Raw genomic sequence first — 55,099 nt, forward strand, 5'->3', positions numbered from 1 at the left:
AAGTCCTCGGGCCGCTACATCCCGGCCTTCCTGGACCTGGTCACCGCGATCGACAACTCGCGGCTGGAGCAGACGTACAACACCCCGGCGCTGGCCACCATCTTCCTGGCCGCGGAGCAGACCGACTGGATGAACTCCCAGGGCGGGCTGGCCTGGGCGGCCAAGCGCACCGCCGAGAGCGCCGGCATCGTGTACGGCTGGGCCGAGCGCTCGTCGTTCGCCACCCCGTTCGTGGCGGACCCGGCGCTGCGCTCCAACGTGGTCGCCACCGTCGACTTCGCCGACGGGGTGGACGCCACGGCGATCGCCAAGGCGCTGCGCGCCAACGGCATCGTGGACACCGAGCCCTACCGGAAGCTCGGCCGCAACCAGCTCCGGGTCGCGCTCTTCCCGGCCGTCGAGCCGGCCGACGTCGAGGCGCTCACCGCGTGCATCGACTACGTGGTCGAGCGACTCTGATCACGCCGTGACGCTGGGTGGTCGTCGGGGCTCCGGCGGCCACCCACCGTGATCATCGCCGCAGCTCAGTCGCGACATGCCGGGGTGTCGCAGTCCCCATCGTCGGGTAGATGAGCGTACGGTGGTGGGGACGCCCCGGGTGGCCGGCTCGTGGCGTGACGGCCAGCGAAGCGGGACGGAGGCAAGCCCATGCGCCCAGTACGCTTCGTCGCCCTTTCCGAGGACGGCCAGGCCCTGGTGCTCACCGACGAGGTGGGCCGCCTGCTCGCCCTCCCCATCGACGAGCGCGTGGCCTCGGTGCTGCACGCCGAGCCGGGCGCGCCCCCGCTCGCGGTGGTGCCGGCCTCCACCGATCCCACGCCGTCGCTGTCCCCACGCGACATCCAGGCCCGGATCCGTTCCGGCGAGTCCGCTGAGGACGTCGCCCGCATCGCCGGCGTGCCGGTCGACCGCGTGCTGCGCTACGCCGGCCCGGTGCTCCAGGAGCGGGCCATGCTCGCCCAGCACGCCCGCCGCACCCGGCTCAAGGGCGCTGAGAAGCCGACCCCGCTGGCCGAGGTGGTCAACGGCCGGCTGGCCCAGCACGGCATCGACACCGAGAAGATCTCCTGGGACGCCTACCGCCGCGACGACGGCACCTGGCGGATCATCGCCACCTGGCCGTCCGGCAAGGCCACCGCCCAGGCGGTGTGGGATCTCGACAAGTCCCGGCAGAACGTCATCGCGCACGACGACATGGCGCAATACCTGTGCGCCGAGCGGCCCACGCCGATCCTCGGCCAGGAGCCGGCGCCCGAGCGGGGCGGCCACGCGCTGCCCGGCCCGTCGCGCGGCGAGCCGAGCCGGGGCGGGCACGGCCTGCCGTCCGGGGTCGAGCAGGCCCGTCCGGGGCGCGACCCGATCCGTGCCGGCCGGGACGCGCTGCTCGCCTCGCTGGACCGGCCGCTCGGCGGCACGTCCGGCCGCGGTCTCGACACCCGTTCCCCGGCCGCGCTGGCCGGTTCGGAGGCACCCCGCCAGCGGGCTGTCGCCGGGGGTGCCGCCGCGCTGCTCGGCGGCGGGCAGGGTTCGGCGTTCGACGACGACTCGGACGCGCCGAAGGAGATCCCCGCCGTGCCGTCGTTGGCCGTGCTGCGGCCTCGGCGCACCGGCAACCCGCCAGCGTCCGGCGGTTCCGGCACCGAGTCCGGTGAGGCCGGCGGCAAGCCGCGCAAGCGGCTGCCGAGCTGGGACGACGTCCTCTTCGGCAGCGGCCCGGCGGCCCGCGAGTCCTCCTGATCGACAGTTGACGTGCCGGGCACTTGACGTGCCCGGCGGTCACAGGGGCCAGGCGGCGAGGCGGGTGTGGTGGGTGCGAGCGCCCGGGTGGCTGCGGACCAGGACCAGCTCCTCGGCGGGCCACTCCGGGCCGGCGTACCCGTGCAGCGTCTCCCGGTCCGCGCGCACGTCGACGCGGTCGCCGGGGCGGGCGATGGTCAGGTGGGGCCGGAACGGCTTGTCGTCGTGCGGCAGTCCGGCCCGTCGCAACGCGTGGCGGACCAGGCGGGCCAGCACGTCCAGCGCGTCGGTCTCGCCGCGCACGTCCACCCAGAGCACGGTGGAGTGGCCCTGGCCGAAACTGCCCCCACCGCCGAGGCGCAGCCGCGGTGCGCTGCCCCGACCGTCCCGGAAGGACTCCGCGGCCAGACCGAGCGCGCTCGTCACCTCGACCAGCCGGTCGTCCGGCACCTCACCGAGGAAGGCGAGCGTGAGGTGGAGGTGGGCGGGGTCGGCGAGCCGGACGTTCACACCGGCGGCGGACGCGACGCCGACGCGCAGCCCGACGACCCGGGCGGTGAGGTCGGTGACCGCCGCCGCAGACGGGTAGACCGCCGCGAAGAGACGCACCCGCTCAGCGGTGCCGCTGGTGGTGCGCCGCCCGGGCGGCCGGCAGCGTCAGCCCGGCGGCGTGCAGCAGCCCTTCCACCCGGACCCGTTCGATCTCCCGGTCGACGCCGGCCAGCTCGGCCAGGTGCTCGGCGATGCCGAGGGCGTGGCAGGCGGCGCGCAGCCGTTCGTCGTACGCCTCGATGACCGCGCCGTGCCACACCACCGAGCGGTCGGCGGCGGCGAGCCGGTGGCCGCCGAGCCGGCGCAGATCGGTGGCGAGCTGCTCCAGCGGGCGGCGGCCCTCCCGCTCGAACTCGGTCAGGTCGATGTCGCGGGTCAGCGCCTCGGCCTCGATGGCGCGATCGAGCCGGGCGATGGTGCGGCGCTCACGGCGCTGCTCGCGCCACTCGGCCCACCCGCACGCGAACCGGTCGATGATCTCGTCGGCGCAGAAGACCAGCGCGAACACGGCGGGGAGGCAGCAGACAGCGAGGATCGCCAGCGCCAGCAGCAGCCCCTGCCCCAATCCCACACATCGACGCTAAGCCCTGTCGACCGCACCCGCCACCCGTTTGCCGAAACCGGCCGGTACGCATTTGTGCGGTGTTGAGCGGGGCCCCCTTCTATGCAGAATGCGTTAAGAGGGGGCCCGTCCTTTCACTCGGCCCGGGGGGACACCACGTAGAAGCGCGGCATCGGCAGCACCCGCAGGCGCAGGCGCGCGCCGGAGCGGCGCAGTTGCCAGGTGAGCGCCAGCAGCGCGGCGGCCAGCGAGATGAGGCCACCGATCCAGATGCTCGCGCCGGCGCCGAACGTCTCGGCCGTCCACCCGATGATCGGCGCGCCGACCGGGTTGGTGCCCAGGAACACCAGCACCCACAGCGCCATCACCCGTCCCCGGAAGGACGCGTCGACGCCGAGCTGCACCCGCTGGTTGGCTGCCTGGGCGAAGAAGACCATGAAGAACCCGGTGGGCAGCAGCAGCGCCACCACCATCCAGTACGCCGGAGCGAGCCCGACCAGCGTGCCGAAGCTGGCACAGCCGATGGCGGCGCCCAGCACCAGCCAGACCGAGGGCCGGCTGCGCCGGCCGGTGCCGGCGAGCGCGCCGACCAGCGCGCCGACCGCCAGCGCGGTGCTGAACAGGCCGAACGACGCGGCCCCGGTCCGGAACACGGTCTTGGCCAGCGCGGCGAGGGTGAGCTGGAAGTTGAACAGGCTCATCCCGATCACCGACATGACGACCATCGGCAGCAGCAGGTCGGGGCGGCGCGCCACGTACCGCAGGCCGTCCACCACCCGGGCCTGGTCCCGTTCGCCGGCCGGCGGCAGGTCCTTGCGGTGCAGTTCGGCGGGGCGCATCTTGACCACGGTGGCCAGCGGCGCGATGGAGCTGAGCGCGGTGACCAGGAAGACCGGGCCGACGTCGAACGCGGCGATGGCCAGGCCGGCGACGGCGGGGCCGACGATCCGGGCGGAGTTGAACACGGCCGCGTTGAGCGAGAGCGCGTTCGGCAGCAGCGTCACGCCGACCAGCTCGGAGACGAACGCCTGCCGCACGGGGGTCTCGACCGCGTTGGCGACACCGAGCAGCGCGGCGAACGCGAACACGTGCCAGAGCCGCACCACGCCGGTGACGACCAGCATGCTCATCCCCAGCGCCAGCACGGTCCAGAACGCGTTGGCGACGAAGAGCAGCATCCGCTTGTCGTACCGGTCGGCGAGACGGCCGGAGAGCAGCGTGAGCAGGAGTACGGGGGTGAACTGCAACGCGGTGACCACGCCGAGCGCGGTGGCGGAGTTGTCGCTCAGCTCGAGGACGAGCCAGTCCTGGGCGATGAACATCATCCAGACGCCGATCAGTTTGATCAGCTGCCCGGTGGCGAAGAGTCGGTAGTTGCGGACTCGTAGGGACTGGAACATCGTGCTCAGCTTGGCCTGCACTCTAGGTGCGCCTCCTCGCGTCAGGTACGCCTCATCGACAACTGACGAAGCGGACCGCGCGACGCGGGGTCAGCCGCGGGCGATGCCCTGGAGGATGTCGGCGGCCCGCCGCAGCGTGTCGCGTTCCTCCTCGGTGAGTGCGGCCAGTCGGCTGGCCAGCCACTCGTTGCGGGCGCGCTCGAACTGGTCGAGCACGGCCCGTCCCCCCTCGGTCGCCGCCAGGATGACCTGCCGTCCGTCGGTCGGATGGGGGGTGCGCTGCACGAGGCCGCGCTCCTCCAACTTCGCGACGATCTTCGTCATCGTCGGCGGCTGCACCCGTTCGACGTCGGCCAGTTCCCGTGGCGTGAGGGCGCCCGCCAGCTTGAGGCTGGTGAGCGCCGACAGCTGGGTGACCGTGAGGTCGCCGACCGGTCGGGCCTGTCGGACCCGCCGGTTGAGTCGGGTGATCGCATCACGCAGCTGGGGGGCCAGCTGCGCCGGTGGCACGCGTTTCGCCGTCACCGTCCGCTCCGTCACACTCGTTAGCCTAACTAATGAGCCTGGCTAACGACGTCCGTTATGACCAGGCTCACCAGCGTCAGAGCAGCACGGACTCGATCGGCCCGCGCAGGAAGTAGAGGATGAAGAGCGCGGCCACGCCGTACAGCAGGGGGTGGACCTCCCGGGCCTTGCCCTTCGCCAGCTTCACCAGCACGTAGCTGATCACGCCGGCCCCGATGCCGTTCGAGATGGAGTAGGTGAACGGCATCAGCACGATGGTGAGGAACGCCGGGATCGCGATCTCGTAGTCGGTCCAGTCGATGGTCCGGACCGCCGTCATCATCAGGAAGCCGACCACCACCAGCGCGGTCGACGCGGCCTCGAACGGCACGATCGCCGACAGCGGCGCGAGGAACATGGCCAGCAGGAACAGGCCGCCGGTGACCAGGTTCGCCACGCCGGTCCGGGCGCCCTCACCGACACCGGCGGCGCTCTCGATGTACGACGTGTTGCTCGACACCGACGCCGCGCCACCCGCGGCGGCGGCGATCGAGTCGACGAGCAGGATCTCCTTGGCGCGCGGCGGGGTGCCCTGCTCGTCGAGCATGTCCCCCTCCTGGCCGATCGCGACCATCGTGCCCATGGTGTCGAAGAAGTCCGTGATCAGCAGCGTGAAGACGAACATCAGCGGAACCAGCCAGCCGACCCGGGTCCACGAGTCCAGCACGTTGAAGTTGCCCAGCAGCGACAGGTCCGGCAGGTCCACCACCTGCTTCGGCAGTTCGGGCACGTTCAGCGCCCAGCCCTTCGGGTTCGGCTTGCCGTCGACGAAGGACGGGCCGATGTTGCCGACCGCCTCGACCACGACGGCCAGCACGGTGGAGGCCAGGATGCCGATCAGGATCGCGCCGCGCACCCGCCGTACCACAAGCACCACGGTCACCAGCAGACCGACCACGAACACCAGCATCGGCCAACTGACGATCTTGCCGTTGATGCCCAGCTCGACCGGCACGGTGGTGTTCGCGGCGTCCGGGACCCGCCGCACGAACCCGGCGTCGACCAGGCCGATGATGGTCAGGAACAGGCCGATGCCGACGCCGATGGCGGTCTTGAGCTGCGTCGGCACCGAACGGAACACCGCGGTACGCAGCCCGGTGAGCACCAGGATGCCGATCAGCACACCCTCGATGACCACCAGGCCCATCGCGTCCGCCCAGGTCATCTGCGGCGCGATCTCGAAGGCCACCAGCGCGTTCACGCCCAGCCCGGCGGCCAGCGCGATCGGGAACCGGGCCACCACCCCCATCAGGATGGTCATCAGGCCCGCGACCAGCGCGGTCGCCGCGGCCAGCGCCGGGATGGCGAGGGTACGCCCGTCGGCGTCCTCCGCGCCGCCGAGGATCAGCGGGTTCAACACCACGATGTACGCCATCGTGAAGAACGTGGCGAAGCCACCTCGGATCTCCCGACCCGTGGTGGACCGGCGGGCGGAGATCTCGAAGAAGCGGTCGAACGCGTTGCGCGGGTGCGCGGGATCGGGCGGTGTGCCGTGGTCCGCCGGCGGGGCAATGGCCATCGGGTCCTCATCTTGTCGATCAACCGGTTTGTCGCGCGCATCGTGCCAGATCACCCGGCGGACAGGAAAGAACGATCACGTACGCTGGGCCGGTGCCCCAGGAGCAACAGCCGCGGCCGGAGCCGCTCGACCCGCCGATGGTGCCGTTCGCCGTCGCCGGGCTGATCGCCTGGGCGGTGGCCGGTCTGGTGCTGCTGATCTTCTGCCGGGGCTGGCTCACCGCGCACGGCCACCAGAACTGGCTCTGGACCTGTCTTGCCGGTTTTCTGTGGGGCTTTCCCGGTTTGGCCACGATGATGCGGCACGACGCCAACCGGCGTCGCCGCCGGGCCGCCGCCGCGCGTCAGCGCTGACCGGTCAGGAGTGCGCGTACGGCTCCGCCGGCTCGGCCGCCTCGGCGGGAGCGGGGGCCCCGCCGACCGGCACCGCCTCGACCGCGCTGTCGTCGTAGATGGTGGGCAGCTCGGCGACCGGCGTCTCGGTGGTGTCGACGAGCGTCTCCGAGTGCGCGCCACAGCCGTGGTCGGCGCTCACCACCCGACCGTCGTCCGGGGCGAAGAAGTTGCCGCACGCCCCGAAGGACTGCCGCAGCGAGCCGGCCAGTGGCAGGTAGAAGCCGCAGGTGCCGCAGCGGGCGGCGGCCGGTGCGGCGGTCGAGATGGCGGCGTCCGGGCCGTGGTCGCCGTCGTACCACCGCTGGGCGGTGTCCGCGCGCCCCTCCCGGGACAGCACCCGGGCCCGACCGAGGCCCAACTCCCAGGCGGTCTCCTCCACGGCCGGGTCGTCGGAGAGCAGGTACCCGGGGGCGAGCCGCTCGTCGTCGGCCGGGCTGGGCAGCAGGTCACCCGGACCCAGGTCGCCCGGCTGGAGCCGCTCCTGCCAGGGCAGCCAGCCGGGGGCGAGCATCGCGTCCGAGCCGGGCAGCAGCACGGTCTCGCAGATGGTGACGTGTCTGCTGCGCGGCACCCGGGTCACCGTGACGGCCCAGCGCCAGCCGCGGTAACCGGCCATCCGGCAGTCGAAGTAGTGGGTGACGACCCGGTCGCCCTCGGCGACGGCCTGGAGGTGGTCACCGACGTCGGTCGGCTCCACCTCGGTGATGGCGTCGCGGGCCACCTCGACGGCGGCGGCGCAGACCTGGTCGAGCCGGGGGGCGCGGGCGGAGGCGGGCCTGGTCACTCCACCATTGTTCCCCATGCCCGTCGGCGGGTTCTCTCCGGGTGATGCGGCACGCACGGAGTAGATGGGTCAGGATGGGACACATGGCGCTGTCCTCCCGCTCCGGCCGCTCCTTCCTCGGGCGGACCGTGGGCACCGGCATCCGCGCCACCCGGCTGCTGTTGCGGGGCTCACTGCACGGCGGGCGCTGGATGACCCGCCGGGCCGGCACCGCCCGGGCCCGCAGCGCCGGCAACGAGGTGGGCATGGTCCGCCTGTTCGACCTGCACGCGCTCTCCTGCGCCGGCGACACGCTGATCGCCATCGGCCTGGCCGGGACGATCTTCTTCGACGTGCCGCTGGGCGAGGCGCGCAACAAGGTCGCGCTCTACCTGCTGGTGACCATGGTCCCGTTCGCCATGCTCGCACCGGTGGTCGGCCCGCTGCTCGACCACTTCCGCCACGGCCGGCGGTACGCGCTGGCCACCACCATGCTCGGCCGGGCGTTCCTGGCCTGGCTGATCTCCGACTACATGGGCGGGCTCGGGCTCTACCCGGCGGCCTTCGGGGTGCTCGCCCTCTCCCGCGCCTACGGCGTGGCCCGGTCCGCGGCGGTGCCCCGGCTGCTCCCCGACGGGTTGGGGCTGTCCCAGGTCGGCGCGCGAGCCAGCGTCTACGGCACGGTGGCCGGCGCGCTGGTCGCCCCGATCGGGTTGGCCGCGTTCTGGTTCGGGCCGCAGTGGCCGCTCCGGGTCGCCACGGTGATCTTCCTGATCGGCATGGTCGTCTCGCTCCGGCTGCCGCCCAAGGCCGACTCGGAGCCGCCGGAGCGGATGCCGCACCCACTGCGGGCGATGCGCCGCCGCGACGGCGAGCGCCCGCTGGGCCGGGGCCGCCCCGCCGGCCGCCTGGTGATCGCCACGTTGATCGGGGCCGCGGCGCTACGCGGGATCTACGGCTTCCTGCTTCTCTTCCTCGCCTTCGCCATCAAGGCCGGCGACCTGACCACCGACTTCTTCGGCCGTGAACTCGGCGCCCAGGCCGCGTTGGGCCTGGTCGGCGGCGCGCTGGCGGTCGGCACGTTCCTGGCCACCGCGCTCGGCACCCGGCTGCGCATCCACCGGCCGACCGCGATCCAGTCCAGCGGCTCGATCGTCGTGGCCGGCGTGGCGCTGCTCGCCGCGATCAAGTTCTCGCTGCCCATGGTGGCGCTGCTCTGCCTGGTGGCGGCGCTGATGAGCGGGATCGCCAAGCTGGCGGTGGACGCCTCGATCCAGGAGCGCATCCCGGAGCGGCTGCGGGCCAGTTCGTTCGCGCACTCGGAGACCGCGCTGATGCTCGCGTTCGTGGCCGGCGGCGGGCTGGGGCTGGTGCCGTTCACCGGCCTGATCGGGGTGGCGGTAGCCGCCGGCGTGGCCGCGCTCGTGGCCGTACGCGGTGTGCTGATCGCCGGCCGACTGCGCGGCGAACACCTGGTCGGTCGCCCGCTCGGCGACGACGAGGTGATCAGCGGTCACCCGCTCGGCGACGACGAGGTGATCAGCGGTCACCCGCCGGTCACCTCGTTCGACGACCCGGCACCCACCTCGCCCGCGCCGCAGCGGGTCGACATCCCCCCGCCGGACGACGACGCGCTCGCTCCGCCCGGCTTCCACATCTACCGCCCCTCCTCGTCGGTCGGCGGGGTCGGGGCGGCGGAGGACGAGAACCGGCGCGACCCCCGGGGGCCGGTGGCGTGACCGGTCTGCTGGTGGTCACGGCGGTGCCCGCCGAGGCCGAGGCGGTCCGCGCCGGCCTCACCGACCCGACCGTGACGGTACGACCGGTCGGCGTCGGCCCGGCCGTCGCCGGCGCCGCCACCGCGCGCCTGCTGGCGCTGGCCGAGGCGGCCGGCCGGCCGTACCGGGCGGTGGTCAGCGCCGGCATCGCCGGCGGCTTCGTCGGCCGGGTCGCGGTCGGCGGCACCGTGCTGGCCGACCGCAGCGTCGCCGCCGACCTCGGTGCCGAGTCGCCGGCCGGGTTCATCCCGGTCGAGGAGCTGGGCATGGCGCCCGAGCTGCTGGGTGGCGGCCGGACCGTGCCCGCCGACCCGGCCCTGCTGGACGCGCTGCGCGCCGCGCTGCCCACGGCGACCGTCGGCACCGTGCTCACGGTCAGCACCGTGACCGGCACCGCCGCCAGCACCGCCACGCTCGCCGACCGGCACCCGGACGCCGTGGCCGAGGCCATGGAGGGGTACGGCGTCGCCGTGGCCGCCACCCACGCCGGGGTCCCCTTCGCCGAGCTGCGGACGGTCTCGAACCCGATCGGCCCCCGCGACCGCGGCGCGTGGCGCATGCGCGAGGCGTTCGCCGCGCTCACCACCGCAGCCGCGGCTCTCCGCTGACCGGCAGCTCGAACCGCATCACCGCGGCCCCTCTCGACTCGACCCGGAAGCCGCATCTGCGCAGCAGGCCCACTCCCGGCTCATCGGTGACGGCGTGTGCCGACGGTATGTCGCAACGGGCCATTTCGGCGGTCAGCGCAGCCACCAGCCGCCGACCGATGCCGAGAAGCCGGTACGCCGGCGCCACGAGCACCCCGTCCAGCACGAGGTGGCACCGGCCCGGCAACGGGAAGCCGAGGAGCAGTTCGTCGCTGCGCTCGTGTGCGCGCAGCTCGCCGATCAACTCGCCGTCCGGCAGCTCGGCGACGAATCGCCAGGACGTCGCCGGCAGCGTGGGGTCGAGGTGTCGCCGGACCTGACACTCCCGGCGCACCCAGGCCCGGGCCCGGTCGCGGTCCCGGTGTTCGCGGTCGAGTCGGTAGGTCACGGCCGGCAGGGCCGACGCGTAACCGGAGAGGGCCGGGAAGTGCGCCCACCAGGCCCCCGGCCAGTCCTTCGGCTCGCGGACCTCTCGGGCGTCCAGGTGCGCCGGGCAGTGCCGCCCCGCCGCGTCCCGCAACTGTTCCGACACCGTCGGCAGCAGCCGATCCCTCTCGCCCGGGGGCGCAATGATGACCCGCCCGCCCGCTGCCACGACCAGCCGCGCGACGGTGCGGAAGCTCGAACCCACCGACCGCCCGCACTCGATGCGGGCGACCGTCGTCTGCGGGACTCCCGACCTCTCGGCGAGCTCACGCTGACTGAGGTCGGCCGCCCGACGCAACGCCCGCAGCGTCGCTCCCAGATCGGTCGCTCCCAGATCCGTCGCTCCCACATCTGTCGCCCGCGGATCGGTGTTCGGTTCGGCGTCAGTCACCGTGCCATGTTCGACCGTCACCGCGTCGTCCTCCACCCTGCGGCAACTTCCTGTGGATAACCATGTGGAAAAGCCGTTCCGCTGGGGACGAGGGGTCCGCGAGCGGCCCCTGCAAACTTGATGGCAAAGGTGAGTCAGTCCTTCCGCCAGCGGTGCACGTCCCGGCGTGACCAGCACAGGCGAGGTTGCCCAGTGGGGACTGACCCGGCGGGGTGTGCCCGCGTGGGCGGGGGTGAACGACCGGACCGATGGCCGACCCGTTCACGCCATCAAGTTCGCAGGGCCGGCGAATGACTCTCCGCCACCAGGGAGCGGGCGAGCCGCGTCGGTCACACTGGTCGGGTCGGGGTGGCGGTCGGCACCGGCGACGGAGTTACGGTGAACGGGTGGCGCTCTCCCTGGCGATCTCCCCCTGCCCGAACGACACGTTCGTCTTCGACGCGCTGGTGCACGGCCGGGTGGCCGGGGCGCCGCCGGTCGAGGTGACCTACGCGGACGTGGACGTCACCAACACGGCCGCCGAGCGTGGGGCGTTCGACCTGGTGAAGGTGAGCTACGCGGCGCTGCCGTGGCTGCTCGACGACTACCATCTGCTGCCCTGCGGCGGCGCGCTGGGCCGGGGCTGCGGCCCGCTGGTGCTCACCCGGGGCGACCGGACCGACCTGTCCGGCGCGACGGTGGCGGTGCCCGGCGAGCGGACCACGGCGTACCTGCTGTTCCGGCTCTGGGCGGCGGACCAGGCGCCGGCGCGGATCGAGGTGGTGCCGTTCCACGAGATCATGCCGGGCGTGGCGGCCGGCCGGTACGACGCCGGTCTGGTGATCCACGAGGCCCGTTTCACCTACCCGCGCCACGGGCTGACCGCGCTGGTCGACCTGGGCGAATGGTGGGAGGGCGACACCGGGCTGCCGATCCCGCTCGGCGCGATCCTGGCCCGCCGTGGCGCGGTCGACCCGGTCGAGGCCGCCGCCTGGATCCGGGAGTCGGTGCGGCAGGCCTGGGCGGACCCGGAGGCCAGCCGCGGGTACGTCCTCGCGCACGCGCAGGAGATGGAGCCCGACGTGGTGGACCGGCACATCGGCCTCTACGTCAACGAGTTCACCGCCGACCTGGGTGAGGCCGGCTTCGCCGCCGTGGAGGCGCTGCTGGGCCGGGCCGCCGACGCCGGGCTCGTCCCTCAGACCTCCAGCTCGCGCGCCACCGCGTGGACCAGCTGAGCGATCTTCTGCGCGGCCTTGCGATCCGGGAAGCGCCCCCGGCGCAGGTCCGGCTGGACCTTCGCCTCCAGCACCTTGATCATGTCTTCGACCAGGCCGTGCAGTTCCTCGGCCGGCCGGCGACGCAGCTCCGCCACGGACGGCGGCGCCTCCAGCAGCTTCACGCCCATGGCCTGGGCGCCCCGCCGGCTGTCCACCACGCTGAAATCGACCCGCTGGCCACCCTTCAGGTCGGCGACACCCGCCGGTAGCGCGCCCTTGGGCAGGAACACGTCGCCACCCTCGTCACTGGTGACGAACCCGTATCCCTTGGCCGCGTCGTACCACTTCACTCGACCCGTCGGCACCTGTCGAACCCCGCTCCACTCGAACCGTCTACCCCTCCAAGGCTAGCCCGATGATCCGGTCCACCGCCGCCGGGAATTCGCCGAGATCATCAAGCACCAGTTCGGCCCCGGCCGCGCTCAGCTCGGCCGCCGAGCAGGGGCCCGTTGCCACTCCCACGCCCGGGATTCCCGCTGCTCGTGCGGCCGCCATGTCGGCCACGTGGTCACCCACGTAGAGCGTCGCGCCGTGCTCCCGCAGCGCGGTCGCCTTCTGCTCGGCGAACAGGTCGCCGGCCAGCTCGTCGACGGCCAGGTCGAGGTGGTCCAGGTGCAGTTTCGCCAGCCGGCCGATCTTCGAGGTCACCACCATCACCCGCCCACCGCGCTCGTGCACCGCGCGCACCGCGCCCTCCGCGCCCGGCATCGGCACCGTCGGCGTGATCGCGTACGCGGGATACAGCTCGCGGTAGAGCGTCACCGCCTCCTCGATCCGCTCCGGCGGAAACCAGTGCGCCAGCTCGGTGCGCAGCGGCGGGCCCAGTCGGGACACCGCCAGTTCCGCGTCCACCGGCACGCCGGTGCGCTCGGTCAGGGCCCGGTAGGCGGCGGCGATCCCGGGACGGGAGTCGACCAGGGTCATGTCGAGGTCGAAGCCGACCATCAGCGGAGGCATGCCGAGAACGTACCCAGCGGGCTAGCGTGGTACGACGATGACCACCTCACTCGCCGACCATCTGCGGGCCCTCCCCGACGAGTCGCTGGCCGCCCTGCTCCAACTGCGGCCGGACCTCGTCGTGCCGGTGCCGGCGGACGTGTCCGCTCTCGCCCTGCGCGCCCAGTCCCGGGTCTCCGTGGCCCGGGCGCTCGACGGGCTCGACCAGTTCACTCTCCAGATCCTCGACGCCGCCCGGCTCACCCGGGGCCCCGACGGCGCCACCTCCACCGACCAGATCCTCGCCACGGCCACCGCCGGGCCGCACCCGCCCGCCCCGACCGCGGTCCGGGCCGCCGTCGACCGGCTCCGGGCGCGGTTCCTGCTGTACGGCCCCGAGCACGACCTGACCGTGGTGGGCGGCGTCGACGAGGTGTCCCCGTACCCGGCGGGGCTGGGTCGCCCGGCGGCGGAGCTGGACGCGCGCGCGGCGGCCCTCTGCGCGGACCCGGCGAAGCTGCGGCGGGCGCTGCTCGCCGCGCCGCCGTCGGCCCGGGCGGTCCTGGACCGGCTCGCCGCGGGGCCGCCGGTCGGCACCGTGGCGCCGGGCGCACTGGAGGCCCCCGCCACCGGCGGCGAGGACGTGCTCCCGCCCGACCTGGTCAACGGCGGCGCGCCCACCGGCTCCCCGATCCGCTGGCTGGTCGAGCACCACCTGCTGGTGCGGATGTCCGGCGGCCCCCACGGCACGGTCGAGCTGCCCCGGGAGGTGGGGCTGGTGCTGCGCCGCGACACCGGTCCGCTCGGCCCGCTGCGCACCAGCCCGCCCGAGGTGTCCGCCCCGCCCCGGGAGACCAAGGCCGTCGACTCGGCCGGGGCCGGGCAGACCATGGAGGCGGTCCGGCACACCGAGGCGCTGCTGGAGGCGCTTGTCGTCGAGCCGGCCCCGGTGCTGCGGTCCGGCGGCGTCGGCGTACGCGACCTGCGCCGGCTCGCCCGGCTCCTCGGGCTGGACGAGCCGACCACCGCGCTGATCTTCGAGGTGGCGTACGCGGCGGGGCTGACCGGTGAGCTGGAGCTGACCGGCGCGGCCACCACCCGGTACGGCGGCGACCAGCAGATCGCGCCCACCGGCGGGTACGAGGTGTGGCGCGCGGCGTCGCTCGCCCAGCGCTGGGAGCAGCTCGCCCGGGCGTGGCTGGCGATGACCCGGCAGGTGGGTCTGGTCGGCCAGCGGGACGACCGGGACCGGCCGATCTCGGTGCTCTCGCCGGAGGCGGAACGCGCCGGTGCGCCGGCCGCCCGCCGCGCGGTGCTCGCCGTGCTGGCCGACCTGCCGGCGGCCACCGCGCCGACACCGGACGAGGTGCTGGCGCTGCTGGAGTGGCGGGCGCCCCGGCGGGCCCGGGGACGGGAGACGGCGCACCGCGACGTGCTGGCCGAGGCGGCCCGGCTCGGGGTGACCGGGCTGGGCGCGCTCACCTCGTACGGGCGGCTGCTGCTGGCCGAGCTGGCCGACGCCGACGAGCGGGGCGACGACCCGCTGGGGCTGCGCTCCGACGCCGAGTCGGGCGACCCGTCGACGGCGGTACGCGCACTGGACGGGCTGCTGCCCGCCCCGGTCGACCACGTCCTCGTGCAGGCCGACCTGAGCGTGGTGGTGCCCGGCCCGCCCGACCCGGCGCTCGCCGCCGAGCTGGACGTGGTGGCCGAGCACGAGTCGGCGGGCGGGGCGAGCGTGCACCGGGTGACCACGGCCAGCATCCGGCGGGCCCTGGACGCCGGGTACACCGCCGACGACCTGCACGCGCTGTTCCGCCGCCGGTCGCGTACCCCGGTGCCGCAGGGGCTGACCTATCTGGTGGACGACGTGGCCCGCAAGCACGGCGGGCTGCGGGTCGGTTCGGCCGGGGGGTACGTGCGCAGCGACGACGAGGCGCTGCTCACCGAGGTGCAGGCGGACCGGCGGCTGGAGTCGCTGGCGTTCCGCCGGCTGGCCCCGACCGTGCTGGTCACCCCGTACCAGGTCAACCGGATGCTGCTCGCGTTGCGCGACGCGGGATACGCGCCGGTGCCCGAGGACGCCAGCGGCGCGACGGTGCTGTCCCGGCCGAAGAACCGGCGGGCGCCGGCCCGGACGCCGCTCACCGGCCGGACGGTGGACCCGCTGGCCACGCCGAGGCTGCCGATGCCCCGCCTGCTGGGCGTGGTGGAGCAGATCCGCCGGGGCGAGGCGGCGGCCCGGGCGGCGCGGCGGGCCCCGGCGGTGGTCCGCGGCGGACCGGCGGTCACCGGCCCGACGGCGGTGCCCGGGCACGGCGACGCGTTGGCGGTGCTCCAGCAGGCGGTACGGGACAAGGCGCGGGTCTGGGTGGGTTACGTCGACGCGCACGGGGCGACCGCGTCCCGGCTGGTCCGGCCGGTCTCGATCGGCGCCGGCTACCTGCGCGCCGAGGACGACCGCACCGAGATGCTGCACACGTTCGCGCTGCACCGGATCACGGCCGCCGTGCTGGAGGAGTGAGTCACTCCCCGTTGCGGCGCAACGTGCCGATCACCGAGATCGCCAGCAGCAGCGCGAACGCCGCGCCGGCGGACTCGCCGACCGAGTCGACGAAGCCCTGCCGCTGCACCAGCAGCCCGAAGAGAAACCAACCGAACACGCCCGCGGCGGCGGTCGCGTAGCCGACCAGCACCGCGGTGGAGACCTGCGGCGGCGTCCGCTCGTCCTCGGGAAGCACGTCCTGATCGACGGTCATGCCAGCCCCTCCCCGCCCGGTGGTGGACCCGGCTCCCAGGGTACCGGCAGCTCAGGTGCCGGGACGGCGGCCGATCACCACCACGCGGGTGCCGACCGAGCCCAGCTCCCAGAGGCGGACCGCGTCACGGTGCAGCAGGTTGACGCAGCCGTGCGAGCCGATCGCGCCGTTGTGCAGGTAGGTGGTGGTCTCGTGGAAGCCGATGCCGCCGTTGAACTGCTGCCAGTACGGCAGCCACACCTCGTACGGGTTGGACCACTCACGCAGGTTCTTCCAGCCGACCGAGTACGTGCCGGCCGGCGTGGCGTAGCCGGACATGCCGGTGCGGGTGACGGTCGGGCCCAGCACCACCGTGCCGCCGCGCATCGCCCACACGGTCTGCCGGGTCAGGTCCACACAGAACGTGAGCCGGGCGCCGGCCCGGCAGCGGGACACGTCTGTGTCGGCCAGCCGCTTCGCCACGTCGTACGTGGTGGGGCCGGCGCGACCGGAGGCCGGGCTGATGCCGTACCGGTTCTGGAACTTCTTGATCGCGACGCAGTCGGCGGCGGACTGCGCACCGTCCACGGTCAGCGTCCCGAACCCGCCCAGCCGGCTCAGGTAGCGCTCCACGGCCCGTTGGTGCTCGCCCTGCGGGCACCCGGCGGAGCGGCTCGGCTTCGGCTTGGGCTTCGGGGAGGCGGTCGCCGACGGCGACCGGGAGGGTTTCGGCGTGGCCGTCCGGCTCGGCTGCGCCGGCGGGGACGTGGCCGACCGCTCGGGCGTGGGCGGCGCGCTCGCCCCCGATGCTCCCTCCGTCAGCCCGACCGGCGCGGGGGTGGTGACCCCGGCGCCCTCCGTCTGCGGATCGAGCGCGCACGCGCCGACGCCGACCAGCACGACCACCGCCAGGCCGGCGACCCGGGCGAGAAACCGGACACGCTTCATGGGCCCTCCCTGGACAGTTGTCCCGCTTGCTAGACGTGTGAGAGGAGTATGACGTTGCCTGTCCAGCGAGACTTTTTTCTGACCTTCCCCGGCGTGCAACACTGGATGGTCCGCCTTCGGCAGGTCAGCCGCCGTGCGGGCAGGTTTCCGGGCCAGGCGAGGAGGACGCGGCGTGAGTGGTGGACCACTGATCGTGCAGTCGGACAAGACGCTGCTGCTGGAGATCGACCACCCGGACGCGCAGGCCTGCCGGATGGCCATCGCGCCGTTCGCCGAGTTGGAGCGCTCCCCCGAGCACGTGCACACGTACCGACTCACCCCGCTGGGGTTGTGGAACGCGCGGGCGGCCGGTCACGACGCGGAGGGCGTGGTCGACTCCCTGATCAAGTATTCGCGCTACCCGGTGCCGCACGGCCTGCTCGTCGACGTGGCCGAGACGATGGACCGGTACGGCCGGCTCCAACTCGCCAACGACCCGGTGCACGGGCTGGTGCTGCGCGCCCTGGACCGGGTGGTGCTGATCGAGGTGGCGAAGAGCAAGAAGCTCGCCGGCATGCTCGGCGCGAAACTCGACGACGACACCATCGCGGTGCACCCGTCCGAGCGGGGCCGGCTCAAGCAGGCGCTGCTCAAGCTCGGCTGGCCGGCGGAGGACCTGGCCGGGTACGTGGACGGCGAGGCGCACCCGATCGAGCTGGCCGAGTCCGGCAAGGACGGCGGTAGGCCGTGGACGCTGCGGTCGTACCAGCGGGAGGCGGTGGAGGCGTTCTGGGCCGGCGGGTCGGGCGTGGTGGTGCTGCCCTGCGGCGCCGGCAAGACGCTGGTCGGGGCCGCGGCGATGGCGGAGGCGAAGGCGACCACGCTGATCCTGGTCACGAACACGGTGGCGGGCCGGCAGTGGAAGCGGGAGCTGATCGCCCGCACGTCGCTGACCGAGGAGGAGATCGGCGAGTACTCGGGCGAGCGCAAGGAGATCCGCCCGGTCACCATCGCCACGTACCAGGTGCTCACCTCGCGGCGCGGCGGCGCGTTCACCCACCTGGACCTGTTCGGCGCCCGCGACTGGGGTCTGGTCGTCTACGACGAGGTGCACCTGCTGCCCGCGCCGATCTTCCGCTTCACGGCGGACCTCCAGGCCCGCCGCCGGCTGGGCCTCACCGCGACGCTGGTCCGCGAGGACGGCCGGGAGGGCGACGTGTTCAGCCTGATCGGCCCGAAGCGGTACGACGCGCCGTGGAAGGACATCGAGCAGCAGGGCTGGATCGCGCCGGCGGAGTGCACCGAGGTACGGGTGACGCTCACCGACGCGGAGCGGCTGGCGTACGCGACGGCGGAGGCGGAGGAGCGCTACCGGATGGCGGCGACCGCCCGCACCAAGCTGCCGGTGGTCCGCGCGCTGGTGGAGCGGCACCCGCAGGAGCAGGTGCTGGTGATCGGTGGTTTCCTCGACCAACTGCACCAGCTCGGCGAATACCTGGACGCGCCGATCGTGCAGGGGTCCACCACGAACAAAGAGCGGGAGCGGCTGTTCGACGCGTTCCGCTCCGGCGAGGTGCGCACACTGGTGATCTCGAAGGTGGGCAACTTCTCCATCGACCTGCCGGAGGCGGCGGTGGCGATCCAGGTGTCCGGCACGTTCGGGTCGCGGCAGGAGGAGGCGCAACGGCTGGGCCGGGTGCTCCGCCCGAAGGCCGACGGCCGGCAGGCGCACTTCTACACCGTGGTCTCGCGGGACACCATCGACACCGAGTACGCCGCGCACCGGCAGCGGTTCCTCGCCGAGCAGGGGTACGCGTACACGATCGTGGACGCCGACGACGTGCTCGGCCCGAAACTGCCGACGGTCGAGTAGACGAACCGGGTCCACCCGGGTGTCGGTCCACAGTGGCACAATCGTGGCCGTCACTGGAACACCGGAAGGGACCCGAGTGAAACGCCGAATTCTCTCCGCACTGACGGTCGCCACCGTCGGCCTCGCCGGCGCGGCCGTGGCGGCCTCGCCGGCCTCGGCTAGCGACGCGCCCGGCTTCGTCTGCAACCTCACCCAGAACACCTGGCTGCGGGCCGCACCGCACGGCATGGTGCTGCGCACCCTGACCGCCGGGCGTGGGTTCCGCGCGCACGGGGGCTGGGCCGAGGACAACGACGCCTGGGTGTACGGCCACGGCGCCGAGGACCCGTCGCTGGACGGCTGGGTGCCGCTGGGCAACACGACCTGCTGATGCGGGGCTGCTGATTCGGGCAGCGGAGGGGACGGCCGAGGTGCGAGGTGGCCGTCCCCTCCGACGCGTCAGCCCTGGCCGCTGGCGCGGAACGCGACCCAGGCGTCGCTCATCCGGTCGGCCTGGCCCGGGGTGAACATGTCCATGCAGGAGTCCTGCGTGTAGTCCATGAAGTTGTGGATCGGGTCGAGGCCGGGCGCGGTGCAGGTGTCCGCGCCGACCGGGCAGTTGAACTGCGGCGCCGCCTCACGCGGCGTGTCGGCGACGAAGTCGCCGGAGGCGGAGCAGCCGTGCGCGAACGTGTGCTCCAGCATCAGCCAGTGCCCCACCTCGTGGGTGAGCGTGTCGCCGAGCGCGTACTTGCCGGCCGTGCCGCCCGGCATCGACTCGTCGAGCATGACCACGCCGTCGATGTAGTCGCGGCCGTTGTTGTAGCCCTTCGGGAAGTACGCCCAGCCGAGCAGCCCGCCGCCGATGTTCGCCGCGTAGACGTTGAGCGTGCGGGAGTCACCGGTGTAGAGCGCCTTCTTCATGTCCCGCTCGTTCTTGCCCGGCTCGACGGTGTACCAGGTGCTGTTCACGGTCCAGGTGGTGTCGACGAGCGAGAAGCGGAACGGCGTGTCGGAGGCGTCGCCGGCGGTGCGGCCGGCGTACGAGTCGTTGAGCACGGTCATCTGCGCCGCGATCAGCGTGTTCCACCGGGCCTTCTCGGCCGCGCTCAGCTCGTGGTCGGAGATCATGTGGAAGATCGTCGGCACGGTGACGCTGCCGTTGGCCAGGCGCGGCACGTCCTTGATCACGCCGTACGCGTTGGCCTCGTTCTTCGAGTAGAGCTCCGGCTCCTGGGCGGTGGCGCCCTCGCTCACCCGGGCGACGCTGTGCTGGTCGGCGCCCGGCTGGCAGGCGGCGACCTGGGCGGAGGCGGTCACGGGTGCGGCCGTGGCGTGCGCTCCGCCGGTCAGGAACGTGGCGGCGGCCGTGGCCAGCACCGCCAGGTGGATTGTCGGTTTCCTGTGCATCGCTGCACCTTTCGAGAGGCATGAAAGGAACACGGAACCGACGCGGGGTTGTCAAAGCTGCGGGTCGATGACGTCGTCGTTCCGACATAAGACCACGTCAGCGGCCTCCGCAACAGTCCCTGCCCGCCCGAGGCGGCACTACCTCCCGGCCCTTTCGAGCTGAGAGCGGAAACGACTCAGCGGACCTGCTCGTCCTGGTGCGCCATGTCGGCGATCACCCCACGCAAAGATCCTGGAGCCCTCGCAGCGCCTCGATCTCGTCGGCGTCCAGCCACGAGAGGGACAGGAACTCTGCGCAGGTGGCGACGAACTCATGGTCCTCGGCCGACCACGTGACGCGGTAGGTGAAGCGGGAAAGTCCCCGACGGTATTCGCACATCACCCGCGAGTTCAGTTTCGCTTGGGCTGCACGACGCCGAACTCCTCAGTCCGATCCATGATGGCACCGACGAATGCGGGGAAACCAACCTCAAGATCGGGCTGCCGGACCGGAGCATCGGCCTCGCGAGAGGAGGTGACGAGACAAGTTGCGTCATAGAGGCCGGCGCTGCGCAGCCGCTTGCACAGAATCACGTAGCGATCGACATATGAAGTCTTGGTAAAAGCGGGGTCGATCGGAAAGGTGCCGCTCCTCGGCACGCCCGGGCGGAGGGAGGCTGGCGCCTCTTCCACGAGCAATACATATCCCAGCCAAGGCCGCAGCCGACCGAGCAGTCCGTGATCGTAGGCCCGCCGCAGGTCGACCGCGCTGCCGATCGCCTCTTCGTTCCGGTTGTTGAAGTTGTTGCCGAAGGACGGACCGACGTGGGACTTCAACTCGATGGCGGCGACCAGTTCACCTTCGTGAAGCACCACCAGGTCCCACTTCTTCGTCGGCCGGAAGTAGCCAGGTAACTCGACCTTGGACTTGGAGCGAACGGAATCGGGTGGGAATCCAGCATCGAGGAACACCTGGGCAAGCAATGTGGTCAGCGCGTCGAGGTGAGCACCGCCGGTGACCGCGCCTCGCCCACCGGTATCGGTCTTGCCGCCCAGCAACTTTTTCGCAGCCTGTGACTCCCGGATGTCCCAGGAGCTACGTACCGCCGCTTCCCATGAGCGCTGATCCACCGGCTACTCCCCCATCGCCTCGATTCCGTACACGCGCAGCGCAACCTTCGTCGCCGCTCGTGAATCCCGTTCGTCAAAGGCGGCGGCAAGCGCGGCACAGTCAGCGGCTGAGACGTTCTCGGGCCTGGGTACACGGATCCGACGCAGGTACTGAGCCTGGAAGCGAAGGGTGCCTCCCCGCATCTTAACCGCATAAGCCTCCACAAAGGCCTGTGCCACACCTGACAACAACAAGCCGCCCAGTACCCGCAGATCCCAGACGTCGGAGACGATGTAGTACAGGTTGTGGTGAGGATAGAAGCCGCCCTCGTCCAGCACCGGATGGATCACGGTCTTCATGTCCGGAAAAAGCAGCTTTGGTCGATCGATCAGAGAATGATCGACCTTGTCGATGGTCCGGTACCAGTGCGCCGGCCGCTTGCCCGCCACGTGTCGGCCTTTGAGGGCCGCCGCGTGCCGTTGGTAGTACTCCCGCAATCGCGGCAGCGAAGCCAAGTCGACGAGGGCGCCTTCCGCGTCCCAAGGGTTCACCAGATAGTGACCCGACCAGGAAAAAGTCCCCGAAGTAGTGTCCTTGACCATGGACAGCGGCAGCAGTCGCCGCGGCTCGACGTCGGCGTGCGTGGTGACAAAGACCTTGTCAGCGCCCGTCGCTACACCGATGCCGACCCGAGTGCCGGTGCTCTGATCCTCCAGCGGGGGGAAACGGTCGTTCAATGTCTCGATCAGCGCGATCCTCGATGGTGAGCCAGCCGGCCAAGACTCGCCCCCGGTAAACCAGTGGGGCAACCGGGCCACCTCGAAACTGCCGTTCGCCGCGGTCCGCTGTTCCGTAGCGTGGATCAACTCCACCAGTTCTGGTGCGTCCTGCGGCCCGAAGCCTCGTCGCGTATCCGCGACCATGGCGGCACCCTGCTGGGCTCGGCGCAGCACAGTGACGGCCGGATACGCCGACACCTGCTCCTCGAACGCATCGACATCATGCATGCTGATGGTGGCGTCGACGCTGTAACCCGCGGCGACGAGCTCTCGCAACTGACGCCCGTACTGGTTGCGCATCCAACGGTCCGCACAGATGAACGCGAGGACTCCTCCTACGCGAAGGGATCGCAGCGCGCGTTCGTAGAAGCCGACGTAGAGATCCGACCGACCCGTCATGGTGGGGCAGGCTGCTCGGTAGGCCTGCATGCGGTCCGGAGGCACATCCTCAAGACGGACGTAGGGCGGATTACCTACGACGAAGTCCACCCCAGTCGGCACGTGCGGGTCGAGCAGAAAGTCACCTTGGCGTACCCACGCCGTTGTCGCCTCGCGCGCTTCGGGAAGCGACCAACCCTCATCAACCAGCACGTTCCGGATGAGCGCCCTACTGGTAGCCACGTTCGGGGCGAGCAGGTCGAAGGCGCGCAGAGCTGACTTGGCGTCGAGGAGCGGTCGGTCGTGCTTACGGCACGAGGCGCTGAGGCGGGACGCCATCACCGCCAGGAAGGCGCCGCCGCCACACGCCGGCTCGACCGCCACCAGCTCAGCAAGATCACGGTCGGCGGTGTACCCAGCAAGGTCGAGGATCAACTCGACAACCCAACGACGGGTGAACACCTCGCCGTGTTCGACCGACTCCGCAGGGATGGCCGTCAGGAACGGCACCGTCTCGCCTGACACAAGCTGCCGTGTCTGTGCTGCTACCGCCTTCACTCGACGAGCATAGGGCAGCGGAATGCCCACAACTCGGCCCCGCACGCGGTCAAAACCGATCCCATCACGACCGTCTCAGCCGTCAGCGAAGCGGGTACTCGGCAACAAAGACGCCCCAGCCGGGGCGGCCCACCAACACGCCCAGCAGACCGCTCGCCCACCTCCCGTTCGTTGACGTCGTCGACAATTCACACCGCCTGCGCCGGGTCGTCCGTCAGCGACGCAGGTAGCGTGCCCGACGGCCGGCCTCGCGGAAGCCGAGCCGGCGGTACAGCCCGGTGGCCGGGTTGTCGTCGTTGACGCAGAGCCACGCGGCGTCCGCGCCCACCTCGGCGAGCCCACGCAGCACGCGAGCCACCAGGTACGCGCCGACCCGCCGGCCGCGCCAACCGGGCACCACGCCGACCTGGTCGATCCAGTTGTCGAGCACGGTGACGAAGCCGGCCGCGCCGCCGTCCGGCCCACGCGCGACCATCGACAGCTCCGGTCGGTAGCCCTCGTCGTCGCGCAGGTCACCCAGCCATTCCTCGGCCGCCGGCTCGACGAAGCCGGGCCGGTCGGCGAACGACGCCCGGTAGGTGTCGAACAGCTCCGGGCCGAGCGTGGCCGGCTCCAGCGTGACACCGTCCGGCGCGACCACGTCGGGCGGCGCGTCGAGGTCGTGCCGCAGCACCCGTTCCAGGAACGTCCGCCGTAGTCCGCGCGCGACGAACAGCGCCTCCGCTTCGGCGGTCCACGTCTCGGTGGTGAGCAGCAGGTCCGTGCCGCCCGCCTGCTCGCTGGCCCAGTCCAGCAGCGTGCCGCCGAGGCCGCGTCCGCGCCAGGACGGATGCACCAGGCCGGTGGCGGTGGCCGGCGCCCGTCCGGTGCCGACCCCGATGGCCGCGACCGGGCCGCCGTCGTGCCAGGCACCGAGGGTACGCGTCTGGAGCAGCCGCGCCCGCAGCAGCGGAGTACGCGTGAACAGCGGCAATCCGCCGTCGACAGCGAGGCACGCCTCGACCAGCCCGGTCAGCGCGGCGAGGTCACTCTCGCCGTACGCCCGCCAGACCAGCCCGTCCCCCCGACTCACCATGCACCCCTCCCGACAGCGTTGATCTTGCAGTTTACGCCCCGGCAGAAGCCACGAAAACGGCATTTCCCGGACCACAACTGCAAGATCGACGCGAGGCGCCGGGGGTCAGAGGCGGCGGGTGTGGGGTGGGGCGGGGTGGGTGGGGTTGGCGTGGATCACGAGGGTGGCGCGGGCGGCGAGCGGGGCGAGCAGCCACTTCAGGGGCTGCTCGTGTTCGACCGGGTCGACCAGGAGGCGGTCGCCGGGACGCAGGTCGAGCTGCGCGGCGATCTCCGCGGCCAGCCGCCGCCACGCGCCGAAGCTGGTGCCGTCCGGGGTAGCCGGGTCGGCCGGGTCCACCGCCGTGTAGTCCGGCGGGTCGGCGGGGTGCCGCAGCACCTCGGCCGACCAGTCCAGCCAGCCCGGCGGCACCTCGTCGACCGGGTCGGGACGCACGCCGACCAGGTAGCGGTGGGTCCCGTCGGGCACGTCCTCCAGCCAGTCGTCCAGGCGCTCCGGGGTCACGAACACCGCGTCGAAAGGCCGGTCCGCGCCCGGCTCCAGCGCCGGCAACCCGGCCAGCGCCCGGGGCCGGAAGGACACCGTCAGCCCGACCGACCACGCGCCGAGCAGCACCGCCGCGGTACGCCAGTGCGGCGGCAGCAGCACCGCCACCCGGTCACCGGGACGCAGCCCACAGCCGTCCCGCAGCAGCCCGGCGCTGCGAGCGACCCACGCGCCGAGCTGCGACGCGGTCAGGTCGGTGCGTTCACCGGTGGCGTCGTCGAGGTAGCTGAGCAGCGGCTCGTCGGTGGCGACGGAAGCGGGTGCGGGTGCGTGGGTGGCCATCGGATGTGCTCCTCCCGGGCGGCCGGCTCAGCCTAGCGGGGCGAACCGGTCCACCAGGAGCGCCAGCCGACGCTCGTGTTCGGCCCGCCGCAGCCGACCGTCGCGCATCAACGTGACCAGGCCGTGCAGCCCGCTCCAGAAGGTCTCGGTAAATGTCTCCAGGTCGTCCTCGCCGGCGAACGGACGCAGGGTTTCGGCCAGCTCGGCGAAGGCTCGGGCCAGCTCGACCGGGGCGTCCTGGCTGGCGAAGGAGAGGGCGACGGGGAGCCTGAAGATCGCGTCGTAGAGCGCGGGCCGACGTTCGGCGAATGCGGCGTACGCCGTGGCGATGCCGGCCACCGCCTGCCGGGGGTCGGCCGCCGCGGCGCGGGCGGCGGCGAGTTCGGCGGCCAGCTCGCCGCAGCCTTCCACGGCGACCGCCGCCATGATGGCGTCCTTGCCCTTGAAGTGGCTGTAGAGGACGGGCTGGCTGTACTCGATCTCGGCGGCGAGCCGGCGGGTGGTGACCGCGTCCCAGCCCTCCGACTCGGCCAGTTCCCGGGCGGCGGCGACGATGGCCCGCTCGCGCTCCGCCCGCTCCCGCTCTCGGCGCGCCTGGATGGACATGGCCACAACTCTAGCACCGCTAGGCAATCTAACGGCGCTCTGCTAGCGTCGCTCTTACCCCTAGCAGCGCTAGATTCGGAGTCGACCATGCTCAACGTCCTCGCCTACGGGCTCGCCGTCGTCCTCAGCCTGTTCATCGTCTTCATCGGCGCCCGCTTCCTGACGACGCCCCGGAACGCCGCCGCCGGCTACGGCGTTCCGGCGTCGACGGGTGGGACCGAATCCGCCTACCTCACCGTCAAGGGCGTCCGCGACCTCACCTACGGCCTGGTCGGACTCGCTCTGATCGCCTTCACCAGCGCCGACGCCGTCGCCTGGTTCATGCTTGTCGTCGCGCTCGCCCCCTTGGGCGACACCGTCATCGTGCTGCGGCACGGCGGCACCCGGGCCGTCGCCTTCGGCATCCACTTCGCCACCGCGCTGGTCATTCTCCTCGACGCCGCCCTGCTGTTCGCGCTCTAGCCGAGCCGCCGCCCCTCGGGTCCGTGACCGTCGACTTTGGTCACGGGCCCCGCGGCCGATGGCCGTATCGACGGGCCGGACGGCTGCGGCACGGTGCGGGCATGACGACCGAACCCCTACGCCGTCGGCTCGCGCCGGCGGTCGCGTTGCTGCTGCTCGCGCCTTGGACCGCCGAGTGCTCCTGGGGCGGATTCACGCTCGTCGGCATGCCGTTCGTGGTGCTGGTGCTCGCCCCGATGTACGGCGGGGCCGCGCTGCTGATCCGGGAGACCGCCCGGCGGCTCGGACTGGGCTGGCCGGGGATCGTGCTGCTCGCCGCCGCCTTCGGCGTGGTCCAGGCCGGCCTGGTCGACCAGTCGCTGTTCAATCCGGACTACCTCGACGACACCCAGTTCGCCGACGCCCGTGCCGTCGCCGAGGCGACGCTGGTGCCCGGCCTCGGGTTCAGCGCCCGGCAGGCGGTCGACTACGTGGGCAACCACGTGGCGTTGACCATCTGCGCGTCGATCGCGCTCGTCGAGTCGTACCTCGGGGCGGGTCGCCGGTCGCGGTCCTGGCTGGGGCGTCCGGGCCTGGTCGTGGCCGCGCTGCTCTGGCTCGGCGGCAGCCTGCTGGTCTTCGCCGACGACGGCGGGCGCAAGGGCTTCCTGGCCTCGCCGGTCCAGCTCACGTTCGCCGCCGGCGTGGCGCTGGCCCTGATCGCCGCCGCGCTGCTGCGCGTCGGACGCGCCGCCGACGCACGCCTCGACCCGGCCGCCGGCACGCCCGTCGACCGGACCGCCAGGACCGCGCCGAGGCCCGCCTGGGCGGGGCTGGTGGTGCTGGTCGCCTACGCCGGGGCCGGGGCCGTGCCGGGGTGGACCGGGATCGGCGTCGCGCTCGCGCTCGCCGTGGTCCCCGCCGTGCTGCTGACGCGCTGGTCCCGGCGGGCCGGCTGGGGGCAGCGCCACGTGCTCGCCGCCGGCTCGGCCGCCGTGGTCGTCGCGGCCGTCTTCGCGTACGGCGTGCCGACCTACACCCCGGCGGGCCCGGCGGCCGACCTGGTGGGTGACGTGGCGATCAGCGTGATCGTGCTGCTGCTGGTCGGCGGCGCGTGGTGGCGGGTCAGCCGGCGGGCAGCTCGGGACCGCCGTCGAGCAGCGGCGCCAGCAGATCACCCTGCTTCGCCACCCGCCTGAGCACCTCGGTGGCCGTGTAGGGCCGCGTCGCGGGCCGTTTCCCGGCCGCACCGGCCGCCACCTCGTCCCAGGTCAGCGGCGTGGAGGCGGCCGGTACGGGCTGGGCGCGCAGCGAGTACGGCGCCACGGTCGTCTTCGCCGCGTTGTTCTGGCTCCAGTCGATGAAGATCTTGCCGCCGCGCAGGTTCTTCGCCATCTTCGACACGATCAGCTTCGGGTGCGCCTGCTCCAGTTCCTGCGCGATCCGCTTGGCGTAGCCGGAGACGACGTCGGCGTCCTGGGTGCCGGCGATCGGGCAGCAGAGCTGCATGCCCTTCTTCCCGGACGTCTTCGGGTACGCGTCGATCCCGTCGTCAGCCAGTCGGTCACGCATCAGCAGCGCCACCTGGCAGCACTGCCGCAGCGCCGCCGGGGCGCCCGGATCCAGGTCGACCACCATCATGTCCGGGTGTTCGCCGACCTTCCACTGCGGCGTGTGCAGCTCCAGCGCGGCCAGGTTCGCCAGCCAGACCAGCGTGGGCAACTCGTCGCAGACCACGAAGTCGATGGTCTCCCGCCCCTTGGTCGACCCGGGGACGGGCAGGTTCTCGGTACGTACCCAAGCGGGGGTCGCGGCCGGTGCGTTCTTCTCGAAGAACGAGCCGCCGTCGACGCCGTTGGGGAAGCGGATCCGGGTGAGCGCGCGGTCGCGCAGGTGCGGCAGCAGCACCGGGGCGATCCGGGTGTAGTAGTCGATCACCTCGCCCTTGGTGAAGCCGGCCTGCGGGAAGAGCACCTTGTCCAGGTTGGACAGCTCCAGGGAGCGCCCCTCGACCTCGACCTTGAACCGGTCAGCCGGCATCCTCGACCTCCTCGGGCGGCTTGTCCGGGCGCAGGCGCAGGACCCGGGGGAAGCGCAGCCGCCCGTCCGGGGTGCGTTGGCCGTACTTGACCTCCACCACCACCCGGGGTGATACCCAGATCGCACCGCGCGCATCCTCGCGCGGCACGTCCCCGGCGAACGGCGACGCGCCGGCGCGCAGTGGCTCCAGCTCGCGCAGCAGTTCCCGTTCGACGGCCGCGCCGATGCCGCCGCCGACCCGCCCCCGGTAGACCAGCCGTCCGTCCGGGCCGGGCACGCCGACCAGCAGCCCGCCGACCCGGCGCGCGCCCGGCCGCCAGCCGCCGACCACGAAGTCGCCGGTGACCTCCAGCTTGACCTTCACCCAGTCCGGCGAGCGCACCCCGGGCCGGTAGGCCGAGTCGGCCCGCTTGGCCAGCACGCCCTCCAGCCCGTGCTCACCGGCCGCCGCGTAGGTGGCCGGCCCGTCGGTGAAGACCGGCGGCACCGCCCACCGGGCGGCGCCGAGCCCGAGCGCCTCCAGCGCCGCCCGCCGCTCGTGCCAGGGCCGGGCGGTCAGGTCCACGCCGTCGAGCCGCAGCAGGTCGAAGATCATGTACGTGACCGGCGCGGTCGCCGCCAGCCGTGCCGCCTTGGCCGGGTTGCGCACGTGCATCCGCTCGGCCAGCGCGGTGAACGACGGCTGCCCGTCCGTGAAGATCACCACCTCGCCGTCGAGCAGCGCGTCGTCGACCTGCTCGGCCAGGTTGAGCAGTTCCGGGTACGCGGTGGTGATCTCGACGCCGGAGCGGGCGTAGAAGTGCCGGTCGCCGTGGGAGATGTCGGCGAGCGCGCGGATGCCGTCCCACTTGAACTCGTACGCCCATGCGGCACCCGCCGGGAGCTGCCCGGTCATCGCGAGCATCGGCTTCAACGGCGCGCCGGGCACCTCCTGACTGTAGTAGGGCACGGAAGGGCGTGCGTGCCGTTCGATCGTTTGGGATTCTGGTCTACAACCGGGGAGAGGAGCGCGGGAATGCGGGCCATCTGGAAAGGAGCGGTGTCGTTCGGCCTGGTGTCGATCGGGGTGAAGGTCTACTCGGCAACCGAGGAGAAGGACATCCGGTTCCATCAGGTGCACCGCGAGGACGGCGGCCGTATCCGTTACAAGCGCACCTGCTCGGTCTGCGGCGAGGAGGTCACCTACGACGACATCGCCAAGGGCTACGACCTCGGCGGCGGCGAGATGGTCATCCTGACCGACGAGGACTTCGCCGACCTGCCGCTGAGCACCTCGCACGCGATCGACGTGCTGGAGTTCGTGCCGGCCGAGCAGGTCGACCCGATCCTCTACAACAAGGCCTACTTCCTGGAGCCGGAGGGCACCGCCACCAAGCCGTACGTGCTGCTGCGGGACGCGCTGACCGACTCGGAGCGGGTGGCGATCGTCAAGGTGGCGCTGCGCCAGCGGGAGCAGTTGGCGACGCTGCGGGTCCGCGAGGGCGTGCTGCTGCTCAACACGATGCTCTGGCCGGACGAGATCCGTCAGCCCGACTTCGGCTTCCTGGACGAGGACCTGAAGGTCCGCCCGCCGGAGCTGGCGATGGCCAGCTCATTGATCGACTCGATGGCCGGCGAGTTCGAGCCGGACGCCTTCACCGACGACTACCGGGCCGCGTTGCAGGAGGTCATCGACGCGAAGGTGGAGGGCCGCGAGGTGGTGCAGCCGGAGGAGGAAGAGGCCGCGCCGGCCGCCGCGGTGGACCTGATGGCCGCGTTGAAGGCGTCCGTCGAGCGGGCCCGGGCGGCCCGGGGCGAGGCGCCGTCCGGCGGCGGGGCCGAGCCGACCCCGATCTCGTCGGCCCGCTCCGCGAAGAGGACCGCCGCGAAGAAGACCCCGGCCAAGAAGGCCGAACCGGCGAAGAAGGCCGAACCGGCGAAGAAGGCCGCCACCAAGAAGACGGCGGCGAAGAAGGCCGAGCCGGCGAAGAAGACCGCCGCCAAGAAGACCGCCGCGAAGAAGAAGACCGCCTGAGGGTACGCAGAGGCCCCGCCCGACGTCTTCGCTACGGGCGGGGCCCCACCCGTCACCCGCGGCCGAGCTTCTCCGTCGGGGTGATGCGGACGATGACGCGCTCCTCGCCCGCGCGCCGCCACGGGTAGGTGTCCTGGCCGAGATACTTCTTCGCCATCCGGTCGATGTGCTCGTCGGCGCCCTCGGTGACGAACTCGACAGTGCCCTTCACCCAGAGCGTGCGGTAGTCGTCCGCCTTGTCGACCACCGACACCGCGACGACCGGGTTGCGGGACATGTTGAGGTACTTCTGCCGGCCCTTGGCGGTGTTGAACACGATGTGCTCCCCGTCGGTGTCCACCCAGACCGGGGTGACGTGCGGGGTGCCGTCGGACTCGATGGTGGCCACGTGCGCGAGCTGCGGCTCGCCGAGCAGGGCCAGGTCTTCTTCGGTGAGGATCGCCATGTCTGAGAACGTACCCGTTCGGTGTCCGGTCCAGCCCGGGGTGTGAAGAAGGGGCCCCGCCTATACCGAATGCGTTAAGAAGGGCCCCCGCCTTTCGTCGCTGTGGGGGTGCGGGCGGGTACCGTGTGCGCTGGCCTCGGCGGCGGCCCGCCGGGGGCGTACCCACCCCCCACCTGCAGGGAGTCGACGTGAGCGAGCGTGTGGAGAACCGGTCGGAGGACCAGGCCGCCCCGGCCACCAAGGCCGGGCGGCGGCTGGCCGCCCAGTTGGCCGAGAAGAAGGCTGCCGAGGCGCGCCGGCGCCGGCAGTCGATGCTGGGCGCGGCCGCCGGTGTGCTCGCCGTGGTGGCCCTGGTCGGTGGTCTCGTCTGGCTGAACAGCGGGGACGACGACAAGCCGGCCACCACCGCCTCCTCGGCCAGCCCCAGCGCCCCCGCCGACCAGGCGGAGCCCACCGCGCCGCCCGCGCCGGAGCTGCCCGCCAACGTCGACCCGGCGCTGAAGACCAAGCCGGCGGTCAAGGCCGGCTCCGGTGAGCTGAAGAAGCTGACCGTCACCACGCTGGTCAAGGGCAAGGGGCCGGCGGTGAAGGCCGGACAGACGATCACCACGAACTACGTGGGCGTCTTCTACAAGGACGGGAAGCAGTTCGACGCGTCCTGGGACAACGGCCAGCCGGCCACCTTCCAGATCGGTGTGGGCCAGGTCATCAAGGGCTGGGACCAGGGCCTGGTCGGCGTGCCGGTGGGCAGCCGCGTGCAGCTCGACCTCCCGGCCGACCTGGCGTACGGCGACAAGGCCGAGGGCGGCCGTCCGGCCGGGCCGCTGCGCTTCGTCGTCGACGTGCTGGCTGCGCAGTAGATCACTCCAGGCTTCCGTCCGGTCACCCAACGGCAGTAGGTTCGTGGTCACCGCGGACGGTCCGTCCGTCCGTCCGCGGTGACCCGACCACCGACGCGGAGGTGCACGTGGCGGCGCTTGACGACCCCGGGCTGGCCCGGCAGATGTGGACGCTGTTCGAGCCGGTCCACGCGGTGACCTACTTCCACCCGCGCGCCCGCTCCGCGTTCGAGGCGGTCGGGCTGCGCGGCTACTGGCGCGGCTACTTCGCCGGCCGGGCCGCGCCGCTCGGGCCGGTCGACGCGCCGACGGTGACGGCCGCGTTCTTCAGCTTCGCGCCGCCGATGGTGGCCCGCGCGTTGCCGTCGGTGTGGCGGCTGGCCACCCCGGAGGAGGCGCTGCGCGCCCGGCTCACCGGCGCGGTGCAGGCGCTCGCCGAGTTCACCTACGAGCTGCCCGAGTCGCACCTGGTCGAGGCCGCCGAGCTGCTGGAGGCGGCGGCCGACCGGGTGGACACCGCCGGGCGGGTGCTCGGCGCGGTCAACGCCGCCCTGCCGCGCGGGGAGTACCCGCTGGCCCGGCTCTGGCAGGCCGCCGCCACGCTGCGCGAGCACCGGGGCGACGGGCACGTGGCCGCGCTGGTCGGCACCGGGCTGGAGCCGGTCGAGGTGGTGGCCTGGCGGTGCCGGGTCGACCAGTCGCGCGAGTTCCACCAGCCGGCCCGGGGCTGGACCGACGAGGAGTGGTCCGCCGCCGAGGAGCGGCTGGTCGACAAGGGCTGGCTGACCGCCGACCGGGGGCCGACCCCGCAGGCCACCGCCACGTTCCGGGCCGTCGAGGAGGCCACCGACCGGGCCGCGGCGGGCCCGTGGCGGGCGCTGGGCGCGGAGCGTACGGAGCGGCTGCGGGAGCTGCTCGAACCGGTCGCGACGCGCTGCCGCACGATCATCCCGGCGCAGGCCCCGATCGGGTTGCCGGCGCAGCGTTCCGTCGGGGCGACGCTGCCGGGGTGAGCCGGGCCGCCGGCTGGGGCAGGATGGCGGCATGGTGGACGCGGTGCTCTTCGACCTGGACGGCGTGATCGTGGACTCGGAGCCGGTCTGGGAGGACGTCCGGCGGGCGTACGTGGCCGAGCACGGAGGCGTCTGGCAGCCGGACACCCAACGCCGGCTGATGGGCATGAGCACCGGCGAGTGGGCCGCCTACCTGAGCGGTGAGCTGGGCGTCGACCGGTCGGCCGAGCAGGTCGCCGCCGAGGTGGTGGCGGAGATGACCCGGCGGTACGCGGAACGCGTACCTCTGATCGACGACGCCGACGCGGTGGTGCGCCGGACGGCCGCGCGGTGGCCGCTGGGGTTGGCCAGTTCCTCGCCGACCCGGCTGATCGCGGCGGCGCTGGAGGCGACGGGCCTGGTCGACGCGTTCGGCGCGACGCTGTCGACGGAGGAGACCGCCCGGGGCAAGCCGGCGCCGGACGTCTGGCTGGCGGTGGCGGCCCGGTTGGGCGTCGACCCGGCCCGGTGCGTGGCGGTGGAGGACTCGTCCAACGGGGTCCGGTCCGCGGCGGCGGCCGGGTGCCGGGTGGTGGCGGTGCCGCACCTGTCGTACCCGCTGGATCCGGACGCCGAGGCGCTCGCCGCCGTGCGGCTTCCCTCGATCGGCGCGCTCACCCCGGAGCTGCTGGCCGGGCTGGGCTGAGACGGGGCCCGGCATGTTCGGCCGGGGTTCGGGTAGCGCATCGGACGACGACGGCGGAGGGACGGCGATGAGGGCGATCGTGTACGAGCGCAGCGGGGACGCCTCGGTGCTCCAGGTGGCGGAACGGCCGGTGCCGGAGCCCGGCCCGGGCGAGGTGCTGGTGCGGATGGCCGTCTCGGGGGTGAACCCGACGGACTGGAAGGCGCGCGAGGCGTGGCCGCTGCCGGCCGGCTGGCAGATCCCGCACCAGGACGGCGCCGGGGTGGTGGAGGCGGTCGGCGAGGGCGTCGACCGGATCCTGATCGGCGAGCGGGTCTGGCTGTGGGAGGCGGCGTGGCAGCGCCCCTGGGGCACCGCGGCGGAGTACACGGTGGTCCAGGTCCGGCACGCGGTGCCGCTCGGGTCGGCCTCGTTCGATCTGGGCGCGGCGCTGGGCATCCCGTTCATGACCGCGCACCGCTGCCTGACCGTCGGCGAGTTCATGCCGGACACGTTGCACGCCGGCGCGTTGAGTGACCACGTGGTGCTGGTGCAGGGCGGGGCGGGCGCGGTGGGCAACGCGGCGATCCAGCTCGCCCGCTGGGCCGACGCCTGCGTGATCACCACGGTGAGCACCCCGGAGAAGGCGCAGCTCGCCGCCGCGGCCGGGGCCGACTTCGTGATCAACTACCGGGAGCAGGACGTGGTCGAGGAGGTCCGCAAGGTCGCGCCCGACGGGGTGCACACGATCGTCGAGGTCTCCGCCGCCCGCAACGCCGCCGCCGACGTGCGGATGCTGCGTACCGGTGGCGCGGTATGCGTCTACGCCGACGACGGCGGCGACGAGGTGACGTTGCCGATCCGGCCGTTGATGGGGCCGAACGCGCGCTGGCAGTTCGTGCTGGTCTACACCGCGCCGAAGGTGGCCAAGGCGCAGGCGGTGACCGACATCGCGGCGGCGGTGGCGCAGGGTGCGATCCGGGTCGGCGCGGAGGCCGGGCTGCCGCTGCACCGGTATCCCCTTGCGGAGACCGCGTCGGCGCAGCAGGCGGTGCGGGACGGCGCGGTGGGCAAGGTGCTGGTCAGCACCGCCGAGGAGTAGGGGATTTCCCCGACACCGGGACAGAGGCGAACAAGTTTCGCAACAATGGCGGTGCGGGTCACCCCGTAACGGACGGGCGGCCCCGGCGCGGTGCGAACGCCGGGGCCGCCCTCTGGGAGGAATGTCCGTGGGAAACGTGTTCCTACCTGTGTAGGCGACGGTACGCCGGAAAGCGTTACGGCGCGGACAGTTCCCGCACCTCAAGCCCGCCGTCGGCGTATCGCGAGCGCACCACCTTCTTGTCGAACTTGCCGACGCTGGTCTTCGGCACCGCGTCGATGAACGCCCAGCGCTCGGGCAACTGCCAGCGGGCCACCGAGCCGGCCAGGAAGTCCCGCAGCTCCTCCGCGGTGACCGAGGCGCCCTCGCGGACCACCACGGTGGCCAGCGGGCGCTCGTCCCAGCGCTCGTCCGGCACACCCACCACGCACGCCTCCAGCACCGCCGGATGCGCCATCAACGCGTTCTCCAGCTCCACCGAGGAGATCCACTCCCCGCCGGACTTGATCACGTCCTTGGCCCGGTCGGTGAGCGTGATGAACCCGTCCGGCGAGAGCGTGCCGACGTCCCCGGTCCGCAGCCAGCCGTCCCGGAACTTCTCGGCGTCCGGCTCGTCGTCGCCGACGTACCGGGCGGTCACCCACGGCCCACGCACCTCCAGCTCGCCCACGGACGTCCCGTCCGCGGGCAGCGGCTCACCCAGCGGCCCGACGATCCGCGCGGCCACCCCGGCCGGGACGCGGCCCTGGGTGTAGCGGTAGCGCCAGGCGTCGTCGCCGGTCGCACCGGCCGGGGCGCGGGACACCGAACCCAGCGGCGACATCTCGGTCATCCCCCAGGCGTGGATGACCTCGATGCCGTGCCGGTCGCGGAACGCGTGCATCAGCGCCGGCGGGCACGCCGAGCCGCCGACGATCACCTCGGTCAGCGAGGACGTGTCCACGTCGTGGGTGTCCAGGTAGGCCAGCAGGTCGGTCCAGATGGTCGGCACCGCGCCGGCCAGCGTGGGCCGCTCGGCGGCGATCATCGCGGCGATCGGCTCGGCCTGGAGGAAGCGGTCCGGCATGATCAGCGAGGCGCCGGAGAGGAACGCCGCGTACGGCAGTCCCCACGACATGGCGTGGAACATCGGCACGATGGCCAGCTCCCGGTCGCCCGGCCCGAGACCGAAGCCCTCCGGCATGCAGACCTGGAGCGAGTGCAGGTAGATCGAACGGTGCGAGTAGGCCACGCCCTTGGGGTGGCCGGTGGTCCCGGACGTGTAGCAGAGCGCCGCCGCGTCCCGCTCGTCCACCTCCGGCCAGTCGAACGTGTCCGGCCGGTCGGCCAGCAGCGCGTCCCAGTGGTGCACGGTGATCCGGTCGCCGGCGGCGGCCACCAGCGGGGCCGGGTCGCCGCCGCCGACCACCACCACGTGCCGCACGGTGGCCAGCTCACCGATCACGCGGGCCAGCAGCGGGATGAGCGTGCTGTCGACGAGCACCACCCGGTCCTGCGCGTGGTTGGCGATGTAGGCGACCTGGTCCGGGAAGAGCCGCAGGTTGAGCGTGTGCAGCACCGCGCCCATGCTCGGCACCGCGAAGTACGCCACCAGGTGCTCGTTGTTGTTCCACATGAAGGTGGCGACCCGCTCGTCACCGGTCACGCCGCACTCGTCGCGCAGCGCGTGCGCCAGCCGGGCGGCGGCGCGCCCCACCTCCGCGTACGTCATCCGGCGGGGTTCGGCGCCGGTCCAGGTGACCACCTCGGCCGTGCCGTGCACGGTGGCGCCGTGTTCGAGGATGCGGGCTACCTGGAGCGGGGCGTCCATCATCGTGCTACGCATGGGTAACAACGTAGTGTCGCCGTTCACACCAGCGGAACCCCCGGAACGGCCGAGCCGGCCGGCAATGCTGCGTAGATTGTCCGGGTGAGCATCTCCTGGGCCGACTCGTACGTCGGGCAGCTCCGCGCGCTGGCCGGTGACCGCACGCTGATGTTCGTCGGCGCCCGCGCCGTGGTGCGCGACAACGCCGCCCGGGTGCTGTTGATCCGGCGCTCCGACAACGGCCAGTGGGCACTGCCGGCCGGCGCGATGGAGCTGGGCGAGTCGATCGCCGACTGCGCGGTCCGCGAGGTCCGCGAGGAGACCGGCCTCCGCGCGCTGCGGGTCAGCGCGTTCGCGCTCTACACCGGCCCGGACCGCACCCACACCAACATGTACGGGCACACCTACCAGGTCTTCACCGCCGCGTTCCGGGTCGACGAGTGGGACGGCGAGCTGTCCCGGTTCACCGACGAGACCACCGACGCCGGCTTCTTCCACCGGACGGAGTTCCCCACCCCGCTCTCGTCGAGCGTCGCCGAGACGCTGGCCGACCTGGACGTCTTCGAGCAGACCAACCGCCTGATCCTGAAATAGGGCGGCTCACAGCATCGTCTGCGACTTCGCCTCCATCTCGGCGGCGGCCTCGTCCTTCGACTCCTTCGGCAGCGACTTGCCACCCGGCGCGGCGGCCTTCCCGCCCAGCGGGTCCGCGCCGCCGGTGGCGCCCTGCGGGCCGGCGCCGCGGAGCTGGTGGTTCGGCATGGCCAGGGTGACCAGCACCGCCAGCACCGCGATCAGCCCGGTGGTCAGGAAGACCAGGTGCAGCGCGTCGACGAACGAGGACTGGATCGCGGCACGTACCGGGCCGGGCAACGCCAGGATGGTGGCCGGATCGTTGATCGAGATGTTCTCCGTGCCGCCGGCCGCCACCGCCGCCCGCTGCTGCGGCGGGAGCTGGGCGAGCGCGCCCGGCAGCCGGTCGGCCAACGCGCCGGTGAGCCGCATGGACAGCACCGCGCCCAGGATGGCCACCCCGAACGACCCGCCCAGCGAGCGGAAGAACGTGGCCGAGGAGGTGCCCGCGCCCAGGTCGCGGACGTCCACCGCGTTCTGCACGGCCAGGATCAGCGACTGCATGCACAGACCCAGCCCGACGCCGATCACCACCATGTAGCCGAACGCGGCCCACAGCGACGTGCCCACCTGGAGCTGGCGGAACAGCAGCATGCCGACCACCAGCACGGCGGCGCCCGTCACCGGGAACCACTTGTACCGGCCGATCCGGCTCATCGCCCGCCCGGTCAGGATCGACGTGACGATGATGCCGGCCATCATCGGCAGCATCAGCAGACCGCTACGGGTCGGCGAGGCGCCCTTGACGATCTGGAGGTAGAGCGGAATGAAGATGATCGACCCGAACATCACCAGGCCGAGCACGAAGCCGGCGGTGTTGGCCAGCGCGAACGTGCGGCTGCGGAACAGCCGCAGCGGCAGGATCGGCTCCCGGGTCCGGGCCTCCTGGAGCAGGAACGCCACGCCCAGCACCGCACCGGCCACGAACAGCCCGACGATCACGGCGGAGCCCCAGGCGTACGAGGTGCCGCCCCAGCTCAGCGCCAGCAGCAGGCAGCTCACGCCGGCGACCAGCAGCGCCGCGCCGAGCCAGTCGACGGTGTGCTCGCGGCGCTGGAACGGCACCAGCCGCATCACGTGCCAGCAGACCACGATGGCGAGAATCGCCAGCGGCACGTTCAGGTAGAAGATCCACCGCCAGTTGGTCTCCGCGAAGTAGCCGCCGACCAGCGGGCCGGCCACCGACGACACGCCGAACACGGCGCCGAACAGGCCCTGGTAGCGGCCCCGCTCCCGGGGCGGCACCACGTCCGAGATGATGACGAACGCCAGCGTCATCAGGCCGCCCGCGCCGAGCCCCTGCACACCCCGGGTGACGATCAACTGGGTCATGTCCCGCGACAGCCCGGCCAGCAGCGAGCCGACCAGGAACGTGCCGATGGAGAAGAGGAAGACCGGCCGTCGTCCGTACAGGTCGGCCATCTTGCCGTAGAGCGGCGTCGAGGCGGTCGACGCCAGCAGGTACGCGGTGACCACCCACGAGTAGTGGTCGATGCCGCCCAACTCGCCGACGATGGTGGGCAGCGCGGTGCCGACGATGGTCTGGTCGAGCGCGGCCAGCAGCATGCCGGTCATCAGACCGAACATCAGCAGCCGGATCTGGCGGGCGGGCAACGCGGGTGCAGCGGCCTGGGCGGTCATCCCGCTTCCTATCCCACCGGGGGCGGATCATGCCCCCGGTGGGCGGATGAGTTTTCTAGCCGGCGGTGTGCCGGCCCTCGGCGAACTCCTCGACGATCTTGGCACAGAACGCCGGCAGGTCGTCCGGCTTACGGCTGCTGACCAGCCCGTTGTCGGTGACGACCGCCTCGTCGACCCAGTTGGCGCCAGCGTTCGTGAGGTCGGTGCGCAGGCTCGGCCAGGAGGTGATCCGGCGACCGCGCACCACGTCCGCCTCGACAAGCGTCCACGGGCCGTGGCAGATCACCCCGACCGGCTTGCCGGCGTCGAAGAACGACTTCACGAACCGGACCGCGTCCGGGTCGGCCCGCAGGAAGTCCGGGTTCGCCACGCCGCCGGGCAGCACCAACCTGTCGTACGCGCCGGCGTCCGCCTCCTTGGTGGTGACGTCGACCTGGTACTGCTTGCCGTGGTCCAGGTGGTTGAACGCCTGGATCGAGCCGGACTCGATGGAGACCAGCTCCACCCGGGCGCCGGCGTTCTCCACCGCCTCGCGCGGCTTGGTGTACTCGACCTCCTCGACGCCGTCGGCGGCCAGGAACGCGATCCGCTTGCCCTGAAGTGTCGCTGCCATGCTGCTTCTCCTCTCCGGGGTGTGTCTGGACGATTCCCCCGGCCGATGCCCGGAAACCGGACGCACCGGGTGGCCCGCGTCGCAGCCGGGCCGCGGCCGGGCTGGTTTGGCCGGCCGACGCCGGGGGACCCGGCAGGGCATGGCAGGAGCAGCAGCGGAAGATCGCCGGCTGGCCACCGTGGTGGCGAGCTGGCAGGGGCGTCCCGTGCTGGTCGTCGGCGACGCCATGCTCGACGAGTGGCGGTTCGCCGAGTCGGAGCGGCTCTGCCGGGAGGCGCCCGCGCCGGTCCTCACGCTGCGCCGCCGGATCTCCGCCGCCGGCGGCGCCGCGAACACCGCGGTCAACGTCGCCGCGCTCGGCGGCCGGGCCGCGCTCGTCGCCCCGGTCGGCGCCGACGTGGCCGGCGACGAGCTGCACGACTGCCTGGACCGGGCGACGGTCTGGGACCGGACGGTCAGCCAGCCCGGCCGCCCCACCCCGGTCAAGCGCCGGATGCTCGCCGGCAACCAGATCCTGCTCCGGGAGGACTCCGGCGGCCCGGAGGACACGCTCGACGACGACGGGGTGGCCCGCCTGCTGACCGCGCTGCACTGCGCCACCGAGGAGCTGCGCGCGGTGGCCGCCGGGCAGCCGCTCACGCTTGTGGTCTGCGACTACGGCCTGGGCGCGCTGCCGTCGGCGGTACGCGCCTGGCTGGTCGCCAACCGCGACCTCTACGGCACGGTGGCGCTCGACGCGCACGACCTGGCCGACTGGCGCGGGCTCAACCCGACGGTGGTGACGCCGAGCTTCGCCGAGGCGACCCGGCTGCTGGCCCGCGCCGCCGCCGGGTTCGCCCACGCCGAGCGCGGCGTCGTCCGCACCGGTGACCTGCACCTGGATCATCCGGCGGTGGCCGACGGCCCGTCCGAGCTGGTGGTCGGCGCCGCACCCGGCGGAGCCGGCGAACGGGCGGTGGCCGCGGCCTCCGGCGAGGCCGGTGAACGGGCCTCGCACGCCACGTCCGGCGACCGTACGCCGGGCAGCCCGCACCCCGCCTCCGGCGCGCCGGTGCACGGATCCACCGTGGGCTCGTCCGGGCCGACCGGCGAGCCGACTCCGGGCGAGGAGCGGGTGGCGCTGACCGGCAACGGACTCAGCGTCACCGGCACCGGGGTGACCGTGAACGCGGCCGTCGGCGAGGGCGTGGACCGGGCCGAGCTGGCCGAGTCGCGCCTGTCCGAGCTGCGCGCGCACACCGGCGCGGACGTGGTCGCGGTGACCCTGGACACCGACGGCGCGGTGGTCGGCGGCGCCGACGGCTCGCCCCGGCGCAGTCACAGCACGCCGGTCCCGGCCAGCCACGCGGTCGGCGCCGGGGACGCGTATCTGGCGGCCATGACGCTGGCGCTGGCCGCCGAGGCGGGCCTGCCGACCGCCGCGCAGCTCGCCCAGCTCGCCGCCACCATCACGGTCGCCGACACCGGCACCTGCGTGTGCCGCCGGGAGGACCTGCTCACCGCGCTGGGCACCGGCGGCGAGGAGGCCGGGCACCCGGCCCTGGTCGGCGCCGACGAGCTGGCCGCGCTCGTCGACGAGCACCGGCGGTCCGGGCGGTCGGTGGTGTTCACCAACGGCTGCTTCGACGTGCTGCACCCGGGGCACGTCCGCTACCTGACCCAGGCCCGCGCGCTCGGCGACCTGCTGATCGTGGCGGTCAACTCGGACGGCAGCGTACGCCGGCTCAAGGGCCCGGACCGGCCGGTCAACCCGGTCGAGGACCGCATCGCGCTGCTGGCGGCGCTGGCCTGCGTGGACCACGTGGTGGTCTTCGAGGAGGACTCACCGGCCCGGCTGATCGAGGCGGTCCGCCCGGACGTCTACGTCAAGGGCGGCGACTACCCGCCGGAGATGGTGCCGGAGGCGCCGCTGGTCCGCCGGCTCGGCGGCCAGGTCCGCACGCTCGGCTACGTGCCGGACCGCTCCACCTCGGCCATCATCGACCGCATCCGAGCCCAGTCGGTCGGCGAGAGCAGGCCGGCGTGACCCGACCGCTCGACCCGGGCACCCCGGAGCAGTTCCGTCATCCCCGACGGCTCGACGTGCTGATCCCCACCCGCAACCGGCCGGCCGAGCTGGCGGTCACGCTGTCCGGGCTGGCCGCCCAGGAGGGCGTGCCCGGCTTCGGGGTGGTGGTCAGCGACCAGTCCGACGGCGACCCCGCGTACACGCACCCGGCGGCGGCCACCATGGTCCGGGCGTTGCGCCACCGGGGACACCCGGTGCTGCTGACCCGGCGGCTGCCTCGGCGCGGGCTGGCCGAGCACCGCTCCTACCTGTTGTCCCGGTCGGCGGCCGACGCCGTGCTCTGCCTCGACGACGACGTCTGGCTGGAGCCGGGCACGCTGTCCCGGCTGGTCACCGCGCTGCACGAGCTGGGCTGCGGGTTCGTCGGCAACGCGGTGCACGGGCTCTCCTACACCGAGGACGTCCGCCCGGACACGCACCGGCACTACGAGGAGTGGCCGGGCCGGCCGGAGCCGGAGCGGATCCGGCCGGGCACGCCGGAGTGGCACCGGGCGTCGATCCATCCGGCGGCGAACCTGCTGCACGTCACCGAGAAGCTCGACCTGCCGGTGGGCGCGTGGCGGGCGTACAAGGTCTCCTGGATCGGCGGCTGCGTGCTCTACGACCGGGCGAAGCTGGTCGACGCCGGCGGCTTCGACTTCTGGGAGCGGTTGCCCGAGCGGCACCAGGGCGAGGACGTGGCCGCGCAGCTCGCGGTGCTGGAGCGTCACGGCGGCGCCGGCGTGCTGCCCAGCGGGGCCTACCACCTGGAGTCCCCGACCACGGTCACGGAGCGGGACGTGGAGGCGTGGGAGGTCGTGCTCAACGAGTCGGGCGCGGAGGTGTGAGCAGCTCGCGGGCCGCCTCCACCACCTCGACGACCGGCACGTCGGCCACGAACGACACCCGGTGCGGGCAGTCGCCGTCCCCGGGGCGGTACGGGTAGATCCCGGGCGTGCAGTCGACGCCGCAGACCGGGCAGCGGGTCGTCCAGGCGGCGATCGGGCGGTGCCGGCCGCGCAGCGGGGACGCGCCGTTGATCAGGTTGCCGACCCAGAAGATGCCCACCGTGGGCGCGCCCACCGCGGCGGCCAGGTGCAGCGGCCCGGTGTCGTTGGAGACCACCAGCGCGCAGTCCGCGTACGCGGCGGCGAGCGCGCCGAGGCTCAGCGTGCCGACCTGCGGGCGCACCGGCACGCCGGCCGCCGCGACCACCGCGTCGACCGTCTCCCGCTCGGCGGGCGTGCCGGTGACCAGCACCTCGTACCCGCCCCCGACCAGCACGCGGGCGACCTCGGCGAAGCTCTCCGCCGGCCAGCGCCGTCGGGTGTCGGTGGCGCCCGGGTGCAGCGCCACCCGGGGTCGGCCGGGCGCGCCGAGCACCGCCGCCACCTCGGCCCGGTCCGCGTCGGTCACCGCCAGCGCCGGGGTGATCGTGGTGGCCGGCGCCCCGACCAGCGCGGCCACCTCCAGGTAGCGGATCACCTCGTGCTGGTAGTAGACGTACCGCAGCCAGCGGTCCAGCGGCGGCGCGTCGTCGGCGCGCAGCCCGGCGGTGACCCCGGCGCCGAGCGCGGTGACGAACGGGTTGGAGTTGGCGCCGCCGCCGTGCACCTGCAACGCCAGGTCGAACCGTTCGGCGCGCGCCGCGGCCAGGAAGTCCGCCGCGGCGGTCGGCGGCTCGTCCGGGCCGGCGTCGCGGATGCCCGGCCCGGGCGGCACCACCAGCACCCGGTCCACCGGGCCGGGCCGGTCGCGCCACAGCTTCGCGTGCCACGGCGCGCCGAGCAGCACGATCTCCGCCGACGGGTACGCGGCCCGCAGCGCCGCCAGCGCGGGGAGCACGAAGATGAAGTCGCCGAGCGCGTTGGCCCGGAGCACGGCGATCCGCTCGACGTCCGGCACCCGCGCGCCCACCGGACCAAGGGGAAGGCTGGTCACGCCGCCCCTACGGCCGGTCGGTCTCGTCGAGCGTGGTGTCCGGGTGGTGCAGTTCCCGGTCCGCGGCCGGGTCGACCGGGGCCGGCGTACGGCCGACGGTGTCGCGCGGGCCGGTTCGGCCGACGGTGATGGTGCGCGGCGCGGGCCGGGCCGCCCGGGGCAGCCGCACCCGGAGCAGGCCGTGGTCCATCACCGCGTCGATCCGCTCGGGGTCGACGCGCGACGGCAGGTCGACGCGGTACTCGAAGCCCCGGGTGGTGAACCCGCCCGGGATGCCCTGGTCGGCGTTGACCTCGGCCTCCGACCGGGCCCGTACGCACAGTTCCCGCTCGTCCAGCTCGACGGCCACCTCCTCGGGTGCCACGCCGGGCAGCCGGACCGTCACCTCCCAGCCGTCCGCCACCTCGGTGACGTCCACGTCCGGGGTGCCGGAACGGCCGCCGACCAGGCGGCTCAGCTCGGCGCGCAGCGCCTGCAACTCGCCCATCGGGTCCCAGCCCTGCTGGCGACCCCGCCAGCCCCGGCCGCCGTCCGGCTCGGTCATCGCACGTCTCCGATCCGGTGGTTCGCCGAGGTGGGCCGCAGCGAGCTGGACGCGTTGAGGTCGTGGTCCGGGTCGACACCGACGCCGAGCCGGTCCACCAGCTCGCCACCCAGCCAGGCGCTGATCCCGAGGATCGCCACGGCCACCACCTCGATCGCGATCAGCGCACCGCCGGCGTTCCGCGACCCGGCGTTGAGCCGGACCACCCAGACGGCGGCGAAGAGCAGGATCACCGCGATGTTGGCCGCGGCGTGGAGCAGCCCGACCCGCTTGGCGCGGGTGCCGGTCGGCAGGGCGAGCAGGTCGAACGCGCCGGCCCCGGCGGCGAGCAGGCCACCGATCAGGCCGACGGTGATGTTCCAGTACGCGACCTCGCCGAGGAGGTCCGGCCCGCCCACGGTGTCGACCACGTCGAAGATCACAGCGGTGACCAGGAGCGCCACCGGGAACATCACCAGCATCGGGTGCACGGGATGGCCGAGCACTTTCAGTCGGCTCTCCATCGCGGCCTCCATCCGTCGCGTTCCGGACACGCGGTGTGTTCCGGTCCCTGCCCGTCGCTTCCGGGGGCGAACCCGGCGTCCGACGCGCCCCTAGACTGACGATGACGGATTCCGACCCGTCGCGGGCCGGAACCGTCGTCAAGGTCAACGGACGGGGGAGGAAGACGTGACGACGCGGGAGATCACCGACGAGGCGGAGCTGCGCGAGCTGATCGGGGCGCCGATGCCGCGGGCGGTCGCCAAGGAGCGCCGTACGCTGCACCAACGTGACCGGGAGTGGCTGGCCGCCTCGCCGTTCTGCCTGATCGCCACCGCCGGCGCGGACGGCAGTTGCGACGTCTCGCCCAAGGGCGACCCACCCGGCTTCACGCTGGTGCGGGACGACACCACCATCGCCATTCCGGAGCGGCCCGGCAACCGGCGCGCCGACGGCTACCACAACATCCTGGCCAACCCGCACGTCGGGCTGATCTTCCTGATCCCGGGGCGCACCGACACACTGCGGATCAACGGGCGGGCCCGACTGGTCCGGGACGCGCCGTGGTTCGCCGACCTGGAGGTCAAGGGCCACCGGCCGCTGCTCGCCGTCGAGGTGGCGATCGAGCAGATCTTCTACCACTGCGCGAAGGCGTTCCTCCGCTCCGAGCTGTGGCAGCCGGAGACCTGGCAGCCGGACGCGCTACCGTCGCGGCCCCGACTGGTCAAGGAGGTCGAGGCCCCGGCGGAGAGCCTGGCCGACCTGGAACGGCACTACGGCCCCGACTACGCCAAGAAGCTCTACGTCTGAGCGGTCACTTCTGCGGCGCGTACACCGCCGGCACGCCCACGTCGGACAGGGCGCGGGCGAGGTGCGGGGCGGTGGTCTTCACGTAGGCGGCGCCGATGTGCGATCCGCCTCGGTAGATCAGCACGTTGCCGAACACCACCGGGCACCGCTCGGTCGGGCAGATGGCGTCGAACAGGTCGATCATCCTGACCTCGGGCACCCCGGTCACCGCCCGCCGCTGCATCCGGTACGCCTGGTCCTGGTCGTGGAGCACGCGGTCGAACGCGCAGGTGGAGAGCCGCTTGCGGTTCTCGTCGGCGCACGCCACCGGCGCGCCCGGCGGCAGCGGGTTGTTCGCCATCACGACGACCTGCGCGCCCACCGAGTCGAGCTTCTTCCAGGAGGCCCGCACGCCCGCGACCATCGCGTCGACCGAGACCCCCTTGCCGGTGGCGTTCAGGGCGGTCGGCGCCGACTGCGAGGTGACCACGTAGTCGGGGCGTTCCCGCAGCAGCCGGCTCAGCAGCGCCCGGTTCCACTCGATGCAGTCGGTGTAGGGCTTGCCGGACTTGTCACCCTTGAGCACCTTGGCGCTGGTGAACGCGCACCCGGCCTTGGCGGCGATCACCAGCTTCCAGTCGTTCTGCTCGGCGAGCACCTGGAACGCCGGCAGCCACTGGTCCATCTTCGAGTCGCCCACCAGGGCGACGGTGGTGGCGCCCTGAGGGTTGCCGTACGTGCACCACAACACCTCGGCGCCCTCGACCTGCTGGAAGCAGTTGTCCCGTTTCGTGACGGGCACGTCCAGGAACCCCTGCCGGATCTGGAGCGGATCCGGCGTGATCACGTCGAACCGCTCCGGCACCGGGCCGATCGGGGCGGTGCCGGGCGTGGTGGACAGCAGCGCCGCGCCCGGCGCGTACCGGCTCTTGGTGGGGACCGCGGCGGCGGCCCAGGCGCCGAGCAGGACCAGCGCCAGGCCGGCGCAGATCCCGGCCATGGTGAAGTTGCCGCCGAGACTCAACGCGAGCCGCGGCGACGTGGCGATCTTCCGGGAGTACCGCAGCGGGTTCTCCACCAGCCGGAACGTGAGCCAGGCGGGAACCACCGAGGCGAGCGCCACCGCCAGTCCCTCGACCGTCGACAGCTCGCCGAAGCGGGCGGCGGCCACGATGAGCATCGGCCAGTGCCACAGGTACAGCGAGTACGACAGGTCACCGACCCAGCGGAACGGGCCGGTGCCGAGCAGCACCACCGGCCCCCGCGACCCCGCCGCCGGGCCGGCCGCGACGACCGCGGCGGCGCCGAGCGTGGGCAGCGCGGCAGCGTACCCGGGCCAGGCCGTCTTGCCGCTCACCAACGCCGCCGCCGCCACGATCGCGGCCAGCCCGAGCCACCCGAGGACGACCGCCACCGCCCGTGGCATCCGCGCGGCCCGCGTCGCGATCAGCGCGACGCCCGCCCCGACGGCGAGTTCCCACAACCGCGTCGTGGAGACGAAGAACGCGCGCGCCGGCGAGTTCGCCGTCTCGACGATCGACCAGACGAACGACGGCACCGCCAGGACCGCGAGACCGACCCACAGGACCGGCCGCACGTTGGTCCGCCGCAGCGCCCGCGCGGCGAGCAGCGCCAGCACGATCAGCAGCGGCCAGACCAGGTAGAACTGCTCCTCGACGGCGAGCGACCAGTAGTGCTGCACCGGCGAGACCACCGCGTTGTCGGCGGCGAGGTAGTCGACCGCCCGGTCGGCGAACCGCCAGTTCACCACGTAGACCGCCGCGGCGGCGATGTCGCCGCCGATGGCCTGCCAGTCGCCGCGGGGCACGAAGAGCCGGACCGCCACCGCGGTCGCCGCGAGCACCACCGTCGCGGCGGGCAGGATCCGCTTGGCCCGGCGCGCGTAGAACCCGACGAGGGAGAGCCGGCCGGTGCGCTCGATCTCGGCGACGATCTGCCCGGTGATCAGGAAGCCGGAGATCACGAAGAAGACGTCGACGCCGACGAAACCGCCGGGCAGGAACGACAGCCCGGCGTGGTAGAGCAGCACCACCGCGACGGCCACGGCGCGGAGGCCGGCGACGTCGCCCCGGAACCGGCTCGGGACGCGCCCGGCCGTCTTCTCCTCGGTGCGGGGATCGTGCCGGGCAACCTGGTTCGTCAACTCCGGGGAAGTCACCGCGATCCTCGAACTCCGGGGGCGTCTGGCCAGGGAACGATAGCGGCTCTCACGGATGCGGGCAATGTCGTACCGGCTGGTCGGGGCCGCCACCGGTGCGGTGCCGGTTCCGCCTCGGACGAGGCCCGACGGCCGACGGGGAACCGGGCTCCGCGCGCCGGTTCCGGACCGTGCGTCAGGACGCCGTGACCATCCACAGGTGGCCGTCCGGGTCGGCGAACGTGGCGGCGTACCCCCATGGCTGTTCGGCCGGCGCCGTCACGACGCGGGCACCCGCGGTCCGGGCCCGGTCGACGACCCGCCGCACCTCGGCGGGATCCGCGGCGGTCAGGCCGAGCACGCACTCGCTGCGGCCCCGCTCGGCGACCTCGTGGTCGCCGATGACCCAGCCGAAACCCCCGCTCGGCACCAGCATCAGGCGCAGGCCGTCGTGCACGGCGAACTGGAGCGGCTCGGGAATGCCGTCCGCCGCCGGCTCACCGACCGTCGGCCAGCCGAGCGCCTCGGCGTAGAAGCGGTGCGCGGTCACGCGGTCGGCGATCGGCAGGCTGACGGTCACGGGCGAGGTGGGCACGGTGGCGACTCCAGGTCTGGACGGAAGGAGCGGTCACCGGATGGACCGGCCAGCCGGTCACGAATCATCGGCGCGCGGTCAGGAGGTGCAGAACGGTGCCGGCCGGGTGAGACCGAGTTCCCGACAGTCCCATTCGCTGCCCTGTTCCTGGTACCGCCAACCCGCATCGGACGTGTAGTGGAACAGGTAGCGGACGTCGCCGTCGGCCGGGCGCTTCACGTCGACCGCCGCCCACGTCTCCGCGCACTGCACACCGGTGGACGCGAAGGACCAGCCCGGTGGCAGTTCGACCAGGTCACCCAAGGTTTCGATGGACGGACAGTCGGGTTGCCCGGGAGCCGCCGCGGGAGGCGTCGCCGGGTCGGACCAGTGGCTGACGGCGAAGGCGACCGTACCGCCGACGGCGAACACCAGCGCTGCGGCTGCGGCGCCGGTGGTGACGGTTGCCCGCCGGTGCAACTGCCGCGACCTGCGCAGGGTCCGCTCGTACAGGTCGGCGCTGCCGCCGTGCTCGCTCAGATCGGACATGGCCTGACGCAGCGGCCCGAGGTTGTCGGTCATCAGGCCTCCTCCATCACGGCCGAGAGCAACTCGGGCGCGATCTCCCGCATGCGGGACAGCGCCTTGCTGGTCTGACTCTTGATCGTGCCGACCGAACACTGCAGAAGCTGCGCGGCCTCGGCCTCGCTGCGGTCCTCGAAGAAGCGGATCACCAGCACCGCGCGCTGTCGCGGGGTGAGTTGGGCGAGCGCCTGGTGCAGGGCGAGCTTGAGATCGGTACGGCCGGCGTGGTCACTCCCGGGCTGGACCACGTCGGCCAGTTCCCCGGGCAGGGACTCGACCACCCTGCGGCGCCGCCACCAGCTCACCTGCTGGTGGTACATCGCGGTACGGGTGTAGGCCTCGAAGTGCCCCGGATCGTGCAGCCGCCGCCGGCCCCGATGGGTTCGGGCCAGCGCGTCCTGCACCAGGTCCTCGGCGAGGTGACGGTCGCCGGTCAGCAGGAACGCCGTCCGGAGCAACGCGGACGAGCGGGTCCGGACGAACTCCCGGAACTGATCGTCGATCGAGTCCGCCATGCCCCGCTCGCATCCCCAGGTGCCCGCACAGGTGGTCAGGGCGCGACGGCATCGGTGCGGCCGGCTGACTGTGGCGCACACCGTAGTCAGTGTGCGCCGCAGCGCGCAACCGCGGTCGAGCTGATCAGCCGGAGACGCAGAACGGCGCCGGCTCGGTGAGGCCGAGGTCCGTGCAGTCGTATCCGCTGCCCTCGCCGTAGTACTTCCAGCCCGTACCGGCCGTGTGGTGGAACAGGTAGACGCCGTCACCGGTCTTCGGGCCCTGCGGGACGGCGCCCGCCCAGCCCTGCACGCACTCGACACTGCCGAAGGTCGTGCCGTTCGGCAGCTCGACGAGCTTCTGCAGGTCCGTCCCCGAGGGACAGTCGGCGCTCCGGACACCCCCGGCCGCCTTGGCGGTCACCGTGGGCGTGGCACCGGGGGTGCCGTTCGTCGGGGCAGCCGAGGCCGGAGCGGATGCGGTCGCGCCGGTGCCGGGTTCCTCCGTGGCGGCACAGGCGGTGAGTACGAAAAGGACGGTGGCAGCGGGCAGCAGCAGACGACGTGCAGACATTTCCGGGCCCCTATGGATCGTGGCGATCGTTGCTTACATCCGGGTACATGCGATCCACCGCCCGCAGGTTGCCGCCACCCGGAACTATTTCTCCGGATCTTCGGCGGCCCCGTCCGCCATAGACGAAATTGAGCCCCTGGCCAGCACTTCTGCTGGCCAGGGGCTCATCTGGAGCCGCCTGACGGAATCGAACCGTCGACCTACGCATTACGAGTGCGTCGCTCTAGCCGACTGAGCTAAGGCGGCAACGACCACCAAGTGTACGGCACGCGCCGCCGGGAGCCGAACCGGATCCCCCTCGTCCGGAACCGGACAACCGGGCCCCTCGGCCCCGGCACGGGAGAGACTTCCCGCCCGGTCCGGACTACCCTGCGGCGGGTGAGCGACGACCACGTACCGCCGCGACAGCCGGACCCGGAGGTGCGCCCGGGCGAGCGGGCCAGCCGTCGGCCGCACAGCCTGGACCCGCGGGAACTGGGTTTCACCCCGCGCCGGCCGGTGCCCTGGCTCGCGCCGCTGCTGCTGATCAGCACCGGCCTGCGGACGCTGCTGGCCATGCTGTTCGGGGCGTACCTGGACAAGCGGGAGTTGCAGAACGCGTTCGGCGACGACACGTTCCGGCAGGTCGGGCCGGACGGCGGGCTCTGGCTGGACTACGTGGCCGACCTGGGCGACGGCTTCGACGCCACGTACTCGATCGCCTACCTGCTGGCCCAGCCGGAGCTGACCGTGGACGGGCACCGGCTGCCTCGGGCGCAGACGCTGGTGATGGGCGGCGACCAGGTCTATCCGTCGGCCGGCTACGAGGCGTACGAGGACCGGTGCAAGGGCCCGTACCAGGCGGCGCTGCCGGTCGCCCCGCCGGAGCGGCCGACGCTCTTCGCGGTCCCCGGCAACCACGACTGGTACGACGGCCTGACCGCGTTCCTGCGGCTGTTCGTGCGCTCCCGGGACCGCCACTTCGCCGGCTGGGGCACCGGCCAGTCCCGCTCCTACTTCGCGGTGGAGCTGCCGGCCGGGTGGTGGCTGCTGGGCCTCGACGACCAGTCCGGCTCGTACCTGGACGACCCACAGCTCACCTACTTCGACGCGGTGGCCCGCAAGCTCACCCCGCGGTCGCGGGTGATCGTGGCGGTGCCGGCGCCGACGTGGGTCAAGGCCGCCGACCACCCCAACGCGTACGACTCGGTCGACTACTTCATCCGCACCATCGTGGCGCCCACCGGGGCCCAGGTCCGGGTGCTGGTCTCCGGCGACCTGCACCACTACGCCCGGTACGCCGGCCCGGAGCGGCAGCTCATCACCTGCGGTGGCGGTGGCGCGTACCTCTACCCGACGCACCAGCTTCCCCAGCGGCTGGAGGTGCCGCCGCGGGACACGCTGACCCGACGGGCCAGCCGCACCCGCGAGTACGACCTGGCCGCCCGCTATCCGGAGAAGGCCCGCTCCCGCCGGTACGGCTGGGGGATCTTCCGCCGGCTGCCGTTGCGCAACCCGGGCTTCACCACGCTGCTCGGCACGCTGCACACGCTGCTGATGCTGGCCATGGCCGGCGTGACGGCGCAGCGCGCCGACGCCACCGCGCAGCGGCTGTTCAGCGTCCCGCTGGTGGCGATGCTCGCGGTGACGTTGCTGGGCGCGGCGTTCTTCGCGAAGCCGCCCAGCGCGGGCGGCAAGCGGCACGCCCGGCACTGGATCCTCGGGGTGGCGCACGGGGTGGCGCAGGTGACGTTGGCAGCCGGCGGCACCTGGCTCTGGCTGCACCTGCCGTTCTACGACTGGCCGTGGCCGCTGCCGGCGGTCGCGGCGGCGGTGCTCTACGGCCCGGTCAGCGGGCTGGTCGCCAGTCAACTGGTGGCGCTCTATCTGCTGGTGGCGGGCGCGTTCGGAGTGAACCTGAACGAGTTGTTCGCCGGCCAGGGCATCGAGGACTCGAAGGCGTTCCTCCGGTTCCGATTCGACCCCGACGGCACGGTGACGATCTACCCCGTCGCGCTGGACCGGGTGTCCCACGCCTGGCAGCTCAACCCGGACCAGTCCCCCACGGCCCCGTGGCTGACTCCGAAGACCCCGCTGACTCCCCGCCTGGCCGAACCCCCCATCACGCTCCGCTGACCGCCCCCGCCGGCGGTCAGGGGGTGGGGTTGTAGTGCTGGTCGTGGGACTGGCGGGGGGCGCAGACGGAGGCCCGGCTGCACTGGCAGCGGGAGCCGTCGGCGTCCAGGCGGACCGTGACGGCGTCGCGCGGAACGCTGTGGCCGACCACCTTGCCCTCGCCCTGCGGGGTCTCCACCCGGGTGCCGACCGCCGGAGCGGACTCCTGGAACCGCTGATACAGAGGATGTTCGTACTTCAGGCAACACATCAGCCGGCCGCACGCGCCGGAGATGCGCAGCGGGTTGAGCGGGAGGTCCTGGTCCTTCGCCATCCGGATCGTCACCGGCTCGAAGTCGGTGAGGAACGTGGCACAGCACAGGTCACGACCGCACGAGCCGATGCCGCCCTGCACGCGCGCCGAGTCGCGGGCGGAGAGCTGCCGCAGCTCGACCCGGCAGTGCAGCGTCGCACCCAGATCGCGGACCAGGGAACGGAAGTCCACCCGGTGCGGCGCGGTGAAGTAGATGGTCGTGCGGTCGCTGCCGGACTCCGGCGTGGCCAGGACGTGGTCGACGGCCACCACCTTCATCGGCAGGCCGTGCTCGCGGATCAGCCGCTTGGCGGCCACCTTCGCGTCGGCCTTGCGCCGGCGCAGCAGCTCGTCGCGGTGCAGGTCGTCCTCGCCGGCCAGCCCGGCCAGCTTCGGGAAACCGTCGGTGTCCTCGCTGACCCACTGCGCGGCCCAGACGCACTCGGCCACCTCGGGGCCCTCGTCGGTGGGCACCAGCACCCGGTCCCCCACCCGGGGGCGGAACTCGCCGGGATCGAGGTAGTAGAGGCGCCCGTACCGGTTGAAGCTGACCGCGCAGAGCATGCCCATGCGCCTACCCTACGCGGACCGGAGCGGTCGGACGGCCCACCGGTCGCCGTCCGGTCACACCGTGCAGCGATCCATCCCGGTCGACCGGACCGAACCGGCCCCCGCGCCTCGCCCGGACGGTTGAAACCTGGGCCGGCCCCGGGACAAACGCCCATCCACCGCGTTGAGTGAAGGCATACCTGCGGGGGGTGCAGGGGAAAGCCACGGCGTCGCACGCCGGTGCCCGGCCACGGTCGGAGCGGCGTGCGACGCCGTGGGCCGTCAGTAGCCGATCCGGGTGGTGCCGCCGTAGCGCGGCGCGGAGACGGCGCGGTCCCGCCAGGTCGTCTCCGTCAGGCTCGGCCCCCACTGGCGCAGCAGCGTCTCGGCCCCGTCGTAGGCCACCCCGAGCACACCCAGCACCCGGGTGGCGATCTCGGCCGCCGCCGACGCGCCGACCGGGCCGGCTTCGACGCCCGGCCGGCTCGCGGCGTGCACGGCGACCGCCTCGGCCGAGCCGACCACCTCGGCGAGCGCCCGCGCCAGGGCGGCCCGGCTGCTCTCCACCCAGCCGGCCAGCGCGTCCGCGTAACCCGCGGTCGACTCCAGCCGCCCGACCAGACTCTCTGGCCCCTCGTCGAGATGCCGGAGCAGGGCGGTGCGCGCCTCGTCGTAGGCCGACGCGGCGGACCCGGACCAGGCGACCGGGTCGGTGAGCACGGCGCAGGTGTCGTCGTACCCCCGGACGAGCCGGCGCACGGCGTGGCCCGCGCCGGTCAGCGGCGCCGGGTGCAGTTCGAGGAACTCCCGCACGGCCACGCCGGGGAGCACCTGCATCCGGCGCAGCAGCGGCCAGAGCCGGTGGCCCTCGGGCGCGCCGGCGGCGAGCAGCGCGTCGACGCGGGTGAGCAGGTCGAGGCCCGGCTCGGCGAGACGGTCCAGCGCGTCCATCAGGCCTCCCGGGCCAGCCGGCGGACGACCGCGTCGTCGGTGGCCGCGTAGCGCTCGGCGGCGCTGCGCAGCGCCGCCGCGGCGGCGGCCAGCCGGTTCGCGGCCGCCTGCGCCTCGCGGGCCCGGTCGGCGGTGGCGGCGGTCCACTGCCGGTGCAGCGCGCGGCCGACCTCGCCGGGCCGGCCGGCCGCGTGGGCGCCGAACGCCGGGTGCGGCGGGTCGGTGGCGGGCACGGTGCGGGCCAGCGTGGCGAGACCGGCGGCGGCCTCGTCGAGGCGGGCGGCCAGCGCACGCAGTGATTCCATGTCAGGCTCCCGCGAGCGGCCGGTAGGCCGCGAACGTCTCGTTGTGCAGCTTCTCCCGGGCCCACTGCGCCGCGTCCGCGGCGGCGCTCACCGCGGCCCGCACCGAACCGGCCACGTCACGCGGGTTGCGTTGGTGCAGCGGGCCGAGGAAGCGCACGTCGGTGATCCGCCCACCGGCCGTGACCACCACCTCGACGAGCCCGTCGGGTGACCGGACGGTGACCTCCACCGTGGCGACCGCCTCGTCGAACTCGGCCTGGAGCGTCTCGATGCGGCGGTAACGCCGCACCGCCTCCTCGATCCAGGCCTCGTCGATCTCCCCCCGCGCCATCGGCGGACTCCTCCCCGGTCGGCGCCGCCGCCCCACCCCGACGCCACCCTCACTGAGCGTGCCGCCTTGGTGACCACGGCATTCCCCGGACCGTACCGCACGTCAATCGCGCGTGTCGATGCCCTGTGGACAGCGTGGGGTGGGGTGGGGTCAGCCCCGCCAGAGCGACAACATCATCGCCTCGACCGCGATCCGCGGCTTGACGTTCGTCTCGATCGCCGCCCGGCACTCCAGCACCGCCTCCAGGCGGCGCAGCGAGCCCTCGGCGTCCCACTTCTGCGCGCCGGCGGCGGCCAGCGTCGCGGTGTCGGTGTGCACCGGGGCGACCGGCGCCCGCAGCGCCATGGTGAGCGCGTCCCGGTAGAAGCCGGCCAGGTCGACGAGCGCCCGGTCCAGCGCGTCCCGCTGGGCCCGGGTGGCCCGCGACTTCTGCCGCTTCTCCAGGTCCTTGAGCTGGCCGGCGGCGCCCCGCATGGCCCCGGCCGCACCCCGGCCGGTGCCGCCGGCGCCGAGCGCGGTCTGCAACGCCGCCCGCTCCGCCTCGTCGACCTCGGCGACCGAGGCGGCGGCCTCCGCCTCGGCGGCCTCGATCAGCGCCGAGGCGGCGTCGAACGCGGCGCCCACGCCGGTGAGCCGGCGCGGCACGGCCAGCACGGCGTCCCGCCGCTGCCGGGCCTCCGGGTCGCGGGCCAGCCGCCGGGCCCGGCCCACGTGCCCCTGGGCGGCTGCGGCGGCCCACTCGGCCACGTCCGGGGCGATGCCGTCCCGACGGACCAGCACCTCGGCCACCGCGCCGGCCGGTGGCTGGCGCAGCGGCACGACCCGGCACCGCGACCGGATGGTCACCGAGACGTCGTCCGGGTGGGTGGACGGGGCGCAGAGCAGGAATACCGTACGCGGAGGCGGCTCCTCGACCGCCTTGAGCAACGCGTTGCCGGCGGCCTCGGTGAGCCGGTCGGCGTCCTCGATGATCACGATCTGCCAGCGACCGCCGGAGGGCGTGCTCGCCGCCCGCAGCACCAGCGCGCGCATCTCGCCGACGCCGATGGAGAGCCCCTCGGGCACCACGAGCCGCACGTCGGCGTGGGTGCCGGCCAGCGTGGTGTGGCAGCCGGGGCAACGACCGCAGCCGGTGCCGTGCACGCACTGGAGCGCGGCGGCGAACGCCCGGGCGGCCACCGACCGGCCGGAACCGGGTGGCCCGGTGAAGATCCACGCGTGCGTCATCCCGGCACCGGGGTCGGCGGAGGCGGGGTCGGCGGTGGGCGCCGTCGCGCCCGGGTCGCCGGTCGCACCGGGCCCTTCCGGGTCGCCCGGCTCGTCGAACTGCTCGGCGAGCGCGTCGAGGTCGTCGTACCCGTCGGGGTCTCCGCCGCCGGTCGGGGCGCCCGCGCCGGCCGCCCCGAGGGTGGCGGCGCGCAGCAGCGCGGCGGCCGAGGCGGCGGCGCGCCGCAGCGTGGCCACCGCCTCGTCCTGCCCGACCAGATCGCCGAAGACGTCCGTCACTGTCGGCGTTGCTCCATCGTCACCAGCTCCGATTCGGATAACTCGGGCTGGACCGAGGTGTCCGGGCCCTGGGCCGGACGCGGGTGCACGATGCCGGCCGGGTCGACGAGGAACTCGTCCACCCGGCGGGCGACCGCGTCGGCGATCTCCTCGACCGGGCGGGACGCGTCGAGGACCAGGTAACGCTTCGGGTCGCCGGCGGCCAGGTCGAGGAACGCGTACCGGACCCGCTCGTGGAACGCCAGCGACTCGGCCTCCAGCCGGTCGGTGCCCTCCCGACGGGCCGTCACCCGGCCGAGCCCGGTGCGCGGCTCGACGTCGAGCAGGACCACCAGGTCGGGCTTGAGCCCCCCGGTGGCCCAGGAGGAGAGCCACGAGACCTCGTCCACCGGCAGCGTCCGGCCGGCGCCCTGGTACGCCAGCGACGAGTCGACGTACCGGT

The 55,099-nt window shown here is 73.1% G+C and carries 59 protein-coding genes and 1 tRNA gene (2 of these 60 only partly in view); 21 read left to right on the forward strand and 39 right to left on the reverse strand.

What is annotated here, in order from left to right; genetic code table 11:
- Positions 1-459, forward strand: partial view of a phosphoserine transaminase gene (gene serC, locus TPA0908_RS29115; protein WP_281943413.1) — the 3' end only. The gene continues 669 nt to the left of window position 1, outside the view; the window shows 459 of its 1,128 coding nt (coding positions 670-1,128); its start codon lies beyond the left edge, outside the window; the stop codon is at positions 457-459.
- 189 nt (positions 460-648) lie between these two features.
- Positions 649-1,737: a septation protein SepH gene (sepH, locus tag TPA0908_RS29120; protein ID WP_281943415.1), complete on the forward strand. Its 1,089-nt coding sequence runs from the start codon at positions 649-651 to the stop codon at positions 1,735-1,737.
- Between the two features lie 39 nt (positions 1,738-1,776).
- Here sepH and thpR read toward each other — a convergent pair whose 3' ends face one another.
- The 5 genes from thpR to TPA0908_RS29145 all read right to left on the reverse strand — a co-directional run bounded on the left by thpR (position 1,777) and on the right by TPA0908_RS29145 (position 6,334).
- Positions 1,777-2,346, reverse strand: coding sequence for an RNA 2',3'-cyclic phosphodiesterase (thpR, locus tag TPA0908_RS29125; protein WP_281943417.1), 570 nt, complete (start codon positions 2,344-2,346; stop codon positions 1,777-1,779).
- 4 nt (positions 2,347-2,350) lie between these two features.
- The gene (locus TPA0908_RS29130; RefSeq protein ID WP_281943419.1) at positions 2,351-2,860 is read right to left on the reverse strand and encodes a hypothetical protein; all 510 of its coding nucleotides are present in this window, start codon (positions 2,858-2,860) and stop codon (positions 2,351-2,353) included.
- Positions 2,861-2,985: 125 nt separating this feature from the next.
- Positions 2,986-4,272, reverse strand: a complete 1,287-nt coding sequence (locus TPA0908_RS29135) for an MFS transporter (RefSeq protein ID WP_281943421.1) — start codon at positions 4,270-4,272, stop codon at positions 2,986-2,988.
- 69 nt (positions 4,273-4,341) lie between these two features.
- The gene (locus TPA0908_RS29140; protein ID WP_281943423.1) at positions 4,342-4,791 is read right to left on the reverse strand and encodes a MarR family winged helix-turn-helix transcriptional regulator; all 450 of its coding nucleotides are present in this window, start codon (positions 4,789-4,791) and stop codon (positions 4,342-4,344) included.
- Between the two features lie 61 nt (positions 4,792-4,852).
- Positions 4,853-6,334, reverse strand: a complete 1,482-nt coding sequence (locus TPA0908_RS29145) for an NCS2 family permease (RefSeq protein ID WP_281943425.1) — start codon at positions 6,332-6,334, stop codon at positions 4,853-4,855.
- Positions 6,335-6,471: 137 nt separating this feature from the next.
- On the opposite strand from TPA0908_RS29145, the gene TPA0908_RS29150 reads away from it, so the two are divergent.
- On the forward strand, positions 6,472-6,687 hold the full coding sequence (locus TPA0908_RS29150; protein ID WP_374709276.1) for a DUF2530 domain-containing protein: 216 nt from the start codon (positions 6,472-6,474) through the stop codon (positions 6,685-6,687).
- A 4-nt stretch (positions 6,688-6,691) separates the two neighbouring features.
- On the opposite strand, the gene TPA0908_RS29155 is transcribed toward TPA0908_RS29150, so the two are convergent.
- Complete coding sequence (locus TPA0908_RS29155; RefSeq protein WP_281943429.1) at positions 6,692-7,531, reverse strand: DUF3027 domain-containing protein; 840 nt, start codon at positions 7,529-7,531, stop codon at positions 6,692-6,694.
- A 65-nt stretch (positions 7,532-7,596) separates the two neighbouring features.
- On the opposite strand from TPA0908_RS29155, the gene TPA0908_RS29160 reads away from it, so the two are divergent.
- Together TPA0908_RS29160 and TPA0908_RS29165 are read left to right on the forward strand one after the other, a co-directional pair.
- Entirely contained in the window at positions 7,597-9,231 is a 1,635-nt protein-coding gene (locus TPA0908_RS29160) for an MFS transporter (RefSeq protein ID WP_281943431.1), read from the forward strand.
- Entirely contained in the window at positions 9,228-9,878 is a 651-nt protein-coding gene (locus TPA0908_RS29165; RefSeq protein ID WP_281942750.1) for a futalosine hydrolase, read from the forward strand. The genes TPA0908_RS29160 and TPA0908_RS29165 overlap by 4 nt, the downstream gene beginning before the upstream one ends.
- Here the strand turns inward: TPA0908_RS29165 and TPA0908_RS29170 are convergent.
- Complete coding sequence (locus tag TPA0908_RS29170) at positions 9,850-10,734, reverse strand: GNAT family N-acetyltransferase (RefSeq protein ID WP_281942749.1); 885 nt, start codon at positions 10,732-10,734, stop codon at positions 9,850-9,852. The genes TPA0908_RS29165 and TPA0908_RS29170 overlap by 29 nt on opposite strands.
- Positions 10,735-11,120: 386 nt before the next feature.
- Between TPA0908_RS29170 and TPA0908_RS29175 the strand changes: the two genes are divergently transcribed.
- Complete coding sequence (locus tag TPA0908_RS29175) at positions 11,121-11,951, forward strand: 1,4-dihydroxy-6-naphthoate synthase (protein WP_107154757.1); 831 nt, start codon at positions 11,121-11,123, stop codon at positions 11,949-11,951.
- Here TPA0908_RS29175 and TPA0908_RS29180 read toward each other — a convergent pair.
- Together TPA0908_RS29180 and TPA0908_RS29185 are read right to left on the reverse strand one after the other, a co-directional pair.
- On the reverse strand, positions 11,912-12,298 hold the full coding sequence (locus TPA0908_RS29180) for a cold-shock protein (protein WP_073826071.1): 387 nt from the start codon (positions 12,296-12,298) through the stop codon (positions 11,912-11,914). The two genes, TPA0908_RS29175 and TPA0908_RS29180, sit on opposite strands and share 40 nt — an antisense overlap.
- A 28-nt stretch (positions 12,299-12,326) precedes the next feature.
- A complete protein-coding gene (locus TPA0908_RS29185; protein WP_281942746.1) occupies positions 12,327-12,950 on the reverse strand; it encodes an HAD family hydrolase in 624 nt (207 codons plus the stop codon).
- Between the two features lie 37 nt (positions 12,951-12,987).
- Between TPA0908_RS29185 and TPA0908_RS29190 the strand changes: the two genes are divergently transcribed.
- Positions 12,988-15,453 carry a helicase-associated domain-containing protein gene (locus tag TPA0908_RS29190; RefSeq protein ID WP_281942744.1) on the forward strand — a complete coding sequence of 822 codons (2,466 nt, stop codon included), beginning with the start codon at positions 12,988-12,990 and terminating at the stop codon, positions 15,451-15,453.
- A gap of 1 nt (position 15,454) precedes the next feature.
- On the opposite strand, the gene TPA0908_RS29195 is transcribed toward TPA0908_RS29190, so the two are convergent.
- On the reverse strand, positions 15,455-15,688 hold the full coding sequence (locus TPA0908_RS29195; protein WP_281942742.1) for a hypothetical protein: 234 nt from the start codon (positions 15,686-15,688) through the stop codon (positions 15,455-15,457).
- A 51-nt stretch (positions 15,689-15,739) separates the two neighbouring features.
- Positions 15,740-16,615: a L,D-transpeptidase family protein gene (locus TPA0908_RS29200; RefSeq protein ID WP_281942740.1), complete on the reverse strand. Its 876-nt coding sequence runs from the start codon at positions 16,613-16,615 to the stop codon at positions 15,740-15,742.
- Positions 16,616-16,787: 172 nt separating this feature from the next.
- On the opposite strand from TPA0908_RS29200, the gene TPA0908_RS29205 reads away from it, so the two are divergent.
- Positions 16,788-18,467, forward strand: a complete 1,680-nt coding sequence (locus TPA0908_RS29205; RefSeq protein WP_281942738.1) for a DNA repair helicase XPB — start codon at positions 16,788-16,790, stop codon at positions 18,465-18,467.
- Between the two features lie 76 nt (positions 18,468-18,543).
- Complete coding sequence (locus TPA0908_RS29210; protein WP_281943434.1) at positions 18,544-18,837, forward strand: hypothetical protein; 294 nt, start codon at positions 18,544-18,546, stop codon at positions 18,835-18,837.
- Between the two features lie 68 nt (positions 18,838-18,905).
- Here TPA0908_RS29210 and TPA0908_RS29215 read toward each other — a convergent pair whose 3' ends face one another.
- From TPA0908_RS29215 to TPA0908_RS29245, 7 genes are all read right to left on the reverse strand, one after another.
- Positions 18,906-19,856, reverse strand: coding sequence for a zinc metalloprotease (locus TPA0908_RS29215; protein WP_281943436.1), 951 nt, complete (start codon positions 19,854-19,856; stop codon positions 18,906-18,908).
- A gap of 214 nt (positions 19,857-20,070) precedes the next feature.
- Complete coding sequence (locus tag TPA0908_RS29220) at positions 20,071-20,235, reverse strand: hypothetical protein (protein ID WP_281943438.1); 165 nt, start codon at positions 20,233-20,235, stop codon at positions 20,071-20,073.
- Between the two features lie 11 nt (positions 20,236-20,246).
- Positions 20,247-20,966 carry a PaeR7I family type II restriction endonuclease gene (locus tag TPA0908_RS29225; protein WP_281943440.1) on the reverse strand — a complete coding sequence of 240 codons (720 nt, stop codon included), beginning with the start codon at positions 20,964-20,966 and terminating at the stop codon, positions 20,247-20,249.
- A 3-nt stretch (positions 20,967-20,969) separates the two neighbouring features.
- Positions 20,970-22,661 carry an Eco57I restriction-modification methylase domain-containing protein gene (locus tag TPA0908_RS29230; protein WP_281943442.1) on the reverse strand — a complete coding sequence of 564 codons (1,692 nt, stop codon included), beginning with the start codon at positions 22,659-22,661 and terminating at the stop codon, positions 20,970-20,972.
- 214 nt (positions 22,662-22,875) lie between these two features.
- Positions 22,876-23,736, reverse strand: coding sequence for a GNAT family N-acetyltransferase (locus TPA0908_RS29235; protein ID WP_281943445.1), 861 nt, complete (start codon positions 23,734-23,736; stop codon positions 22,876-22,878).
- A 105-nt stretch (positions 23,737-23,841) separates the two neighbouring features.
- On the reverse strand, positions 23,842-24,564 hold the full coding sequence (locus TPA0908_RS29240) for a TIGR03089 family protein (protein WP_281943446.1): 723 nt from the start codon (positions 24,562-24,564) through the stop codon (positions 23,842-23,844).
- A gap of 27 nt (positions 24,565-24,591) precedes the next feature.
- Entirely contained in the window at positions 24,592-25,170 is a 579-nt protein-coding gene (locus tag TPA0908_RS29245; RefSeq protein WP_281943447.1) for a TetR/AcrR family transcriptional regulator, read from the reverse strand.
- A gap of 87 nt (positions 25,171-25,257) precedes the next feature.
- Here TPA0908_RS29245 and TPA0908_RS29250 point away from each other — a divergent pair, with 87 nt between their 5' ends.
- Together TPA0908_RS29250 and TPA0908_RS29255 are read left to right on the forward strand one after the other, a co-directional pair.
- Entirely contained in the window at positions 25,258-25,632 is a 375-nt protein-coding gene (locus TPA0908_RS29250; RefSeq protein ID WP_281943449.1) for a DUF4267 domain-containing protein, read from the forward strand.
- A 101-nt stretch (positions 25,633-25,733) separates the two neighbouring features.
- On the forward strand, positions 25,734-26,810 hold the full coding sequence (locus TPA0908_RS29255; RefSeq protein ID WP_281943451.1) for a hypothetical protein: 1,077 nt from the start codon (positions 25,734-25,736) through the stop codon (positions 26,808-26,810).
- Here the strand turns inward: TPA0908_RS29255 and ligD (TPA0908_RS29260) are convergent.
- Entirely contained in the window at positions 26,737-27,651 is a 915-nt protein-coding gene (gene ligD, locus TPA0908_RS29260) for a non-homologous end-joining DNA ligase (protein WP_281943453.1), read from the reverse strand. The two genes, TPA0908_RS29255 and ligD (TPA0908_RS29260), sit on opposite strands and share 74 nt — an antisense overlap.
- On the reverse strand, positions 27,641-28,579 hold the full coding sequence (ligD, locus tag TPA0908_RS29265; protein ID WP_281943815.1) for a non-homologous end-joining DNA ligase: 939 nt from the start codon (positions 28,577-28,579) through the stop codon (positions 27,641-27,643). The genes ligD (TPA0908_RS29260) and ligD (TPA0908_RS29265) overlap by 11 nt, the downstream gene beginning before the upstream one ends.
- 87 nt (positions 28,580-28,666) lie before the next feature.
- Between ligD (TPA0908_RS29265) and ku the strand changes: the two genes are divergently transcribed.
- Positions 28,667-29,665, forward strand: a complete 999-nt coding sequence (ku, locus tag TPA0908_RS29270) for a non-homologous end joining protein Ku (protein WP_281943455.1) — start codon at positions 28,667-28,669, stop codon at positions 29,663-29,665.
- Between the two features lie 52 nt (positions 29,666-29,717).
- On the opposite strand, the gene TPA0908_RS29275 is transcribed toward ku, so the two are convergent.
- Positions 29,718-30,110, reverse strand: a complete 393-nt coding sequence (locus TPA0908_RS29275) for a PPOX class F420-dependent oxidoreductase (RefSeq protein WP_281943457.1) — start codon at positions 30,108-30,110, stop codon at positions 29,718-29,720.
- 188 nt (positions 30,111-30,298) lie between these two features.
- Here TPA0908_RS29275 and TPA0908_RS29280 point away from each other — a divergent pair, with 188 nt between their 5' ends.
- The 4 genes from TPA0908_RS29280 (at position 30,299) to TPA0908_RS29295 (ending at position 33,728) form a co-directional block, all read left to right on the forward strand.
- Entirely contained in the window at positions 30,299-30,970 is a 672-nt protein-coding gene (locus TPA0908_RS29280) for an FKBP-type peptidyl-prolyl cis-trans isomerase (RefSeq protein WP_281943459.1), read from the forward strand.
- A gap of 143 nt (positions 30,971-31,113) precedes the next feature.
- Entirely contained in the window at positions 31,114-31,962 is an 849-nt protein-coding gene (locus TPA0908_RS29285; protein WP_281943816.1) for an SCO6745 family protein, read from the forward strand.
- Positions 31,963-31,993: 31 nt separating this feature from the next.
- Positions 31,994-32,647, forward strand: a complete 654-nt coding sequence (locus TPA0908_RS29290; protein WP_281943462.1) for an HAD family hydrolase — start codon at positions 31,994-31,996, stop codon at positions 32,645-32,647.
- A gap of 67 nt (positions 32,648-32,714) precedes the next feature.
- Positions 32,715-33,728, forward strand: coding sequence for an NADPH:quinone reductase (locus TPA0908_RS29295; RefSeq protein ID WP_281943464.1), 1,014 nt, complete (start codon positions 32,715-32,717; stop codon positions 33,726-33,728).
- A 175-nt stretch (positions 33,729-33,903) separates the two neighbouring features.
- Here TPA0908_RS29295 and TPA0908_RS29300 read toward each other — a convergent pair whose 3' ends face one another.
- A complete protein-coding gene (locus tag TPA0908_RS29300) occupies positions 33,904-35,553 on the reverse strand; it encodes a fatty acid--CoA ligase (RefSeq protein WP_281943466.1) in 1,650 nt (549 codons plus the stop codon).
- A gap of 84 nt (positions 35,554-35,637) precedes the next feature.
- Here TPA0908_RS29300 and TPA0908_RS29305 point away from each other — a divergent pair, with 84 nt between their 5' ends.
- Positions 35,638-36,129: an NUDIX domain-containing protein gene (locus TPA0908_RS29305; RefSeq protein WP_281943468.1), complete on the forward strand. Its 492-nt coding sequence runs from the start codon at positions 35,638-35,640 to the stop codon at positions 36,127-36,129.
- 6 nt (positions 36,130-36,135) lie between these two features.
- Here the strand turns inward: TPA0908_RS29305 and TPA0908_RS29310 are convergent, their stop codons facing one another.
- Positions 36,136-37,809 (reverse strand): MDR family MFS transporter, encoded by a 1,674-nt coding sequence (locus TPA0908_RS29310; protein WP_281943470.1) that lies wholly within the window; start codon positions 37,807-37,809, stop codon positions 36,136-36,138.
- Between the two features lie 55 nt (positions 37,810-37,864).
- Positions 37,865-38,422, reverse strand: coding sequence for a type 1 glutamine amidotransferase domain-containing protein (locus tag TPA0908_RS29315; protein ID WP_281943472.1), 558 nt, complete (start codon positions 38,420-38,422; stop codon positions 37,865-37,867).
- Between the two features lie 139 nt (positions 38,423-38,561).
- Between TPA0908_RS29315 and rfaE2 the strand changes: the two genes are divergently transcribed.
- Together rfaE2 and TPA0908_RS29325 are read left to right on the forward strand one after the other, a co-directional pair.
- Entirely contained in the window at positions 38,562-40,448 is a 1,887-nt protein-coding gene (gene rfaE2, locus TPA0908_RS29320) for a D-glycero-beta-D-manno-heptose 1-phosphate adenylyltransferase (RefSeq protein WP_281943474.1), read from the forward strand.
- A complete protein-coding gene (locus TPA0908_RS29325; protein ID WP_281943476.1) occupies positions 40,445-41,317 on the forward strand; it encodes a glycosyltransferase family 2 protein in 873 nt (290 codons plus the stop codon). Before rfaE2 ends, TPA0908_RS29325 begins: the two co-directional genes overlap by 4 nt.
- On the opposite strand, the gene TPA0908_RS29330 is transcribed toward TPA0908_RS29325, so the two are convergent.
- Genes TPA0908_RS29330 through TPA0908_RS29340 form a run of 3 tightly spaced genes read right to left on the reverse strand, consistent with a single transcriptional unit; the run spans position 41,292 to position 43,457 of the window.
- Positions 41,292-42,410: a glycosyltransferase family 9 protein gene (locus TPA0908_RS29330; RefSeq protein WP_281943478.1), complete on the reverse strand. Its 1,119-nt coding sequence runs from the start codon at positions 42,408-42,410 to the stop codon at positions 41,292-41,294. The genes TPA0908_RS29325 and TPA0908_RS29330 overlap by 26 nt on opposite strands.
- Before the next feature lie 7 nt (positions 42,411-42,417).
- The gene (locus TPA0908_RS29335; protein WP_281943480.1) at positions 42,418-42,954 is read right to left on the reverse strand and encodes an Hsp20/alpha crystallin family protein; all 537 of its coding nucleotides are present in this window, start codon (positions 42,952-42,954) and stop codon (positions 42,418-42,420) included.
- Positions 42,951-43,457, reverse strand: a complete 507-nt coding sequence (locus TPA0908_RS29340; RefSeq protein ID WP_281943482.1) for a DUF2231 domain-containing protein — start codon at positions 43,455-43,457, stop codon at positions 42,951-42,953. Before TPA0908_RS29340 ends, TPA0908_RS29335 begins: the two co-directional genes overlap by 4 nt.
- A 166-nt stretch (positions 43,458-43,623) precedes the next feature.
- On the opposite strand from TPA0908_RS29340, the gene TPA0908_RS29345 reads away from it, so the two are divergent.
- A complete protein-coding gene (locus tag TPA0908_RS29345; RefSeq protein WP_281943484.1) occupies positions 43,624-44,244 on the forward strand; it encodes a pyridoxamine 5'-phosphate oxidase family protein in 621 nt (206 codons plus the stop codon).
- A 4-nt stretch (positions 44,245-44,248) separates the two neighbouring features.
- On the opposite strand, the gene TPA0908_RS29350 is transcribed toward TPA0908_RS29345, so the two are convergent.
- The 6 genes from TPA0908_RS29350 to TPA0908_RS29375 all read right to left on the reverse strand — a co-directional run bounded on the left by TPA0908_RS29350 (position 44,249) and on the right by TPA0908_RS29375 (position 48,854).
- Positions 44,249-46,402 carry an acyltransferase family protein gene (locus TPA0908_RS29350; RefSeq protein WP_281943486.1) on the reverse strand — a complete coding sequence of 718 codons (2,154 nt, stop codon included), beginning with the start codon at positions 46,400-46,402 and terminating at the stop codon, positions 44,249-44,251.
- A gap of 175 nt (positions 46,403-46,577) precedes the next feature.
- Positions 46,578-46,976 (reverse strand): VOC family protein, encoded by a 399-nt coding sequence (locus tag TPA0908_RS29355; RefSeq protein ID WP_281943489.1) that lies wholly within the window; start codon positions 46,974-46,976, stop codon positions 46,578-46,580.
- Between the two features lie 78 nt (positions 46,977-47,054).
- Positions 47,055-47,537 (reverse strand): hypothetical protein, encoded by a 483-nt coding sequence (locus TPA0908_RS29360; RefSeq protein WP_281943491.1) that lies wholly within the window; start codon positions 47,535-47,537, stop codon positions 47,055-47,057.
- The gene (locus TPA0908_RS29365) at positions 47,537-48,055 is read right to left on the reverse strand and encodes a SigE family RNA polymerase sigma factor (RefSeq protein WP_281943493.1); all 519 of its coding nucleotides are present in this window, start codon (positions 48,053-48,055) and stop codon (positions 47,537-47,539) included. The genes TPA0908_RS29360 and TPA0908_RS29365 overlap by 1 nt, the downstream gene beginning before the upstream one ends.
- Before the next feature lie 124 nt (positions 48,056-48,179).
- Positions 48,180-48,608 carry a hypothetical protein gene (locus TPA0908_RS29370; RefSeq protein ID WP_281943495.1) on the reverse strand — a complete coding sequence of 143 codons (429 nt, stop codon included), beginning with the start codon at positions 48,606-48,608 and terminating at the stop codon, positions 48,180-48,182.
- Positions 48,609-48,777: 169 nt separating this feature from the next.
- Positions 48,778-48,854: transfer RNA gene (locus tag TPA0908_RS29375), tRNA-Thr, on the reverse strand.
- Between the two features lie 12 nt (positions 48,855-48,866).
- On the opposite strand from TPA0908_RS29375, the gene TPA0908_RS29380 reads away from it, so the two are divergent.
- Complete coding sequence (locus TPA0908_RS29380; RefSeq protein WP_374709271.1) at positions 48,867-50,723, forward strand: metallophosphoesterase family protein; 1,857 nt, start codon at positions 48,867-48,869, stop codon at positions 50,721-50,723.
- Between the two features lie 16 nt (positions 50,724-50,739).
- Here the strand turns inward: TPA0908_RS29380 and TPA0908_RS29385 are convergent, their stop codons facing one another.
- From TPA0908_RS29385 to tmk, 6 genes are all read right to left on the reverse strand, one after another.
- Positions 50,740-51,585 (reverse strand): PSP1 domain-containing protein, encoded by an 846-nt coding sequence (locus TPA0908_RS29385; RefSeq protein ID WP_281943497.1) that lies wholly within the window; start codon positions 51,583-51,585, stop codon positions 50,740-50,742.
- A gap of 261 nt (positions 51,586-51,846) precedes the next feature.
- Complete coding sequence (locus TPA0908_RS29390) at positions 51,847-52,515, reverse strand: hypothetical protein (protein ID WP_281943499.1); 669 nt, start codon at positions 52,513-52,515, stop codon at positions 51,847-51,849.
- Positions 52,515-52,820 (reverse strand): hypothetical protein, encoded by a 306-nt coding sequence (locus TPA0908_RS29395; protein ID WP_281943501.1) that lies wholly within the window; start codon positions 52,818-52,820, stop codon positions 52,515-52,517. The genes TPA0908_RS29390 and TPA0908_RS29395 overlap by 1 nt, the downstream gene beginning before the upstream one ends.
- A gap of 1 nt (position 52,821) precedes the next feature.
- A complete protein-coding gene (locus TPA0908_RS29400; RefSeq protein WP_281943503.1) occupies positions 52,822-53,151 on the reverse strand; it encodes a YbaB/EbfC family nucleoid-associated protein in 330 nt (109 codons plus the stop codon).
- A gap of 150 nt (positions 53,152-53,301) precedes the next feature.
- A complete protein-coding gene (locus tag TPA0908_RS29405) occupies positions 53,302-54,657 on the reverse strand; it encodes a DNA polymerase III subunit delta' (protein WP_281943505.1) in 1,356 nt (451 codons plus the stop codon).
- Positions 54,654-55,099, reverse strand: the 3' portion of a protein-coding gene (gene tmk, locus TPA0908_RS29410; RefSeq protein WP_374709277.1) for a dTMP kinase. It continues 1,621 nt past the right edge of the window; 446 of the gene's 2,067 nt are visible here — the last part of the coding sequence; the start codon falls outside the window, past its right edge — the gene reads right to left on this strand; its stop codon occupies positions 54,654-54,656. Before tmk ends, TPA0908_RS29405 begins: the two co-directional genes overlap by 4 nt.

Source organism: Micromonospora sp. AKA38 (assembly GCF_027925725.1).
Classification (GTDB): Bacteria; Actinomycetota; Actinomycetes; order Mycobacteriales; family Micromonosporaceae; genus Micromonospora.

Excerpts from the sequence above, each read along its gene's own strand:
- sepH (WP_281943415.1), top strand. The coding sequence starts at position 649 with ATGCGCCCAGTACGCTTCGTCGCCCTTTCCGAGGACGGCCAGGCCCTG.
- TPA0908_RS29145 (WP_281943425.1), bottom strand. The coding sequence starts at position 6,334 with ATGGCCATTGCCCCGCCGGCGGACCACGGCACACCGCCCGATCCCGCG.
- TPA0908_RS29150 (WP_374709276.1), top strand. The coding sequence starts at position 6,472 with ATGGTGCCGTTCGCCGTCGCCGGGCTGATCGCCTGGGCGGTGGCCGGT.
- TPA0908_RS29155 (WP_281943429.1), bottom strand. The coding sequence starts at position 7,531 with ATGGGGAACAATGGTGGAGTGACCAGGCCCGCCTCCGCCCGCGCCCCC.
- TPA0908_RS29160 (WP_281943431.1), top strand. The coding sequence starts at position 7,597 with ATGGCGCTGTCCTCCCGCTCCGGCCGCTCCTTCCTCGGGCGGACCGTG.
- TPA0908_RS29185 (WP_281942746.1), bottom strand. The coding sequence starts at position 12,950 with ATGCCTCCGCTGATGGTCGGCTTCGACCTCGACATGACCCTGGTCGAC.
- TPA0908_RS29190 (WP_281942744.1), top strand. The coding sequence starts at position 12,988 with ATGACCACCTCACTCGCCGACCATCTGCGGGCCCTCCCCGACGAGTCG.
- TPA0908_RS29195 (WP_281942742.1), bottom strand. The coding sequence starts at position 15,688 with ATGACCGTCGATCAGGACGTGCTTCCCGAGGACGAGCGGACGCCGCCG.
- TPA0908_RS29200 (WP_281942740.1), bottom strand. The coding sequence starts at position 16,615 with ATGAAGCGTGTCCGGTTTCTCGCCCGGGTCGCCGGCCTGGCGGTGGTC.
- TPA0908_RS29215 (WP_281943436.1), bottom strand. The coding sequence starts at position 19,856 with ATGCACAGGAAACCGACAATCCACCTGGCGGTGCTGGCCACGGCCGCC.
- TPA0908_RS29220 (WP_281943438.1), bottom strand. The coding sequence starts at position 20,235 with ATGTGCGAATACCGTCGGGGACTTTCCCGCTTCACCTACCGCGTCACG.
- TPA0908_RS29235 (WP_281943445.1), bottom strand. The coding sequence starts at position 23,736 with ATGGTGAGTCGGGGGGACGGGCTGGTCTGGCGGGCGTACGGCGAGAGT.
- TPA0908_RS29240 (WP_281943446.1), bottom strand. The coding sequence starts at position 24,564 with ATGGCCACCCACGCACCCGCACCCGCTTCCGTCGCCACCGACGAGCCG.
- TPA0908_RS29245 (WP_281943447.1), bottom strand. The coding sequence starts at position 25,170 with ATGTCCATCCAGGCGCGCCGAGAGCGGGAGCGGGCGGAGCGCGAGCGG.
- TPA0908_RS29250 (WP_281943449.1), top strand. The coding sequence starts at position 25,258 with ATGCTCAACGTCCTCGCCTACGGGCTCGCCGTCGTCCTCAGCCTGTTC.
- TPA0908_RS29255 (WP_281943451.1), top strand. The coding sequence starts at position 25,734 with ATGACGACCGAACCCCTACGCCGTCGGCTCGCGCCGGCGGTCGCGTTG.
- ligD (WP_281943453.1), bottom strand. The coding sequence starts at position 27,651 with ATGCCGGCTGACCGGTTCAAGGTCGAGGTCGAGGGGCGCTCCCTGGAG.
- ku (WP_281943455.1), top strand. The coding sequence starts at position 28,667 with ATGCGGGCCATCTGGAAAGGAGCGGTGTCGTTCGGCCTGGTGTCGATC.
- TPA0908_RS29275 (WP_281943457.1), bottom strand. The coding sequence starts at position 30,110 with ATGGCGATCCTCACCGAAGAAGACCTGGCCCTGCTCGGCGAGCCGCAG.
- TPA0908_RS29285 (WP_281943816.1), top strand. The coding sequence starts at position 31,114 with ATGTGGACGCTGTTCGAGCCGGTCCACGCGGTGACCTACTTCCACCCG.
- TPA0908_RS29290 (WP_281943462.1), top strand. The coding sequence starts at position 31,994 with ATGGTGGACGCGGTGCTCTTCGACCTGGACGGCGTGATCGTGGACTCG.
- TPA0908_RS29295 (WP_281943464.1), top strand. The coding sequence starts at position 32,715 with ATGAGGGCGATCGTGTACGAGCGCAGCGGGGACGCCTCGGTGCTCCAG.
- TPA0908_RS29300 (WP_281943466.1), bottom strand. The coding sequence starts at position 35,553 with ATGCGTAGCACGATGATGGACGCCCCGCTCCAGGTAGCCCGCATCCTC.
- TPA0908_RS29310 (WP_281943470.1), bottom strand. The coding sequence starts at position 37,809 with ATGACCGCCCAGGCCGCTGCACCCGCGTTGCCCGCCCGCCAGATCCGG.
- TPA0908_RS29315 (WP_281943472.1), bottom strand. The coding sequence starts at position 38,422 with ATGGCAGCGACACTTCAGGGCAAGCGGATCGCGTTCCTGGCCGCCGAC.
- rfaE2 (WP_281943474.1), top strand. The coding sequence starts at position 38,562 with ATGGCAGGAGCAGCAGCGGAAGATCGCCGGCTGGCCACCGTGGTGGCG.
- TPA0908_RS29335 (WP_281943480.1), bottom strand. The coding sequence starts at position 42,954 with ATGACCGAGCCGGACGGCGGCCGGGGCTGGCGGGGTCGCCAGCAGGGC.
- TPA0908_RS29340 (WP_281943482.1), bottom strand. The coding sequence starts at position 43,457 with ATGGAGAGCCGACTGAAAGTGCTCGGCCATCCCGTGCACCCGATGCTG.
- TPA0908_RS29360 (WP_281943491.1), bottom strand. The coding sequence starts at position 47,537 with ATGACCGACAACCTCGGGCCGCTGCGTCAGGCCATGTCCGATCTGAGC.
- TPA0908_RS29365 (WP_281943493.1), bottom strand. The coding sequence starts at position 48,055 with ATGGCGGACTCGATCGACGATCAGTTCCGGGAGTTCGTCCGGACCCGC.
- TPA0908_RS29370 (WP_281943495.1), bottom strand. The coding sequence starts at position 48,608 with ATGTCTGCACGTCGTCTGCTGCTGCCCGCTGCCACCGTCCTTTTCGTA.
- TPA0908_RS29385 (WP_281943497.1), bottom strand. The coding sequence starts at position 51,585 with ATGGGCATGCTCTGCGCGGTCAGCTTCAACCGGTACGGGCGCCTCTAC.
- TPA0908_RS29390 (WP_281943499.1), bottom strand. The coding sequence starts at position 52,515 with ATGGACGCGCTGGACCGTCTCGCCGAGCCGGGCCTCGACCTGCTCACC.
- TPA0908_RS29395 (WP_281943501.1), bottom strand. The coding sequence starts at position 52,820 with ATGGAATCACTGCGTGCGCTGGCCGCCCGCCTCGACGAGGCCGCCGCC.
- TPA0908_RS29400 (WP_281943503.1), bottom strand. The coding sequence starts at position 53,151 with ATGGCGCGGGGGGAGATCGACGAGGCCTGGATCGAGGAGGCGGTGCGG.